Origin of the sequence: Lelliottia amnigena, assembly GCF_019047465.1 — a bacterium.
Lineage (GTDB): Bacteria > Pseudomonadota > Gammaproteobacteria > Enterobacterales > Enterobacteriaceae > Enterobacter > Enterobacter amnigenus.
Genome location: NZ_CP077236.1, coordinates 4,252,312 through 4,309,982, shown reverse-complemented (window position 1 = coordinate 4,309,982; position 57,671 = coordinate 4,252,312). Strand labels below are relative to the sequence as shown.

Sequence of the window (57,671 nt, the reverse complement as noted above, 5' to 3'; positions counted from 1 at the left end):
CAGTTCAACCGCCAGCCCGCTGCCGATCATCGGTAAAGGGATGGTGGAACGTGCGCTCAAATCGCGCCGTAACCAGCCGATGCTGCTGGTGGACATCGCCGTCCCGCGTGATGTCGAGCCGGAAGTGGGCAAGCTGGCGAACGCCTATCTGTATAGCGTTGACGATCTGCAAAGCATCATTTCGCACAACCTTGCGCAACGCAAAGCGGCCGCTGTTCAGGCCGAAACCATCGTTGAGCAGGAATCGGGCGAATTTATGGCCTGGCTGCGTGCGCAAAGCGCCAGCGAGACCATCCGTGAGTATCGCGGTCAGGCGGAGCTTGTGCGCGACGATCTGACGGCCAAAGCGATGGCGGCCCTCGAACAGGGTGGCGATCCGCAGGTAATTATGCAGGACCTGGCGTGGAAACTGACCAACCGGTTAATTCATGCTCCAACCAAATCACTTCAACAGGCTGCCCGTAACGGGGATGATGAACGCCTGACTATTCTGCGCAACAGCCTCGGGCTGGAATAGCGCCACACACCCATTTTCTATTACAAGGTGCATTTTACGCCTATGAAGCCCTCTATCGTCGCCAAACTGGAAGCTCTGCACGAGCGCCACGAAGAAGTTCAGGCCTTGCTCGGCGATGCCGCGACTATTGCAGATCAGGATCGTTTTCGCGCGCTGTCGCGTGAATATGCGCAGCTAAGCGATGTTTCGCGCTGCTTTACCGACTGGCAGCAGGTTCAGGAAGATATTGAAACCGCGCAGATGATGCTCGACGATCCTGAAATGCGCGAGATGGCGCAAGAAGAGCTGCAGGAAGCCAAAGCCCGTGCAGAAGAGATGGAGCAACAGCTTCAGGTTCTGCTGCTGCCGAAAGATCCCGATGACGAGCGCAACGCGTTTGTCGAAGTCCGCGCCGGTACAGGCGGGGATGAAGCCGCGCTGTTCGCCGGCGATCTGTTCCGCATGTACAGCCGTTACGCAGAATCGCGTCGCTGGCGTGTCGAAATCATGAGCGCCAACGAAGGCGAGCATGGCGGATATAAAGAAGTGATCGCTAAAATCAGCGGTGAAGGCGTTTATGGTCGTCTGAAGTTTGAATCCGGCGGACACCGCGTACAGCGCGTTCCGGCCACGGAATCACAGGGCCGTATCCACACCTCCGCCTGTACCGTTGCAGTGATGCCGGAAGTGCCCGAAGCTGAACTGCCGGATATTAATCCAGGCGATTTGCGTATCGACACCTTCCGTTCATCCGGCGCGGGCGGTCAGCACGTTAACACCACCGACTCTGCTATCCGTATTACCCACTTGCCGACCGGGATTGTGGTGGAATGTCAGGACGAGCGCTCCCAGCACAAAAACAAAGCCAAAGCACTGTCGGTATTGGGGTCGCGTATTCGCGCGGCAGAAATTGCCAAACGTCAGCAGGCCGAAGCCTCAACCCGTCGTAACCTGTTGGGCAGCGGCGATCGTAGCGACCGTAACCGCACCTACAACTTCCCGCAGGGGCGCGTGACCGACCACCGTATCAACCTGACCATTTACCGTCTGGACGAAACCATGGAAGGCAAACTTGATTCGCTGATTGAGCCCATCGTGCAGGAATATCAGGCCGATCAGCTGGCGGCACTGGCAGATCAAGACTAATGGATTTTCAGCACTGGTTACGCGTTGCGATCGCCGAGCTTAGCGAAAGCGAAAGCCCGCGGCGTGACGCTGAAATCTTGCTGGAACATGTTACCGGCAAAGCGCGGACCTTTATTCTGGCATTTGGTGAAACGGCGTTGACGGCGGATCAGCATGCGCAGCTTTCCGCTCTGTTGTCGCGTCGCAAAGCGGGTGAACCCGTTGCGCACCTGACGGGAGAACGCGAATTTTGGTCGCTGCCGCTGTATGTTTCTGCGGCCACGCTGATCCCGCGCCCGGATACCGAATGTCTGGTTGAACACGCGCTTGCGCGTCTTCCCGCAACGGCCTGCCGGATCCTCGATTTAGGGACTGGAACCGGTGCGATAGCGCTGGCGCTGGCGAGCGAGCGTCCGGATTGTCAGGTCACTGCCGTTGACGTGATGCCCGATGCCGTCGCGCTCGCGTTGCGTAACGCGGCGCGTCTCGGTTTCAACAACGTTAAGATCCAACAAAGCAGTTGGTTTGACGCGCTCGTCGGCCAGCAGTTTGACATGATTGTCAGCAATCCGCCGTATATTGATGAATGCGATCCCCATCTGTCGCAGGGCGATGTACGCTTTGAACCGCTCACGGCGTTAGTGGCGGCAGATGAAGGCTTAGCGGATATTGCGCATATTGTGACGGTGTCACGTCAGTACCTTACCGCTGGCGGCTGGCTGTTGATTGAACACGGCTGGACACAGGCCGAGGCGGTACGCGCGCTGTTTACTCAGGCAGGTTATGAACGGGTCGAAACCTGTCAGGACTACGGTGGCAATGACCGTTTAACGCTGGGCAAAATGGCATGAGTATGTTCAGCGTTCTGATTTATGCGCATATTGCCGCCGTTACGCTAACCATCAGCTTTTTCGTGCTGCGTTACTGGTGGCGCTACAGCAACAATTCACTCATTGACGCCCGATGGGTGCGCGTGGTGCCCCACTGTATCGACACGGTGCTGTTCCTTTCTGGCGCGGGTTTGATGTGGGTCACGGGCTATCTGCCATTTACTGATAAAGGCACATGGCTGACTGAGAAGCTGTTTGGCGTTATCATCTACATCGTTTTGGGTTTTATCGCGCTTGGGCGTCGTCGTCCGCGCAGCCAGCAGGCCGGATTTATTGCCTTTCTGCTGGGGCTGGTGGTGCTGTACATCATCATTAAACTCGCCACCACAAGAATACCGTTACTGGGGTAAGTCATGAAGTCCTTAGCCGATTTCGAATTTAATAAAGTCCCGCTTTGCGATGGGATGGTCCTGATATCGGAGATGATCCGCGACGATTTCACATCAGAGTGGGTCTACGATGAACTGGAAAGCCTGGTGAGCCTGGCGCGTGAAGAGATTACTCAGGCGCGTTCTCAGGAGTGGCAACTGGAAAAACTGATCGAGCTGTTTTACGGCGAATGGGGCTTTTGCGACACGCGTGGCGTGTACCGCCTTTCCGATGCGCTTTGGCTGGATGAGGTACTGAAACACCGTCAGGGCAGCGCAGTGGCCTTAGGGGCTGTTCTGCTGTGGGTCGCGAACCGTCTGGATATTCCGCTGGTTCCGGTTATCTTCCCGACGCAGCTGATTTTGCGCGCGGAATCGCTGGACGGTGAGATGTGGTTAATCAACCCGTTCAACGGCGACACGCTTGACGAACACACGCTGGATGTCTGGCTGAAAGGCAATATCAGCCCGGTTGCTGAGCTTTTCAATGAAGATCTCGATGAGGCTGACAACGCTGAAGTCGTTCGCAAGCTGCTTGATACGTTGAAATCTGCGCTCATGGAAGAACGGCAGATGGAACTGGCATTACGCGCCAGCGAGGTGCTGCTTCAGTTCAATCCGGAAGATCCGTATGAGATCCGCGATCGCGGGCTTATCTACGCACAGCTGGATTGCGATCACGTTGCGCTGACGGATTTGAACTACTTCGTTGAGCAGTGCCCGGAAGACCCGATAAGCGAAATGATTCGCGCGCAGATCAATTCGATCGCGCATAAACACATTACACTGCATTAATCTTAATTCCGATTCACACCTGAATAAGGCGATCCTATGAAACAAAAAGTGGTTAGCATTGGTGATATCAACGTGGCAAACGACCTGCCGTTCGTGCTGTTTGGCGGTATGAACGTTCTGGAATCCCGTGACCTCGCGATGCGCATCTGCGAACACTACGTGACCGTAACTCAGAAACTGGGTATCCCGTATGTGTTTAAAGCCTCTTTTGACAAAGCCAACCGCTCCTCTATCAACTCTTACCGTGGCCCAGGCCTGGAAGAGGGGATGAAGATTTTCCAGGAGCTGAAACAGACGTTTGGCGTGAAAGTGATCACCGATGTACATGAAGCGTCACAGGCTCAGCCTGTCGCGGAAGTGGTTGATGTGATTCAGCTTCCGGCATTCCTCGCGCGCCAGACCGATCTGGTGGAAGCGATGGCGAAAACCGGCGCGGTGATCAACGTTAAAAAACCACAGTTCGTCAGCCCAGGCCAGATGGGTAACATCGTTGATAAGTTTATCGAAGGTGGCAACGACCAAATTATCCTGTGTGATCGTGGCGCTAACTTTGGCTACGACAACCTGGTTGTGGACATGCTGGGCTTCAGCGTGATGAAGAAAGTCTCCAACAACTCACCGGTAATCTTTGACGTAACGCACGCCCTGCAATGCCGCGACCCGTTTGGCGCAGCATCCAGCGGTCGTCGTGGTCAGGTGACTGAACTGGCACGTGCGGGCATGGCAACGGGTATCGCCGGCCTGTTCATCGAAGCGCACCCGGATCCAGCCAACGCGAAATGCGACGGCCCGTCCGCGCTGCCGCTGGATAAGCTGGAACCGTTCCTGAAGCAAATCAAAGCGATTGACGATCTGGTTAAAAGCTTCGACGAGCTGGATACCAGCAACTAACGCGTCCCGCGATACAAAGCAAAACGGCAACCCCAGGGTTGCCGTTTTTCGTTTGAAGCTATCAGTCTCAGGCGAAGATTGTCATCAGATAAGCGATAAACAGCGCCATATGTGCTGCACCGTTGAGCACGTTCGTACGTCCGGTAGAGAACGAAATCTGACACAGTAACAATGACGCCACCATGACAATCATTTCTGGCGCACCCAGCGCAAACTGCAGCTCATTGCCGGTCATAAAGGCAATCATTGTCACGACAGGAACGGTCAATGAAATCGTTGCCAGCACAGAGCCAAAGAACAAATTCATTGCGCGCTGAACCTGGTTGCTCAGTACCGCTTTCAGTGCACCCAACCCTTCTGGCGAGAGAATTAACAGGGCTACCAGGAAGCCGGTAAACGCAACAGGCGCATTCAATTCGGTCAACAGCGTTTCAAGCGGATTGGCATTCATCTTGGTCACGGCAATCACCGCAATCAGATGCACGATCAGCCAAACGGTGTGCCACAGGCTGCTATGCGCGGAGGGCTTACCGTGATGCGGGTCATCGCCGTCATCTTCATGCTCGTAGACGAACAGGCTTTGGTGCGTTTTGGTCTGAATCAGCAGGAACACGCCGTACATGGCGGCAGAGATGAGCGCGACCAGCAGGGCCTGACCGGAGGTGAAATTCGCACCCGGCAGTGCCATTGGAAATACCAGAACGATAATTGCCAGCGGAAACAGGGCAATCAGATACTGTTTAATTCCAAACAAATTCACGTACTGGGTCGCAAATTTTTGTCCGCCCAGCAATAACGAAAAGCCCACCAGACCGCCGGTCACAATCATAATGATGGAGTAAAGCGTATCGCGCATCAGCGTTGGCGCGGCGTCGCCGGTCGCCATTAATGCGGAAATTAAACTGACTTCGAGGATAACGACGGAAAGGCTTAAAATCAGCGAGCCGTAAGGCTCTCCAAGACGGTGTGCCAGAACATCGGCGTGTCGTACTACGCTAAAGGCGCTAAACAAAATACCTACCAGAGCAAGAGCATTAATCCCGACGACCACTGGCAATGACTGACTGCTTCCTAAGAAGAAGAGCACAGCCAGTGCCACGACCGGGAAAATGAGTGACGTCTCCTTGTGGCGGGTTTTTACCGCCTCCTGTGTTGTTGTCATGCGATTCTCCGTCAATGCAGATGATTGTAATTATAGAGTGAAATTCAAGCCCACTAAACTAACAGAAAACGGGTAAATTCCTGCGAATTTTTACCTAATTTTACGACATGAGGATATTTTTTGCCTAAGTGCTCATAATGGTGCATTTATTGAAAATACATCCTAATTAACAGCATATTAAGATGTTGTATTTAACACGAATGTCATATTGCTGGCAGGGTTGCACACTATCGACCACACTTATTATTTTCGTGAAAAGAGAGGTTAGCGATGCCTTATAAATCGAAAAGTGATTTACCCGATAGCGTACAGCATGTGCTGCCACCGCATGCGCAGGATATTTACAAAGAAGCGTTTAACAGTGCCTGGGATCAATACAAAGACAAAGACGATCGCCGGGACGATGCCAGCCGCGAAGAGACCGCGCATCGCGTTGCCTGGGCTGCGGTTAAACATGATTATGAAAAAGGTGAGGATGATAAATGGCACAAAAAGAGATAGTGGCCACATGATGAGCCACCTCTGTTTGGACATTTCTGGCTGTTGAACTTCCGTTGTATTGCATCCGGCCCGTTATTTGCTTATCGTTTATTAACTGCTGTCAAAATGAGCAGTCAATACAATGCCGGGAAGGCGCTAACAGTTGTCGCAAGGAAGCAAGCAGTGGCGGAGGTGTAAGGTGTTAACGCGTGATTTCTTGTTGAACGCAGATTGTAAAACGGCATTTGGTGACATAGAAGAATCGCTTCTCTGGTCAGCCGAACAGCGCGCAGCGTCGCTTGCGGCGACGATGGCCTGCCGTCCTGATAATGGCCCGGTCTGGATATTTGGCTATGGCTCGCTGATGTGGAACCCCGCGCTGGAGTACCGGGAATCCGCAACGGGTACGCTACCCGGCTGGCATCGCGCGTTTTGTTTGCGCCTGACGGCTGGACGCGGCAGTGCCTGTCAGCCAGGCCGGATGCTTGCACTGAAAGAGGGCGGGCGCACCACGGGCGTGGCCTACCGTTTGCCGGACGACACGCTGGAAGACGAGCTGACCCTGTTGTGGAAGCGCGAGATGATCACCGGCTGCTATATGCCGAGCTGGTGCAAGCTGCAACTTGACGACGGACGCACCGTCAATGCGCTGGTGTTTATCATGGACCCGCGTCATGCGCTGTACGAAGCCGACACGCGCACACAGGTGATTGCGCCGTTGATTGCCGCGGCCAGTGGCCCGCTGGGCACCAACGCAGAGTATGTATTCTCGCTTGATCAAGAGCTGGCACGGTTGGGAATGAAAGATGACTGCCTGAACGAACTGGTGTCGAAAATCAAAACGTTGTTGGACGGAGAATCTCACGAAGCGTCGTTACGCCCAGGGTTCGCCTGATAAAAAAAGCCCGGTTGCGTTAAGCATCCGGGCCATATCCTTCACTATCAAGCTATCAAGCTATCAAGCTATCAAGCTATCAAGCTATCAAGCTGTCAAGCTGCAACGTAACTTACGGAATGCTCAAGAGACTGGCTGTGACTGTCGATCAACACATCCCATGTGCCGGTATAAGGCACCGTTAGCCACGCATTGTCTTTATTCTGCACGCTTAAAATATCCGCCTGCGACGACTTCTGTGCTTTTGTGCTCATCAAATGAATATGGCAGCGCTCTGAGCAACGCACCACGACTGTATCCCCGCCAAACAGTTTCAAACTTGTTTTTACCAGTGCCATTATTTACCCCGTAGTCCGAAAACAACGCTCTCCCTGCGGTTAATCCTGAGCGTGATGTTGTTCACAATTCACTCATGGCATAACACCAAAGGGGAAGGGTCGGGATGCTGATTTTGATCAAAAAATGGCATAACGATTAAACAAAAATGACAAAATGCCTGAAAGGGATTAGCTGGCGCGTATTTGAACAGGCAAATACGCGCCGTCATAACATTAAATGCGGAAATGGCCGGCCGTTTCAGCCAGGTCGCCCGCCTGGCTCTGCAATGCGCCTGCCGCCGCGGCGGATTCCACTACCAGTTCGGCGTTCTGCTGCACCATGCGATCGAGATGCGTCACGGCATGATTAATCTCGTGAATGCCTTTCATCTGTTCGCTGGTCGCCACCGAAATCTCGCGCATAATCCCCGACACGCTGCCAATGCTGGCGCGGATCTCATCCATGCTTTCACCGGCAAGATGAACATAGCGCGAACCGGTTGCCACGCTGTGAGCGGTCGAATCGATCAGCGTTTTGATCTCTTTCGCGGCCTGCGCACTGCGGCTCGCCAGACTACGGACTTCACCGGCGACAACAGCAAAACCGCGACCTTGTTCACCCGCACGAGCAGCTTCAACCGCTGCGTTCAGCGCCAGAATGTTGGTCTGGAACGCAATTCCGTCGATAACGCTGGTGATGTCGCCGATCTTTGCAGAAGCCACTTCAATTGACTGCATGGTGGTGATGGCTTGTGAAACCACTTCGCCCCCGCGCGATGCGGCAGCAGAGGCTTTGCTGGCCTGATCGTTGGCCTCGGCGGCGGACTCATTAGACTGCGTCACAGACGCGGTAATTTGCTCGACCGCACTGGCGGTTTCACGCAGGCTGGAGGCTGCTTGCTCGGTACGTCCCGAAAGATCCTGGTTTCCGGCGGCAATTTCGCGCGCCGCATTTTTCACCGAGGCGCTGGCATCACGCAGTTGTACCATCACCGTGGAGAGCTTATCGCTAAAGGCGTTAAACGCATGGGCGATTTCCGCCACTTCGTCCTGGCCATTTTCCGGCAAGCGCTGAGACAGGTCGTTCGTCCCGTTCGCGATGGCGTGCATGGCATCACGAACGTCTGACAGACGTTTCAGCAAGCGGGCGATGACGAAATGAATAATGGCTCCGCTGAGCAACACCAGAATCACCAGCGACAGGCCAGAGGCTTTCAGCAGGGAACGCATACCCGATGTTGCATCGCTGCTGTCGAGGGCGACCACCAACAGCCAGTGGGTGCCTGCGATCGGCGTGGCGATAAAGGTTTTCTCGACGCCCGCTAATGTCCCGTCGATTGCTGCACCTTTTTTCAGGTCGTTCAAATCGACATTTTTGATGGCTTCGGAAAACGGCTTCATTGTTTGAGCCGGATCGTTTGCGGCAATCACCGTTCCGTCGCTGTCGATCAGCAACCCGCTGCTGGCAGGCGTAGGATGGATACCGCGAACGTTCGCGACGACGCTGTCCATCGCCACGTCTCCGGCGACGACCGCTTTCAGCTCACCGTTCTCTTTCACCGGCACGGCAAACGTCACCACCAGTTTAGCCGTTCCGGCATCCACGTAAGGCGCCGTCACGACGGGCGCATCGGCGGTTACCACCTGCTGATACCACGGACGCACGGTCGGATCGTAATCAGCCGGTACGCCTTCAGGATCGGAGAATTTCGCCGTTTTACTGGCGTAGCCGACGTAAACGTTGGTGAATCCCCCCGCCTTGGCCAGCTGTTTAAACACCGGCACCGGGTCGTCATTGAGGGCCACGGATTGCGCAGAAGCAATTACCGTGAGCTTGCTGTTCACCCAGTCGGCAATGGCAATATTATGGCTGGCGCTGGTACTGGCGAGGATATCGCGCTGAGATTGCTGGTTATCCTGTCGCGTGACGTAGAAGTTAATGAAGGTATTAAGAACAAGGGCAACGACCAGACAGCCTGTCGTTGCGGCGATAATACGAGCGCGGATTGATCTGAACATACGTTAATACCTGCTGAGTTGACTTAAGGTTCGTATCGGCAACTCAGCGGGGAACTTGATGATGCAACCGCGTCCATAAGAAAATAATATTATCTGAGGTTTATTATTAAAAAGTTAATACTTTATCGGCGGCCAGCGTCCATTCGGCTAATTCAACCAGTGTGCCAATTTCCACGCCCTCGATCAGCGGCAAAGACGTAATCCCGCGTCCGTCAGTGCAGGTCTTGCACAGCTTCACCGGAACATCCTGCGCGGTGAGGATCTCCAGCATCTGCTGGATGTTATACCCCTCGGCAGGTTTCTGTCCTTTTAGCCCGGCAGTCACGGCATCCGACATCAAAAACAGCCGCAGGTCCAGCGCGCTCTCCCGATCGCGTAAAGCAATCGCCAGTCGCAGACTGTTAAAAAGGGATTCACTTCCGTAAGCCGCACCGTTGGCGACGATAACGATTTTCTGCATGTTCACTCCAGTTTCATAAAGGGGCACGGATATTGCTTAGCTCTGAGGATAAAAACGATCCGGGAGAGTAAGCATGACGAACATCTACGGCAGTCCACCCGGCGCAACCGAATGGCTTCAGCGCGCAAAGCGGATGCGCAAACAACAGTTCAGCAACCTGGCGCAGCTCGGCGAACTGGTGAGCTGCATCAGCACGCTCGCCCACATGCTACAGTGCGAACGCGGAGCGTCAAATATCTGGCTCTGCTCGCAGGGGAAGCTCTACGCCGCCGAGTGTAAAGCCAGCCGGGCATTAGCGGATCAAAATCTGGCCGCATTTCACGTTGCGCTGGCGCAGCAGTCGCCTTTTTCAGGCAGCGCCGTCTGCGAGCGTATCGCCAGCGCCCTCCATCAGCTTGAGCAGTTGGGTCCGCTGCGGGAGGCGGTCGTTTCGCGCAGCATCAAAGCGCATCTGGCGATGGAACAATACAGCCGTACGCTGCGCCATGTCCTCAGTATCATTCCTCAGCTCAATGACAGCATTGACGATCCGCAAATAGCGAGTCGATTTGTGGCGCTGTATAGCCTGATGCAGGGCAAAGAGCTGGCGGGGCAGGAGCGCGCGCTGGGGGCGATTGGTTTCACCGAGGGGCATTTCAGCGATGACATGCGCCAGACTCTGGTCGACCGCATCGATGCTCAGCAAGCCTGTTTTGACGTTTTCCTGTCGCGCGTCCAGCCTGACGTGCAGACCACGTTTGATCGCCACTGCTTGCCCGGTGTCGAAACTGAACAGCTGCGCCGGGTCGCCTGTACCCGCCAGCCTGCCGCCGATCAGGGCGCGACCGCGCTCAACTGGTTTGCGCTGCAAACGGCGCGTCTTGAACATCTTCGCGCCCTTGAAGAGGTCATGATTGCCGATCTGATGCACGCCGTCGAAGCGCGAATGCATTCAGATAATGAATCTTTTGAGTTTTTTGACGAGACGGATGATCCGTTCACACACTGGCCCGACAAACCGCTCCTGTCGCTGGTGCGTCAGCAGACGCGAGAAATCGAATTACTGTCCCGCCAGCTTGCCTCGCTGCGCGACACCCTTGAGGAGCGCAAAACCATCGATAAAGCGAAAAGCGTGCTTATGACGCATCAAAATATGAGCGAAGAACAGGCGTGGTATGCCCTGCGAAAAATGGCGATGGATAAGAATCAGCGCATGGTGGATATCGCACGTGCGCTGCTCACGGTCAAGACGCTGTGGCAGGTAATACCAAAGGAGTAGATGCACAATCGGTGGGCATTGTTTGCATGATTGAGGTGCGAAAAACGGGGGCAACAGCGTGAAAACCGCCTGACTAAGGCGTTAAAACCTGGCATCCGCTTTGCATTATTACATTAACAAATTTTAACGACGCGCCAACGGCGGTGCGTTCGTTTTCAGGATAAAGGCGTCCAGCAATGCTTCGGCATTGACGGGCGCTTTTTTTTGGCTTTTTTTCGGGAGTGAGCATGGTGAACTGGACGAGACGGCGATTTTTACAGGCAAGCGCAATAGCAGGCGGGGCGATGCTGCTTCCAGGCGTCATGCACTCCGCGTGGGCGGCAGGCTCGGATAAACCGGAGCTGGAGACGGTGCGTGTGGGCTTTATCCCCTTAACCGACTGCGCGCCGTTGGTGATCGCCGCGCTAAAAGGTTTTGATAAAAAATACGGCATTACGATTGTCCCGACAAAAGAAGCCAGCTGGGCCGCAGTGCGCGACAAACTGGTCGCCGGTGAACTGGATGCAGCACACATTCTGTATGGCCTGCTGTACGGACTGGAGCTGGGTATCGCCGGTAAACCGCAGCCGATGGCCAATTTGATGACGCTGAACCACAACGGTCAGGCAATCACGCTTTCAAACGATCTGCTGGATAAAGGTGTACGCGACGTTGATGGGCTGAAAAAGCTGATTCAGCAACAGGCACCCGGCACTTACAGTTTCGCCCATACCTTCCCAACCGGCACGCACGCCATGTGGCTCTATTACTGGCTGGCCAGCGCGGGCATTAATCCCTTTGACGATGTGCGCACCGTGGTCGTTCCGCCGCCACAGATGGTGATGAACATGCGCATCGGCAACATGGTCGGCTTTTGCGTCGGCGAGCCGTGGAACGCCCGCGCTATCAACGACCGAATCGGCTTTACCGCCGCGACCTCACAGTCCATCTGGCCGGAACATCCGGAGAAAATTCTCGGCACGCGCCGCGACTGGGTTGAGAAAAATCCGCACACCGCGCGAGCGTTGGTCAGCGCCGTGATGGAGGCAGCGCGCTGGATTGATGCCTCACCGGAAAATAAACGTGAAACGGCGCTCATTCTGTCGCGTCGCGCCTGGCTCAACACCAAAGAGCAGTATCTCACCGGGCGCATGCTGGGCGAATACGATAACGGCATCGGCCAGCGCTGGCAGGATGCCCATCCGATTCGTTTCTTCAACGACGGCGCGGTCAGCTATCCGTGGCACTCCGACGGCATGTGGTTCCTGACCCAGTTCCGCCGCTGGGGGCTACTGAAAACCGAACCGGATTACGCCGGAATTGCACAGCGCATCAATCAGACCGCTATCTGGCAGGACGCCGCTACCGCCGTGGGCGGGATAGGCACGCCGTCGTCACCGATGCGCAGCAGCACACTCATGGACGGCACCGTCTGGAACGGCACCGATCCCGAAGGCTACGCCAGTCGCTTCGCCATTCACCGTAAAGGGGCATGAAATGAAACAGATGCAAACTACACAGATCGTGGCTGAAAAGCCCGTTAGCGGCGAAGTCATTACGCTGCCACCGGTTCAGGTTCGTCGCCGCACACCGGCATTTGCCCGCCGGATAAACGAATTCCTCCAGCGCGTGATCCCGGCGTTTCTTGGCCTGGGATTGCTGGTGGTGGTATGGCAACTGGCCGCGATCAACAGCAAAGGTTTCCCTACGCCGCTCAGCACGCTGGATTCCGCTATCACGCTGTTTGCCGACCCGTTTTACCGTGACGGACCGAACGACATGGGGATTGGCTGGAACATTCTCGCCTCGCTCCAGCGCGTGGCGATTGGGTTCGGTCTGGCGGCGATTGTCGGCATTCCGCTCGGTTTTCTGATTGGTCGATTCACCTTTTTCTCGCGCATGTTCACCCCGCTGATCGCGCTTCTGCGTCCGGTCAGCCCGCTGGCGTGGCTGCCGATCGGTCTGCTGCTGTTTCAGAAAGCGGAGCCGGCGTCGAGCTGGACCATTTTCATCTGTTCCATCTGGCCGATGGTGATCAATACCGCCGAAGGGGTGCGCCGGATCCCGCAGGACTACCTCAACGTTGCGCGCGTATTGCAACTTTCTGAGTGGACCATCATGCGCCGCATTCTGTTTCCTGCCGTATTGCCCGCAGTGCTGACGGGCGTGCGGCTCTCAATTGGCATTGCGTGGCTGGTGATTGTTGCCGCCGAAATGCTGACCGGGGGATTAGGGATCGGCTTCTGGATCTGGAACGAGTGGAACAACCTTAACGTTGAAAACATTCTCATCGCCATTGTCATCATCGGCGTGGTCGGGTTGCTGCTGGAGCAGGGGCTGATGCTGATCGCCCGGCGTTTTAGCTGGCAGGAAAAATAAGGAACGAACATGAAACCATTAATTCAGGTACAGGGCGTGAGCCAGCGTTTTTCCACGGCCAGCGGCGAGTTTCTGGCGCTGCAAAACGTCTCTTTTGATATCCACGAAGGTGAAACCGTTAGCCTGATTGGCCACTCCGGCTGCGGCAAATCTACGCTGCTGAACCTTATCGCCGGGATTACGTTCCCCACGGAGGGCGGGCTGATTTGTGATAACCGCGAAATCGCCGGACCAGGCCCGGAACGCGCGGTGGTGTTCCAGAACCACTCGTTGCTGCCGTGGCTGACCTGTTTCGACAACGTGGCGCTGGCGGTCGATCAGGTTTTCCGCCGCACCATGAGCAAAGCGGAGCGCAAAGCGTGGATCGAGCACAATCTCGACCGCGTGCAAATGGGTCATGCGTTGCATAAACGTCCGGGGGAAATCTCCGGCGGGATGAAGCAGCGCGTGGGTATTGCGCGGGCGCTGGCGATGAAGCCAAAAGTGCTGCTGATGGATGAGCCTTTTGGCGCGCTGGATGCGTTGACCCGCGCACATCTGCAGGATTCGGTCATGAAAATCCAGCAGGAGCTGAACACCACTATCGTACTGATCACCCACGATGTGGACGAAGCAGTGCTTCTCTCCGATCGCGTGCTGATGATGACCAACGGCCCGGCGGCCACGGTGGGCGAGATTTTGCAGGTTGATTTGCCGCGTCCGCGCAATCGCGTGCAACTGGCTGAAGACAGCCGCTATCACCACATGCGCCAGCAGGTTCTGCGTTTCCTCTACGAAAAACAGCCGAAAGCGGCCTGAGGAGCTAACGATGCGACTGGTCATTATTGGTAACGGCATGGCAGCAACGCGACTGATCGAGTCGCTGACCGAACGTGCACCCGGTCGCTTCATCATTACCGTGATCGGCGAGGAGGCCGAGCCTGCGTACAACCGCATTCAGCTTTCGCCGGTGCTGGGCGGCGAAAAACAGGCGGCCGCCACGCGGTTTCATGATGACGCCTGGTATCAGGCGCGTGGCGTGACGGTGATGACCGGTGAAAGGGTGACGGCGGTGGATCTGGCCGCGCGGGAAATCCACACGGCACAGCGGTCTGTGCGCTGGGATGAACTGGTATTTGCCACCGGTTCGCAGCCGTTCATTCCGCCCGTGTCGGGCAGTGACGGGGCGAACGTGTTTACCTTTCGCACGTTAAAAGACGTGGACACCATTCTGGCCGCGACCGGTCCAGTTGTGGTGCTTGGCGGTGGCGTGCTGGGCGTCGAAGCCGCCGCCGCGCTACGTCATTCTTGTGACAACGTCACGATTGTGCATCGCGGGCCGTGGCTGATGGAACAGCAGCTTGACCAGCAGACCGGCGCGCTGCTGGAGCAGGCGTTAAAAGAGCGGGGAATTGACTGCGAACTGGCGTCGGGGATCACCAACATCACATCTCATACCGTGACGCTCTCTGACGGGCGCACGCGTGCGGCCACGCGCGTAGTGCTGGCGACCGGCGTAGTACCCAATGCCTCACTGGCGAAAGCCAGCGGGCTGTTGTGTGCCAAAGGGATCGTGGTGGACAGCCTGATGCAAACCTCACATCCCGGCGTCAGTGCCATTGGCGAATGCAGCGAAATTAACGGCCAGACGTGGGGACTGGTCGCGCCATGCCTGGCGCAGGCCGATATTTTGGCTGCCCGACTGGCAGGCAAAATCTGCGCCGCATTTACCCCCTGCGACAGCGGCATGCGCCTGAAAGTGACCGGCATTGAGCTGTTCAGCGCCGGTTGCGTGACGGCGCAGGCGGGTGATGACCTCTGGACGTCGTGGGACCCGCTGACGCGTCATTACCGGCGCTTATTGATTCGCAACGGCACGCTTGCGGGCGTGCTGATCTTTGGCGATTGCCGCAGTGCGGCGACGCTCACCGATTTACTGGCAAAGCCGGTGCCCGCTCAGGCGGACTGGCTGTTCGATCGATTCACTACGCAACCCCAGGTTGCAGGACAGAACGCTATGACAAAACCTACTCTGGTGGTGGTTGGACACGGTATGGTCGGCCACCATTTTCTCGAAGATTGCGTGAACCGCAATTTGCATCAGCATTATCAGATTGTCGTGTTTGGCGAAGAGCGCTATGCGGCCTACGACCGTGTGCATCTTTCAGCCTATTTTGACGATCGTAATCCCGATTCACTCTCACTGGTGCAAGGTGATTTCTTTGCCGGGAATGGCATTGAGCTGCGTCTTTCGCAGCAAATTGTCGATATTGACCGCGAGGCGCGGGTGGTGCGCACCGCCAGTGGCCATGAAACCCACTGGGACAAACTGGTGCTGGCGACGGGATCGTATCCGTTTGTGCCGCCCGTGTCGGGTCGCGATCTGCCGGGCTGTTTTGTCTATCGCACGCTGGACGATTTAGACAGTATCGCGGCGCATGCAGCCCATGCGCGACGCGGCGTGGTGATTGGCGGCGGTCTGCTAGGGCTGGAAGCGGCGAACGCGCTCAAGCAGCTGGGACTGGACACGGACGTTGTTGAATTCGCCCCGAACCTGATGGCGGTTCAGCTTGATAACGACGGTGCGGCGATGCTGCGCCGCAAAATTGAAGCCCTCGGCGTTGGCGTGCACACCAGTAAATCGACAACTGAAATCGCCCGCACCGATGACGGTCTGGTGCTGCGTTTTGCCGATGGCGGCGAGCTGAACACCGATATGGTGGTCTTTTCCGCCGGGATCCGCCCGCAGGACGCGCTGGCGCGTATCAGCGGATTAACCCTTGGCGAACGCGGCGGGATTTGTATCGATCACCACTGCCGCACCTCGGATGAAGACGTGTTTGCCATTGGCGAATGTGCGCTGTGGGAAGGTAAAATCTTTGGCCTGGTGGCGCCTGGCTATCAGATGGCTCGCGTGGCGGCAGCACAGCTTGCCGGGGAAGAACACGCTTTTGCGGGCGCGGACATGAGCACCAAACTGAAGCTGCTGGGTGTGGACGTCGCCTCTTTTGGCGATGCGCATGGCCGCACGCCCGGCGCGCAAAGTTATCAGTGGACGCACGGTCCGCAGCAAATCTACAAAAAAATTGTGGTCAGTGAAGACGGTAAAACTCTGCTCGGCGGTGTGCTGGTGGGGGATGCCGCCGAATACGCGACGCTGGTACAGATGATGCTCAACGGCATCAGCCTGCCGAAAGATCCTGAAACGCTGATTTTACCCGCCGTTGCGGGGAGTACGCCCAAAGTACTTGGTGTCGCCGCACTGCCGGACAGCGCGCAGATCTGCTCCTGTCATAACGTCAGTAAAAGTGATATCTGCCAGGCGGTGAGCGCCGGGGCAACGGACATCGGCGCGGTTAAACAGTGCACCAAAGCCGCCACCGGCTGTGGCGGGTGTAGCGCGCTGGTCAAACAGGTCATGGAGTTCCAGCTGGCGGCGCAGGGCGTGGAGGTGAAAAAAGATATCTGCGAACACTTCGCCTATTCGCGTCAGGAAATTTATCACCTGGTGCGCGTCAACCGCATCCATACGTTTGAACAGCTGATTGCCCGCTACGGGCACGGCCACGGCTGCGAAATTTGTAAGCCGCTGGTCGGATCGGTGCTGGCGTCGTGCTGGAATGAATATCTGCTCAAACCTGCGCATCTGCCGCTCCAGGACACCAACGACCGCTATTTTGCCAATATTCAAAAAGACGGCACGTATTCGATTGTCCCGCGCATGCCTGCCGGTGAAGTCAGTGCTGACGGGCTGATCGCCATCGGGCAAATCGCGAAGCGTTATCAGCTGTACAGCAAAATTACCGGCGGTCAGCGAATCGACCTGTTTGGCGCGACGCTGGAACAGCTACCCGAAATCTGGCAGGCGATGGTCGAAGCCGGATTTGAGACCGGGCACGCCTACGGGAAATCGCTGCGTACCGTGAAATCGTGCGTCGGGTCGACGTGGTGTCGTTACGGCGTGCAGGATTCAACGGGTCTGGCCGTGACGCTGGAGCATCGCTATAAGGGCCTGCGCGCGCCGCACAAAATCAAAATGGCGGTGTCAGGTTGCACCCGGGAATGCGCCGAAGCCCAGAGTAAAGACGTCGGCGTGATTGCAACCGACAAGGGCTGGAACCTGTATCTGTGCGGTAACGGCGGCATGAAACCGCGCCATGCAGATCTGTTTGCCAGCGATCTGGATGACGAAACCCTGCTGCGCACCGTGGATCGTTTCCTGATGTTTTACATCCGCACTGCCGATCGTCTGCAACGCACCAGCACCTGGATGGACAATCTGGAGGGCGGCATCGAGTATCTGCGCGATGTGATCATGAATGACAGTCTGGGGATTGCCTACGAACTGGAGCAGGAGATGGCGCGGATTGTCGACACGTATCAATGCGAATGGCAAACCACGCTCGCCGATCCAAACCGTCTGGCGCTGTTCCGTACCCGCGTGAATGCGCCGGTGACGGAAGCCTTCAAGCGCTGGCAGGAAATTTGTGAAGTCGACGAAATCCCGGAACATGCGGGCATTGGCGCACATCTTGGTGAACAGCAAATCGCGCTGTTCCGATTCGGCAAAGCCGTGTATGCGCTGGAAGATATCGAGCCGGGCAGCAGCGCCAGCGTGCTGTCGCGCGGGATTCTGGGGGATGCGAGCGGCGAGCCGATCGTTATCTCGCCGCTGTACAAACAGCGTATCCGCCTGCGCGACGGGCGACAGGTGGACAGCGGCGAACCGGCGGTACGCGCCTGGCCGGTGAAAATTGAAGCCGGCAAAGTGTGGGTGAGCAGCGACGAGCTGGTGATGCGTGCGGAGGCTTCATGACCCAAACCCGAACGACGTGCCCGTATTGCGGTGTCGGCTGTGGCGTGGTGGCAAGCGTAAACAATGGCGAAGTGCGCGTGCGCGGTGACGAAACGCATCCGGCGAATGACGGCAGATTGTGTGTGAAAGGTTCGGCGCTGGGGGAAACAACCGGCCTGGAAGGGCGTTTATTGCGCCCGATGATCGACGATCGTGAGGTTGACTGGTCACAGGCACTGGCGACGGCGGGCGAGCGTTTACGGGAGATTATCGCGACTGACGGCCCGCAGTCCGTGGCGTTTTATGCCTCCGGGCAGCTCCTGACGGAAGATTACTACGCGGCCAACAAGCTGATGAAGGGATTCATTGGCGCGGCGAATATCGACACCAATTCGCGGCTGTGCATGTCCTCGGCCGTGACCGGCTATAAGCGCGCGTTTGGTGAAGATATCGTGCCATGCAGCTACGACGATATCGAAAAGACCGATCTGGTGGTGCTGGTGGGGTCGAATGCCGCCTGGACGCATCCGGTGCTTTATCAACGGCTGGTGCAGGCGCGCGCCGCTAATCCAGCATTAAAGGTGGTGGTTATCGATCCCCGCAAAACCGCGACCTGTGATATCGCCGATCTGCATCTCCCGTTGCTGCCGGGCAGCGATGCAGGATTGTTTGTCGGACTGCTTAATCATATTCAGGACGAAAATAGCTGGCCAACGCCGCGCGTGGCGGCATTTTGCGGGTTAGCGGTTGCAGAGGTTGAGACATTTTATCAGTGGTTCACCACCGCGCGGCGCGCCGTCACGCTCTACACCATGGGCATCAACCAGTCGTCGAGCGGGAGCGATAAGTGCAACGCAATTATTAACGTCCATATCGCCAGCGGGAAATTTGCCCGCGAAGGCTGCGGCCCATTTTCGTTGACCGGACAGCCTAATGCGATGGGCGGGCGAGAAGTGGGTGGGCTGGCAAACCAGCTGGCCGCACACATGAGTTTTGAACCGGATGATCTCTCACGCGTGGCCCGCTTCTGGGGAACTGAAAGGCTGGCGCAGACGCCGGGGCTGATGGCGGTCGACCTGTTTGATGCCATTGCGCGTGGAGAAGTGAAAGCCGTGTGGATTATGGGCACGAATCCTGCCGTTTCGCTTCCCGATAGCCACGCCGTATGTCAGGCGCTGGCGGCATGCCCGCTGGTGATCGTCTCGGAAGTGATGCGCGATACGGACACCAGCCGCTTTGCGCATATCCGGTTTCCGGCGCTGGGCTGGGGCGAGAAAAATGGGACGGTCACAAACTCTGAACGCCGGATTTCGCGCCAGCGCGCGTTTTTGCCCGCGCCGGGAGAGGCAAAACCGGACTGGTGGATTATCGCTGAGATAGCCAAAAAACTGGGTTACGGTGCCGCGTTTAACTGGCAGCATCCGCAGGAAATTTTCTGCGAACACGCCGCGCTGTCGGCGTTTGAAAATGCGGGCGCACGGGCGTTTAACTTAAGTGACCTTGTCACGTTAACGCGCCAGCAGTGGGATGATTTAGAACCCTATCAATGGGCTACAGGTGAAATACCGGTGCGGCGAATTATCCCGGTCGAGCCGGAACATCATGGCGCGATGCCCGATGCGCTTTATCCGTTGATTCTGAACAGCGGTCGCGTGCGCGATCAGTGGCACACCATGACCCGCACGGGCTACGTTCCACGGTTGATGCAGCATATCGCCGAACCGCAGGTGGACGTTTCGGCGGCGGATGCGCGACGTTTTGCGCTGCAAGACGGACAACTGGCGCGCCTGAGTTCGCCGCGCGGGGTGATGGTCGCGCGCGTGCATGTGACTGCGGGGCAACGCGACGGCGAAGCGTTTACCCCGATGCACTGGAATAACCGCTTTGCACGTCAGGGGAAAGTGAACGCGCTGGTGGAAGGGCGTTGCGATCCGCATTCCGGTCAGCCCGAAAGCAAACAAACGGCGGTGAGGATTATGCCGTGGCAGCCAGGATGGCAGGGCGAACTTTACGCGCGCGAGCTGCCTGAACTGCCCGCTTTTGCCCACTGGTGGCGCAAAGCCACGGTGGGTGTTGAACGTCTTACGCTGGCGAGCGACAAAGCGCTGTCAGAGGTGATTCTGGCGCAGTGTAGCGCGCGGGGCTGGCAGTTACAGATTGCCCAGACCGGCGAGCGTAGCAGCATGCTGGCATGGCATAACGGCGATCTGATGCTGGGATTTTGGGAAGGGAAAACGCGGCCAGCACTGGCACATGATTTTATTGCATCGGCGTTTCAAACGCCGCCTGCTGAACGCGTTGAACGTCATGCGTTGTTGGACGGACAAAACCCTGGCGAGCGTAAAGACCCTGGACGGATAATCTGTAGCTGCTTTAGCGTGGGAGAAAACACAATCCGTGAGGCCATCGCGGGCGGGTGTGATTCGGCAGCGGCGCTGGGGGCGACATTACGCTGCGGGACGAACTGCGGGTCGTGCGTGCCGGAGCTTAAAGGGTTGATTGCCGAAGGGAGTACGGCGGCATTAATGCAGCGGTAAATATCTTCACAAAATCTGGAGCTCAACGCGGTGACCTGGTCCGGCTGTAAATTGTCGACGCGTTTTCGTCAGGCCGGGGCGACGCGCAGGGAAGCGCGGAGAGGGTGCGGCCTGCAAGGATGCAGAATCGTGCCCGACCCGAACGCCTGACGGAAAAGCGGAGAGTACCGTGAAGCGGCGATTTTCTTGCCGGGAGCCGGGAGTGTAAGGGGGCGGCGTTGGCCTCTTAAACACGTTCACGTGTGGGGTGGTTATAGACCGGCAAAAAAGTGAGGTGACCGGAACAAATAACTGAGCCATATCTTGCTCTAAATTGGCCCACTCCTTGAAGGGGCGAGGGGTTATTCAGCGCCACAGCGGGCACGCCGATTAATCATACTTCCTGCTCACGCAGCCAGGCGCTTCAGGATAATCCGGAAATTCCCCTTAAAGCTGCAAACTTTGCCAAACCACGTTATGGTGTAAACTGGTCACACATGAGATCTGGATCACATTTATAATTTGATGGTTGCTGTTTTCCGCGTTCAAAATCTTCTCTTCCTCCTCCTTGTCACGGCCGGAGCCGTTTTCGGTGCGCCAAATTCCTTTATGCAACAGGCGCAAAATCCGTTTGATAACAACGGCGATAGCCTGCCAGATCTCGGGCTCGCTAAACCGACTGGCGAAAGCGAAAAGCATCTTGCCGAAATGGCGAAAGCATTCGGTGAAGCGAGCATGACCGACAACGGCCTGACGACCAGCGAGCAGGCGCGTCAGTTTGCGTTTGGCAAAGTGCGTGATGCGGTCAGCGGCGAAGTGAATGAGCAGATTGAATCCTGGCTTTCGCCCTGGGGGAACGCCAGCGTCGATTTACTGGTCGACGAAGAGGGCAAATTTAACGGCAGCAGCGGCAGGTGGTTTATCCCCTGGCAGGATAATAATCGCTATCTGAGCTGGAGCCAGCTGGGCCTTACGCAGCAAACGGACGGTCTGGTAAGTAACGCCGGGATTGGCCAGCGCTGGGTGGCAGGAAAATGGCTGCTCGGCTACAACACGTTTTACGACAATCTGCTGGATGAGAATCTGCAAAGAGCCGGGCTTGGGGCGGAAGCCTGGGGTGAAAACCTGCGCCTGTCGGCAAATTATTATCAGCCGTTTGCCAGCTGGCGTGACAGCTCGGATCTCCAGGAGCAGCGCATGGCGCGCGGATATGACGTGACGGCCAAAGCCTGGCTGCCTTATTTTCATCATTTGAATACCAGCGTGAGTTTTGAGCAATATTTTGGCGATAACGTCGACCTGTTTCGTAGCGGAACGGGGTACCACAATCCGATGGCGGTTAATTTGGGTCTCGATTATACGCCGGTGCCTTTGCTGACGTTTTCCGCCGCGCATAAGCAGGGCGAAAGCGGGGTGAGCCAAAATAATCTGGGCATGAAGCTCAACTATCGCTTTGGCGTCCCGCTGAAAAAGCAGCTGTCGTCGGATGAGGTGGCAGCAACCCGTTCGCTGCGCGGGAGTCGTTACGATCCGGTGGAGCGCACCAGTCTGCCGGTGATGGAGTTCCGCCAGCGTAAAACGCTGTCGGTCTATCTGGCCACGCCGCCGTGGGATTTAACGCCGGGGGAAACGGTGGTCCTGAAATTGCAGGTCCGCAGTACCCACGGGGTGCGCCAGCTTCACTGGCAGGGCGATACGCACGCGCTGAGTTTGACCTCGCCTGCGAATGTGAATAGCGATGAGGGATGGAGCGTGATTATGCCCGCCTGGGATGCGAGCGAAGGGGCGACTAACCGCTGGAAACTGTCCGTCGTCGTAGAAGATAAAGATGGGCAGCGTGTCTCTTCCAATGAGATCACGCTCTCTCTGTCGCAACCGCTGGTGGCGTTGCCAGATGACGATGGCGGCTATCAGCTGCTGCCAAATGAGTGAGATTAAAAGATACGATCCTGATGTACCCACACTGCCGCTTCGACGCGTGATTTTAGCTTCATTTTCTTGAGCATATGCTTCACATGCACTTTCACCGTGCTTTCGGTGATATCCAGACGGCGGGCGATCATTTTGTTCGGCAAGCCCTGAGCGATCAGCTTCAGAATATCGCGCTCGCGCGGGGTTAACTGCGTGACGTCGCGGTCAGATGTGGCGCGGTTGGCGCGCAGGCTGGCGGCGAGGACGGGCGTTAGCGCTTCGCTCAGTACCATTTCACCCGCTGCCGCCTGTTGCAGGGCTTTGAGTAAATCTTCCGGTTCCATATCTTTGAGCAGATAGCCATCGGCCCCGCGTTTCAGCGCGGTCACCACGTCTTCTTCATGGTTGGATACGCTAAACACCACGATCCGCCCGGACAGCGATTTTTCACGCAATTTATCCAGCGTTTCCAGACCGTTCATGCCAGGCATATTGAGATCAAGCAGGATCAAATCAGGATCGAGAGATTCGGCAAGTTCAATACCCTGTTCACCGTTGCTGGCTTCACCCACAACGGTAATATCTTCCGCCATGCTGACAAGTTGTCTTACGCCGGTGCGCAGCATCGGATGATCGTCGATTAACAGAATGGTTGCCGGTTCCTGATTAGACATAATTTTCTCCTGGATAAGTGGTTAGAGGCTTTTCGGGTATAAATGTCACCACTACTTCAGTGCCGCCAGACTCACCCCGGCGAACCCGGCAATCTCCGCGCAGGCTTTGCGCTCGGTCTCGCATAATAATTAAACCATAGTGGTTGCTTCTCTCAGCGTTTTCCGGCACGCCGCAGCCGTTATCCTGGACGGTAAGTTTCACCTGATTATTGTGGTGACTTACGGTCACGGTTACTGCCGTCGCGCTGGCGTGCTTGAGCGTATTGCTCAATGCCTCACGGGCGATTTGCAGCAAATGTATGGCCTGATGAGAGGGCACAAAACGCGGGGGGAGCTGATAATCCAGCTTCACCGGGAAGCCCAGCCGGGCACTGAATTCATCGCAACTCGACTCCAGCGCAGGCCGTAGCCCGGGTTCCGTGAGCTGCAGGCGGAAGGTCGTTAACAGCTCGCGAAGCTGCACCCATGAGGTATTCAGCTCGTTGCGGATCTGGCCCAGCAGCTGCTTACTGCTCTCGGGCAGTCCGTCATCCTGCATTTGCAGACAGCTGACCTGCATTTTCATGCAGGAGAGCGATTGCGCGATCGAATCGTGAAGCTCGCGGGCGATGGTGGCGCGCTCTTCCATCACGATCAGCTGCTGTTGTTTTTCCTGGTGTCTGTCGAGCGCCAGGGTCGCGGTGAGCTGTTCGACCAGCGTGTCGACCAGCTGTTGCTGATCGTGGTTCAAATGACGACCCGTCGGGAGCGTTGCCAGCAGGATACCGTACTGAGTGTGGCTGTCAGTGAGACGCCATTTCAGCGTTGTACCGCTACTGGGGAGCGGCGGTAAACCGCGCGGACAGAGATGACAGCCTTTGTCATCGCAGGACATATCGGACTGGCAGGTGAATTCCTGGTGATTTTCTTCGTCTTCAACGTCATAGACCCGCAGTTCGATATCATGCAAAAGCGTGAGACTTTGCAGGCCGTTGAGCACTGGCGAAAGGCGTTCACAAAGCGGGATTTGCGAATGCAGACGGCGGTTTGCCTGCCACAGGAAAGAGAGAATTTCGTTCTTTTGCTCCAGACCCGCCGTTTTTTCCTGTACGCGCTTTTCCAGCACCGCGTAGCTTTCGGCCAGTTCCCCAGACATAGTGTTAAGCGCCTGACCCAGCATGGCCATTTCGTTGCGTCCGCTAATGTGTGCGCGCTGGGTAAAATCTCTTTCCGTGACGGCCCGCGCGACGGCCAGCAGTTGTTGCCATGGATACAGCAAACGCGCACGCAGCCAGACGATGGTGAAAATGAGCAGAAGAGCCATAAAAATAGCCATTGCCCGGTGGACCATCACGACGCGTTCAATGCGCATTTCGGTGGAGGAATCGAAGGAGGAAACCAGCGTGTCGATTCGGGCGACAAAACGGGCGACGTCATCGGCAACGGTTTCCGCGCTTTTTGCCTGCTTAAGGCCGGGCTCCAGTTGGCTATGCCAGTAACCCTGCAATGCCTTCAACTGGGCCTGCTGACCATCACGCCGCGCGGCGATCACCAGTTCCGGGCTGAATGCGGTGCGTTCCATGTCGTCCAGCAGGGGTTTGTCTACCGGCGTAAGCGGGACGGCCGCCAGCAGGCGATAACTCTGCATACGCAGCGATCCTGCCTCGTTGATGGCATGGGCGCTACCCTGTACGCCCTGCACCAGCCAGCCAGAGATCGCCATGCCCGTCACACCCACAGCGGTGGACAGCAATACGATGAGGGCCAACTGATTAACCAGCGTCAGCGGGGAGAAGAGTCGTTTTAACATGGGCTTGCCTTGCTCCGGATTTTGCCTGCCTCCAGGAATGGCGCTATTCTGGTGTATACCCTGGAGTATACCCATACCAACAAGGGATTACTCCTAAATTGCCATGTGGGTAATCGTCGGGGGGAGGCGGTGAACTTACGTCGTCAGCACCGTGAAAAACCACACCTTTTTTATCGAAAAACCCTACTCACTTAGGGTAATGACGATTTTTCGCGCGCTAATCTGCCCCCTTTTCCTTTGATTTATATCAACTTACCGCCTGCTTAAAACCCTACAGTTTGCAGCATCATTTTGATAATCAGAGGTGTCTATGAGTCACTCATCCGCCCCCGAAAGGGATACTGGTGCTGTTATTAGCGATTGGCGTCCGGAAGATCCGGTGTTCTGGCAACAGCGCGGGCAACGTATAGCAAGTCGTAATCTGTGGATTTCTGTTCCGTGTTTGTTGTTGGCGTTTTGCGTGTGGATGCTGTTTAGTGCCGTGGCGGTGAACTTACCTAAAGTCGGTTTTAAATTTACGACCGATCAGCTGTTTATGCTGACGGCGTTGCCTGCGTTGTCGGGTGCGCTGCTGCGTGTGCCTTACGCGTTTATGGTGCCGCTGTTTGGTGGCCGTCGCTGGACGGCATTCAGCACCGGCATCATGATTATTCCTTGCGTGTGGCTCGGTTTTGCGGTGCAGGACACCTCTACACCGTTTAGCGTTTTCGTGACCATCGCGCTGTTGTGCGGTTTTGCGGGGGCTAACTTCGCGTCCAGTATGGCGAATATCAGCTTCTTCTTCCCGAAGGCGAAGCAGGGTGGTGCACTCGGTATTAACGGCGGCATGGGTAACATGGGCGTCAGCGTTATGCAGCTGATTGCGCCATTGGCGATCTCTGTCTCGATCTTCGCGGTATTTGGCGGCGGCGGTGCGGAACAACCGGACGGTTCAATGCTGTATCTGCAGAATGCGGCCTGGATCTGGGTACCGTTCCTGGTGGTATTGACCCTGCTGGCGTGGTTCTTCATGAACGACCTGTCCGCGTCTAAAGCCTCTCTGAGCGAACAGTTGCCGGTACTGAAGCGCGCGCATCTGTGGATTATGGCGCTGCTCTATCTGGCAACGTTCGGATCGTTTATCGGCTTCTCTGCCGGTTTCGCCATGCTGTCGAAAACCCAGTTCCCGGATGTACAGATCCTGCATTACGCGTTCTTCGGCCCGTTCATTGGCGCCCTGGCACGTTCAACCGGTGGGATGATTTCCGACCGTCTGGGCGGGACGCGCGTTACGCTGGTTAACTTTGTGTTGATGGCTATTTTCTGCGGACTGCTGTTCCTGACGCTGCCAACCCACGGGCAGGGCGGTAATTTTGGCGCGTTCTTCGCCGTGTTTATGGTGCTGTTCCTGACGGCCGGTCTGGGCAGTGCCTCGACCTTCCAGATGATTTCGGTGATTTTCCGTAAGATGACAATGGAGCGTGTGAAAGCGCAGGGTGGCAATGAAGAGCAAGCGATGCGCGAATCTGCAACGGACACGGCGGCTGCGCTGGGCTTCATCTCTGCAATCGGCGCGATCGGTGGCTTCTTTATCCCGAAAGCCTTTGGTATCTCTCTCGATTTGACCGGTTCTCCTGCCGGCGCGATGAAAGTGTTCCTCGTATTCTATATCGCCTGCGTCGTCATTACGTGGCTGGTATACGGCCGTAATACTAAGAAAAATAAGTAAGTTTGATTATCCGTTTGCGCGGCCACAGTGCCGCGCTCTTTTTTGTGCGCTTTTTAGTTACAACATACTGTTCGAGGTTTTACTGCTTAGCCTCATGTAACACTGTGATCGCCATCGCTTTGCAGAAACGCCTACTCCTTAATACCTAAGATGTTAAATAAATCCGTTCTGTTTGTGCGGCAAATAATAAAAAACCTTATAAATCAAATAAATAAAATATCAAATTTTATACCGCTTTAGGGGTATAGCGGAAAACGCTGCGGGTGAGTAACCCCGTCCGCCTTGATCGTTATCAATTCCCGTCATCTTTCATGGCGTTACCTTCGCTGCAAATCAGCAATGTCGATTTAGAGAGCCACAGGCTCCACACAGGAGATACCCGATGAGCAAATTTTTGGACCGGTTTCGCTACTTCAAACAGAAGGGCGAAACGTTTGCCGATGGGCACGGCCAGGTTCTGGAGACAAACCGGGACTGGGAAGATGGATACCGTCAACGTTGGCAGCATGACAAAGTCGTTCGTTCTACACACGGTGTAAACTGCACCGGTTCCTGTAGCTGGAAGATCTTCGTCAAGAATGGCTTAGTGACCTGGGAAATGCAGCAGACCGACTATCCGCGTACGCGTCCGGATATGCCAAACCACGAACCGCGCGGTTGTCCTCGCGGCGCAAGCTATTCCTGGTATCTGTACAGCGCTAACCGCCTGAAATACCCATTGATGCGTAAACGCCTGATGAAAATGTGGCGTGAAGCAAAAATTCAGCACAGCGATCCGGTGGATGCCTGGGCCTCTATTATCGAAGACGCCGATAAAGCGAAAAGCTTCAAGCAAGCACGCGGTCGCGGCGGCTTTGTCCGTTCATCCTGGCAGGAAGTGAACGAGCTGATTGCCGCCTCTAACGTCTATACCGTCAAAACTTACGGTCCGGACCGCGTGGCAGGTTTCTCGCCAATCCCGGCGATGTCGATGGTGTCCTACGCCTCCGGCGCACGTTATCTGTCCCTTATTGGCGGGACCTGTCTGAGCTTCTACGACTGGTACTGCGACTTGCCGCCAGCGTCTCCACAGACCTGGGGCGAACAGACGGACGTTCCTGAATCGGCTGACTGGTACAACTCCAGCTACATCCTTGCCTGGGGTTCAAACGTTCCGCAAACCCGTACGCCTGACGCGCACTTCTTTACCGAAGTCCGTTACAAAGGCACCAAAACCGTCGCCATTACGCCTGACTATGCTGAGATCGCCAAGCTTTGCGATCTGTGGCTGGCACCAAAACAGGGCACCGATTCCGCCATGGCGCTGGCGATGGGCCACGTCATGCTGCGTGAGTTCCACCTCGATAACCCAAGCCAGTACTTTACCGACTACGTGCGTCGCTATACCGACATGCCAATGCTGGTGATGCTCGAAGAGCGCGACGGCTACTATGCCGCCGGTCGTATGCTGCGCGCTGCCGATCTGGTGGATGCGCTGGGCCAGCAAAACAACCCGGAATGGAAAACGGTCGCCTGTAACAACGATGGCGATTTAGTGGCCCCGAATGGTTCTATCGGTTTCCGTTGGGGTGAAAAAGGGAAGTGGAACCTGGAGCAACGCAACGCGACCACCGATGAAGAGACCGATCTGCGTCTGAGCATGCTGGGTAGCCAGGATGATATCGCTGAAGTGGGCTTCCCATACTTTGGTGGCGACGGAACCGAACATTTCAACAAAGTGGCGCTGGAAAATATCCTGCTGCACAAACTGCCGGTTAAGCGTCTGCAACTGGCCGATGGCTCGACTGCGCTGGTCACCACCGTTTACGATCTGACCCTGGCCAACTATGGCCTGGAGCGCGGTCTGAACGATGAAAACTGTGCAACCAGCTACGACGAAATCAAAGCGTACACCCCGGCATGGGCTGAGCAGATCACCGGTGTTCCACGCACGCAGATCACCCGCATCGCGCGTGAGTTTGCCGAAAACGCCGATAAGACTCACGGCCGCTCAATGATTATTGTGGGTGCCGGTCTGAACCACTGGTATCACCTCGATATGAACTATCGCGGTCTGATCAATATGCTGGTGTTCTGCGGCTGTATCGGTCAGAGCGGCGGCGGCTGGGCGCACTATGTAGGCCAGGAAAAACTGCGTCCGCAGACCGGCTGGCAGCCCCTGGCGTTTGGCCTTGACTGGCAGCGTCCGGCGCGCCACATGAACAGCACCTCGTACTTCTATAACCACTCCAGCCAGTGGCGTTACGAAACCGTCACAGCGCAGGAACTGCTGTCGCCGATGGCGGATAAATCGCGCTACACCGGTCATCTGATCGACTTTAACGTGCGTGCCGAACGCATGGGCTGGCTGCCGTCTGCGCCACAGCTGGGAACTAACCCGCTGCGCATTGCGGAAGAAGCGAAAAAAGCGGGCATGTCGCCGGTGGATTACACCGTCAAATCGCTGAAGGACGGCTCGATTCGTTTTGCGGCTGAAGAGCCAGAAAACGGTAAAAACCATCCGCGTAACCTGTTCATCTGGCGCTCGAACCTGCTGGGATCGTCCGGTAAAGGCCATGAGTACATGCTGAAGTATCTGCTCGGTACCGATCACGGTATTCAGGGCAAAGACCTCGGTAAACAGGGCGGCGTGAAGCCAGAAGAAGTCGAGTGGAAAGACAATGGTCTCGACGGCAAGCTGGATCTGGTGGTGACGCTGGACTTCCGTCTATCCAGTACCTGCCTGTACTCCGATATCGTGCTGCCAACCGCGACCTGGTATGAGAAAGACGACATGAATACCTCGGATATGCATCCGTTTATTCACCCGTTGTCTGCCGCAGTTGACCCGGCATGGGATTCGAAAAGTGACTGGGATATCTATAAAGATATCGCGAAGAAATTCTCTGAAGTGTGTGTCGGCCATCTGGGCGTGGAAACAGATGTTGTGACGCTGCCCATCCAGCACGATTCTGCCGCCGAACTGGCGCAGCCGCTCGACGTTAAGGACTGGAAAAAAGGTGAATGCGACCTGATTCCTGGCAAAACTGCACCGCACATTATTCCGGTTGAACGTGATTATCCGGCGACCTACGAACGCTTTACCTCCATCGGTCCGCTGATGGATAAGATCGGTAACGGCGGGAAAGGGATCGCCTGGAATACCCAGACTGAAATGGATCTGCTGCGTAAACTCAATTACACCAAAGCGGACGGCCCAGCCAAAGGTCAGCCGATGCTGAACACGGCGATTGATGCAGCAGAAATGATCCTGACGCTGGCACCTGAAACAAACGGCCAGGTGGCGGTGAAAGCCTGGGCTGCATTGAGTGAGTTTACCGGTCGTGACCATACCCATCTGGCGCTGAATAAAGAAGACGAGAAAATTCGCTTCCGCGATATCCAGGCGCAACCGCGCAAAATCATCTCCAGCCCGACGTGGTCAGGCCTGGAAGATGAGCATGTGTCCTATAACGCCGGTTATACCAACGTTCACGAACTGATCCCATGGCGTACCCTGACGGGCCGTCAGTCGCTGTATCAGGATCATCAGTGGATGCGCGACTTTGGTGAAAGCCTGCTGGTTTACCGTCCGCCGATTGACACCCGTTCGGTAGCTGCAGTCATGGGCGCGAAATCCAACGGTTATCCGGAAAAAGCGCTGAACTTCCTGACGCCGCACCAGAAATGGGGCATTCACTCCACGTACAGCGACAACCTGTTGATGCTGACGCTGGGGCGTGGTGGTCCGATTGTGTGGATGAGCGACGTGGACGCGAAAGAACTGGGGATTGTGGATAACGACTGGATCGAAGTGTTCAACAGCAACGGTGCGTTGACCGCGCGTGCTGTTGTCAGCCAGCGTGTGCCGGCCGGGATGACCATGATGTATCACGCCCAGGAACGTATCGTGAACCTGCCAGGTTCTGAAATTACCCAGCAGCGCGGCGGCATTCATAACTCGGTAACGCGTATCACGCCTAAACCGACCCATATGATCGGCGGCTATGCGCAGTTGGCGTACAGCTTTAACTACTACGGCACCGTCGGCTCGAATCGCGATGAGTTTGTAGTGGTGCGTAAAATGAAAAATATTGACTGGTTAGACGGTGAAGGTAATGACCAGGTACAGGAGAGCGTAAAATGAAAATTCGTTCACAAGTCGGCATGGTGCTGAACCTCGATAAATGCATCGGCTGTCATACCTGCTCAGTCACCTGTAAAAACGTCTGGACCAGCCGCGAAGGGACGGAGTACGCCTGGTTCAACAACGTTGAGACCAAACCGGGTACAGGCTACCCGACCGACTGGGAAAACCAGGAAAAATGGAAGGGCGGCTGGATCCGCAAAATCAACGGCAAACTGGTGCCGCGCATGGGTAACAAAGCGCTGCTGCTGGGTAAAATCTTCGCCAACCCGCATCTGCCGGGCATCGATGATTACTACGAACCGTTTGATTTTGACTACCAGAATCTGCATAACGCCGCAGAAGGCAAGCATCAGCCGATTGCCCGTCCGCGCTCGCTGATCACCGGCCAGCGTATGGCGAAGATCGAAAAAGGCCCAAACTGGGAAGACGATCTGGGCGGCGAGTTTGAAAAGCTGTCGAAAGATCAGAACTTCGAAAACATGCAGAAGGCGATGTACGGCCAGTTCGAAAACACCTTCATGATGTATCTGCCGCGTCTGTGCGAACACTGCCTGAACCCGGCGTGTGTGGCGACGTGCCCGAGCGGCGCTATCTATAAGCGTGAAGAAGATGGCATCGTGCTGATCGACCAGGACAAATGCCGCGGTTGGCGTATGTGCATCACCGGCTGCCCGTACAAAAAAATCTATTTCAACTGGAAGAGCGGCAAATCTGAGAAGTGCATTTTCTGCTATCCGCGTATCGAAGCGGGTATGCCGACCGTTTGCTCAGAAAGCTGCGTGGGCCGTATTCGTTACCTTGGCGTGCTGCTGTATGACGCAGACGCGATTGAGAACGCGGCAAGCACCGAGCATGAAAAAGATCTGTATCAGCGCCAACTGGACGTGTTCCTCGATCCGAACGATCCGAAAGTGATCGCTCAGGCGCTGGAAGACGGTATTCCGCAAAGTGTGATCGACGCGGCGCAGAAATCGCCGGTGTACAAAATGGCGATGGACTGGAAGCTGGCTCTGCCATTGCACCCTGAGTATCGCACGCTGCCGATGGTCTGGTATGTGCCGCCTTTGTCTCCGATTCAGTCTGCGGCTGATGCGGGTGAACTGGGGAGCAACGGGATCCTGCCGGATGTTGAAAGCCTGCGTATTCCGGTGCAATACCTCGCCAATCTGCTGACGGCAGGCGATACCCAGCCGGTACTGTTGGCGCTGAAACGCATGCTGGCGATGCGTCACTTCAAACGTGCCGAAACGGTGGATGGCGTGATTGATACCAGCGCGCTGGAAGAGGTGGGTCTGAGCGAAGCACAGGCGCAGGAAATGTACCGCTATCTGGCGATTGCTAACTACGAAGATCGTTTCGTGGTCCCGAGCAGTCACCGTGAGCTGGCGCGTGAAGCCTTCCCGGAAAAAAGCGGCTGTGGATTTACCTTCGGCGACGGTTGCCACGGTTCAGACACCAAATTCAACCTGTTCAACAGCCGTCGTATTGATGCGATGGATGTGACCAGCAAAACGGAGCCGCACCAATGATTGAACTCGTCATTGTTTCGCGTCTGCTTGAGTACCCTGATGCAGCCCTGCAGGAGCATCAGCAGGAACTCTTTGATGCACTCGCGTCATCGGAAACCCTGGATAAAGAGGATGCCCAGAACCTGGGCGTTTTCCTGCGCGATTTGCTCGCGCAGGATCTTCTCGATGCGCAGTCTGATTACAGTCAGCTGTTCGATCGTGGCCGCGCCACGTCGCTGCTGTTGTTCGAGCATGTTCACGGTGAATCCCGCGACCGTGGTCAGGCAATGGTTGATCTGATGGCCCAGTATGAGGAGCATGGTCTGCAGATCGACAGTCGCGAACTGCCGGACCATCTGCCGCTGTATCTGGAATATCTGGCGCAGTTGCCGCAGGCAGAGGCGCTGGGCGGTTTACAGGATATCGCCCCGATTCTGGCGTTGCTCAGCGCGCGCCTGCAACAGCGTGAAAGTCGCTATGCGGTGCTGTTTGATCTGCTGGTAAAACTGGCTAATACGGCTATCGACAGCGAAAAAGTGGCGGAGAAAATCGCGGATGAAGCGCGCGATGATACCCCTCAGGCCCTGGATGCAGTATGGGAAGAAGAGCAGGTGAAATTCTTTGCTGACCAGAATTGCGGTGAGTCGGAAATCTCGAATCATCAGCGCCGTTTTGCCGGAGCTGTTGCCCCGCAATATTTGAATATCTCTAACGGAGGACAGCAATAATGCAATTCCTGAATATGTTCTTCTTCGATATCTATCCGTATATCGCGGGTACGGTGTTTCTGGTCGGGAGCTGGCTGCGTTACGACTACGGTCAATATACCTGGCGCGCGGGCTCCAGTCAGATGCTGGATCGCAAAGGGATGAACCTGGCGTCCAATCTGTTCCACATTGGTATTCTCGGCGTGATCGCCGGTCATGCCTTTGGGATGCTGACGCCACACTGGATGTATGAAGCATGGCTGCCGCTGGAAGTGAAACAGAAGATGGCAATGTTCGGCGGCGGTGCTGCGGGCTTGATGTGCCTGGTTGGCGGCCTGCTGCTGCTGAAACGCCGCCTCTTTAGTCCTCGCATTCGCGCGACGACGACCGCGGCAGATATTCTGGTGATGTCGGTGCTGGTTATCCAGTGTACGTTGGGTCTGCTGACCATTCCGTTCTCTGCACAACATATGGACGGCAGTGAAATGATGAAACTGGTTGGCTGGGCGCAGTCTGTCGTGACCTTCCACGGTGGCGCATCCGCACACCTCGACGGCGTGGCGTTTATTTTCCGCATGCACCTGGTGCTGGGTATGACGCTGTTCGTGTTGTTCCCGTTCTCACGCCTGGTTCACATCTGGAGTGTGCCGGTCGAATATCTGACACGTAAATATCAGATTGTGCGCGCGCGTCGCTAATCATTCTGTAAATGTGTAGAAGAACAAACCCTGCTTCGGCGGGGTTTTTTTATGCCTGGACGTTAGCAAAACGCTTTCTCGCTGCGCTCGAATCGAACCTTAATCGAAGTTTCTCATCCTTCCCGCTTGGGCAGAATATGCAGCACAGCTGTTCGATTTGATTGAGGTGATATTTACGAAGAGGCTGGTGGGGGAAGGATGACTCAGCGCGATGCGCTTCGCCCTTCGGGTCGTTGCCTGCGGCAACGCTTTCTCGCTGCGCTCGAATCGAACCTTGGTCGAAGCTTCTCATCCTTCCCGCATGGGCAGGATATGCAGCGCAGCTGTTCGATTGATTGAGGTGATATTTGCGAAGATGGTGGTGGGGGAAGGATGACTCAGCGCGATGCGCTTCGCCCTTCGGGTCGTTGCCTGCGGCAACGCTTTCTCGCTGCGCTCGAATCGAACCTTGGTCGAAGCTTCTCATCCTTCCCGCTTGGGCAGAATATGCAGCACAGCTATTCGATTTGATTGAGGTGATATTTGCGAAGAGGGTGGTGGGGGAAGGATGACTCAGCGCGATGCGCTTCGCCCTTCGGGTCGTTGCCTGCGGCAACGCTTTCTCGCTGCGCTCGAATCGAACCTTGGTCGAAGCTTCTCATCCTTCCCGCTTGGGCAGAATATGCAGCACAGCTATTCGATTTGATTGAGGTGATATTTGCGAAGAAGGTGGTGGGGGAAGGATGACTCAGCGCGATACGCTTCGCCCTTCGGGTCGTTGCCTGCGGCAACGCTTTCTCGCTACGCTCGAATCGAACCTTGGTCGAAGCTTCTCATCCTTCCCGCATGGGCAGGATATGCAGCGCAGCTGTTCGATTGATTGAGGTGATATTTGCGAAGATGGTGGTGGGGGAAGGATTCGAACCTTCGAAGTCGATGACGGCAGATTTACAGTCTGCTCCCTTTGGCCGCTCGGGAACCCCACCAGGGGTAATTCACATTTTGAAGTAAGGCTGAGAGATGGTGGTGGGGGAAGGATTCGAACCTTCGAAGTCGATGACGGCAGATTTACAGTCTGCTCCCTTTGGCCGCTCGGGAACCCCACCACGGGGTAATGCTTTTACTGGCCTGCTTCCTGTTGGAAGCGGGGCGCATCATATCAAATGACGCGCCCCTGTAAAGCATTCCTTTCTTTAAAATGAATCAGTTGGCTGCTTTTTATTCGTAAAGGTGCAAAGCTAATCAATTCATTTCATGAAGGATTAAAGAATAATCGTTCTGTTGCCGTAAACAAAGACGCGCTGCGCCAGCACCTGATAGAGCGCACGACTCAACACGTTCTTCTCTACGTCGCGACCTGCACGCATCATATCTTCCGCCGTGTAGGTATGATCCACGTGAATGACGTCCTGCATGATGATTGGACCTTCATCCAGATTGTCATTGACGTAGTGGGCGGTGGCACCCACGATCTTCACGCCACGCTCGTACGCCTGGTGATAAGGGCGCGCACCAATAAAGGCAGGCAAGAATGAGTGATGAATGTTGATAATTTTGTTCGGAAAACGAGAGACAAACGACGGCGTCAGGACGCGCATGTATTTCGCCAGCACCACGTAATCCGGATCGTGCGCTTCAATAGCCTGAGCCATTAGATCGTCGTGTTCTTCTCGCGTGTGGCCTTCATGGCTCACCAGCTCGAAAGGAATATCAAAACGCTCAACCAGCGTGCGCAGCGTATCGTGATTGCCGATGACCGCTGCAATCTCCACGTCAAGACCACCGTAGTTGGCTTTCATTAACAGATCGCCCAGGCAATGCGCTTCTTTGGTAACGAGAATCACGACCCGACGACGCCCGGAAGGGGTCAGCTCGCGAACAGAACCTTCTGGCAATGCGCCATCAAGGTCGGCGAGCAGGGTCGTGTCGTTGAAGATCCCTTCCAGCTCGGTGCGCATAAAGAAGCGGCCGGTGCGGTGATCAACAAACTCATTGTTCTGCACGATGTTTAATTCGTGCTTATAGCAAATGTTGGTGATACGAGCGATTAAACCCTTCTGATCAGGGCAAATGGTACGCAGTACTTTGCGTTGTAGTGATTGCATCGCGAGGAAATCCTGTTGAGTGTTTGCGTGTTATTGGTGGTCAGGCATTATTGCCCGCAACACTTTTTAAATTTTTTACCTGAGCCGCAAGGGCAGGCGTCATTACGACTAAATTGCGGACGAGTACCATCAATATAGTACCATTGTCCGCCCTCAAGAATGAACCGCGAGCGTTCAATGATGGCACCCGGTTTGTCATGTTCAATGAAACGGGCGACAAAACTGACAAAACCTTCTTTCGCTGTTTGATCCATTGATGTTTCGTAAATCGTGAGACCCTGCCATTGCGTGTTGGCGAATCCCGAAACGATCTCCTGGCGAAAATCAGCGGCCTGGCAGGACGGATGCCAGGTTTTGATCAGATAGTCTGCGTCTTTGATCACAAAAGCTGTGTATCTGGAGCGCATAAGGTGTGACGGGTCCGGAGCAAGCTGGTCGCCAGAAAGATATCGCTGGCAACATAGGCTATACTCGAGGGCGCTACCACAGGGACAGAGTTGAGTCACAATGCTCTTCCTGGAACAATAAAGTAATGGCGTCTTAACGCCTGGGCGGCACTATGTTAACTGAGCGGTAGCGATGATGCTACGCCGGGAATTCAGGGGAAGTGAAGCAGGGCTAATGAGAAAAGTAAAAATAGGTCTGGCGTTGGGCTCAGGCGCAGCGCGAGGCTGGTCACATATTGGCGTGATTAACGCATTAAAACGAATCGGTATTGACGTTGATCTTGTTGCAGGCTGCTCCATTGGTTCGTTGGTCGGAGCCGCCTACGCGTGCGATAAAATGCCAGAGCTGGAATCGTGGGTACGTTCTTTCAGCTACTGGGATGTCTTGCGTCTTATGGATCTCTCGTGGCAGCGGGGCGGACTCCTGCGCGGTGAGCGCGTCTTTAATCGCTTTCGCGAAATCATGCCACTCGATAATTTCAGTCATTGCCAAATGCCGTTCGGCGCAGTGGCAACCAATCTCAGTACGGGCAGAGAGCTCTGGTTCACCGAGGGTGATCTCCACCTTGCCGTGCGCGCGTCGTGCAGTATGCCGGGTTTGATGGCGCCGGTTCCGCATAACGGTTACTGGCTGGTCGATGGGGGGGTCGTCAATCCGGTTCCCATCTCTCTGACGCGGGCGATGGGCGCAGATATCGTGATTGCCGTGGATTTACAGCATGACGCCCATCTGATGCAGCAAGATTTAATGCCCATAAATGTGCAGAGCGAAGAGCCGGATATCGATAAACTGGTCTGGCATGAGCGCCTGCGCGAGCGCTTAGGGCGAATGGCCGCACGTAAGACTGTCTCGGCGCCGACGGCTATGGAGATAATGACGACGTCAATCCAGGTGCTTGAAAATCGACTGAAGCGAAATCGCATGGCGGGCGATCCGCCGGACATTCTGATCCAGCCGTTCTGTCCGCAAATTTCCACGCTCGATTTTCATCGCGCCGACGCTGCCATCGCCGCCGGTGCGTTAGCCGTCGAAAAGAAAATAGATGAGTTGCTACCTTTGGTGCGCACAGCCGTGTGAGCACCCGTATTTTGATGACTTCAGCAAATTCTGACAGGCGATAGGCACAATAGCATGCCACTATTTACCTATTGTCAGGCAGGGGAGAGAACATGACACAGCCATTGACCGGAAAACACATTTTAATAGTTGAAGACGAGCCCGTTTTCCGTTCGCTGTTGGATTCCTGGTTATCCTCTTTAGGCGCGACCACGACACTGGCTACTGATGGCCTGGATGCCCTGGAAAAATTAGCCGATATGACCCCGGATCTGATGATTTGCGATATCGCCATGCCGCGTATGAATGGCCTGAAGCTGGTTGAGCATTTACGCAATGAAGGTGATCAAACCCCGATCCTGGTTATCTCGGCGACTGAAAACATGGCCGATATCGCGAAAGCGCTGCGCCTCGGCGTACAAGATGTGCTGCTCAAACCCGTCAAAGATCTGAACAGATTGCGCGAAACCGTGTTCGCTTGCCTTTACCCGAATATGTTTAATTCTCGCGTAGAAGAAGAGGAGCGTCTTTTCCAGGACTGGGATGCGTTGGTCAGTAATCCGCATGCCGCCGCGAAATTATTACAAGAGCTTCAGCCGCCTGTTCAGCAAAATATATCGCATTGTCGCGTTAATTACCGTCAGTTGGTTGCCGCCGATCAGCCTGGACTGGTGCTCGATATCGCACCGCTCTCTGATACCGATCTCGCCTTTTATTGCCTGGATGTGACACGGGCCGGTGATAACGGGGTATTAGCAGCATTATTATTGCGGGCACTTTTTAATGGTCTCTTGCAGGAGCAACTCTCTCATCAGGGACAACGGCTTCCTGAATTAGGGACGCTGCTTAAACAAGTTAACCATCTTTTCCGCCAGGCCAATTTACCGGGACAGTTTCCGCTGTTAGTCGGTTATTACCATAGCGAGTTGAAAAACCTTATCCTGGTCTCCGCGGGCCTTAACGCCACGCTTAATACCGGTGAGCATAATATCCAGGTCAGTAATGGCGTGCCGTTAGGCACCATGGGGACGACATATTTGAACCAAATAAGCCATCGCTGTTCATCATGGCAGTGTCAAATTTGGGGCGCAGGCGGGCGTTTGCGCTTAATGTTGTCCACGGAATAAGCAGTTAAATTTTATTCTTCAGATAGCTTTATCTTCGTTTTACTGGCAGTGCTACTATCGTTGCCAGTTTGATACGTATTTATCCTAATTAATCGGTAACGCGCCCTTTTCAGACCCGGATCACATTGCGAGGCTGATATACTGAATGCGTTATTTATTGCATAAAGTTCAAAACTTGAACAGTTCAGGAGATTTCAATGGCTGCCCTAAATTCGAAAGTTACAAAGGCCGTTATCCCAGTGGCGGGATTGGGAACCAGGATGCTACCGGCTACTAAGGCCATTCCGAAAGAAATGCTGCCGTTGGTCGATAAGCCTTTAATCCAGTATGTTGTTAATGAGTGTATTGCCGCCGGTATTACGGAAATTGTACTGGTAACACATTCGTCTAAAAACTCTATCGAAAACCATTTCGATACCAGTTTTGAACTTGAAGCCATGCTGGAAAAACGCGTCAAACGTCAACTGCTGGAAGAGGTGCAATCTATTTGTCCTCCCCACGTCACCATCATGCAGGTGCGTCAGGGGCTGGCTAAAGGCCTGGGCCATGCGGTGCTGTGCGCGCATCCGGTTGTGGGTAACGAACCTGTCGCTGTTATTCTGCCAGACGTGATTCTTGACGAGTTCGAATCTGACCTCTCTCAGGATAACCTCGCTGAGATGATTAAACGCTTTGACGAAACGGGCAGCAGCCAAATCATGGTAGAGCCCGTTGCAGATGTGACGGCTTACGGTGTTGTTGACTGCAAAGGCGTTGAGCTAAAACCAGGTGAAAGCGTGCCGATGGTTGGCGTGGTCGAGAAGCCAAAAGCAGACGTTGCGCCATCTAATCTCGCCGTGGTGGGTCGCTATGTGCTGAGCGCAGAGATTTGGCCGCTGCTGGCTAAAACCCCTCCAGGAGCAGGTGACGAAATCCAGCTCACCGATGGCATCGATATGCTCATCGAGAAAGAGACCGTTGAAGCCTACCACATGAAAGGCAAGAGCCACGATTGCGGTAATAAACTGGGTTATATGCAGGCTTTCGTTGAATATGGTCTCCGTCACAATTCTCTGGGCGAAGAATTTAAAGCTTGGTTGAAAGATACGATGGGTATTAAAAAGTGATCTGATCGCTCAGATGTATGTAGCCGGTATCAGTCAGATGATATCGGCTTTTTTTATGCCTGATAACCGCCATAAGCTGATTCTTAAGGAAGTATGAGCAACGGTGTGTAGCTATATAATTGGGTGTAAGCGGATGTATCGGTATAAATTACGGGCATAAAAAATCCCGTATTAAACGGGATTTTTCTGAAAGGCAGGCGATTAATCCTTGATCAGGAAATCGTCCAGCTGTTTGCCTTGCTCTTCCATGGCTTTCTTGATTACTGCTGGAGTACGGCCTTGGCCTGTCCAGGTTTTAGTTTCGCCGTTCTCATCAACGTAGCTATATTTAGCTGGGCGAGTTGCACGTTTTGCTTTAGTGCTGGTCTTAGCAGCTGACATGCTGTTCAGTAATTCGTTTGGATCGATACCGTCGGCAATCAGCATTTCACGGTATTGCTGAAGTTTACGAGTGCGTTCTTCGATTTCGGCAGCCGCAGCGCTCTCTTCTTCACGACGTTCAGTCACAACAACTTCTAATTTTTCCAGCATTTCTTCCAGCGTTTCGAGGGTGCATTCTCTTGCCTGCGCACGAAGAGTACGGATGTTGTTCAGAATTTTAAGTGCTTCGCTCATTTTTGTAATCTCAAACTTATAATGGGGGGTTTGTTGTCCTAATAATAGAGTGATAATTTAAGATGTGCAATAGGTGGGAATGTAAGGAATTCAAAAAATACTTAATATCACGCGCCAATATTAATTACGTTAACTTAAATTTCATTGTCAGGATGATGGGCTTGTTATCATCTCTACTGGCATAAACCGACCGGCTACATGTTTGTTTAGTGACAATCAGGCTTGTGATTATAGTTGCGGCGGATAAATATCAACCTTTTGTATTACCCCACTCGAAGGGGTCTTATTGCCAGAATAGTTAATAAATATTGAATTTGGGCGAGTAAGAATTCCATTATAAAAAGTCATGACTTACACGGCTATAAACGCTCTTCTGACAAATGGAAAATGGCATTACTGCATGTTTTAACATGTTATTTTGTTTATCAGTCTCGAATGCTGACATTGCCTATGCACCTGTTTTGTGGCTCGTCACACTGGGGATGAGGCAAATTATGGTACAATCATCCATCGGGAATATTACACATTGATTAGGGTTTAACGACCAATGGCACAACTTTATTTCTACTATTCCGCAATGAATGCAGGCAAGTCTACAGCGCTGCTGCAATCCTCTTATAACTATCAAGAAAGGGGCATGCGTTCGCTGGTATACACTGCCGAGATTGACGATCGCTTTGGGGCAGGCAAGGTGAGCTCTCGTATAGGGCTATCCTCTCCGGCAAAGCTCTTTAATAACGGAACCGACTTGCTCAGTGACATCCGCTCTGAGCATGCTGTGAAGCCGATACATTGCGTTCTGGTAGATGAAAGTCAGTTTTTGACACGTCAGCAGGTCCATGCTCTTTCAGAAGTCGTTGATGAACTCGATATTCCCGTTCTGTGCTACGGACTGCGCACCGACTTTCGCGGCGAACTGTTTATCGGTAGCCAGTATTTATTGGCCTGGTCAGACAAACTGGTCGAGTTGAAAACGATTTGTTTCTGCGGCCGCAAAGCCAGCATGGTGCTGCGTCTTGATCATGAAGGAAAACCCTTCGCTGAGGGTGAACAGGTCGTCATTGGCGGCAACGAACGCTATGTATCCGTGTGCCGTAAGCACTATAAAGAAGCGCTGGCTGTTGGGTCTCTTACAGCTCTCGGAGAAGAGAATCGTCATTAGACTTCATCCTGTTTTTGCTGATGGTTGTTCATCAGGCATAAAAAAACCCGCCAGTGGCGGGTTTTTTATTTCAGCTAATAATTAAGCGTTTTTCTTCACTTTTTTATCAGCTTTTACAGGTGCATCAATTTTTACTGCAGCTGTGTCATTTTCGCTGAATTCGCGTCCGTAGTATGTATCAAGCAGAATCTGTTTCAGCTCGGAGATCAATGGGTAACGCGGGTTAGCGCCAGTACATTGGTCATCGAATGCATCTTCAGACAGCTTGTCAACATGTGCCAGGAAGTCAGCTTCCTGAACACCCGCTTCACGGATAGATTTAGGAATGCCCAGTTCAGCTTTAATGCTATCCAGCCATGCCAGCAGTTTCTCAATCTTCGCAGCAGTGCGATCGCCTGGAGCACTCAGACCCAGATGGTCTGCGATTTCTGCGTAGCGACGACGAGCCTGCGGACGGTCGTACTGGCTAAATGCTGTCTGCTTAGTCGGGTTGTCGTTAGCGTTGTAACGAATAACGTTCGAAATCAGCAGGGCGTTCGCCAGACCGTGAGGAATGTGGAACTGTGAACCCAATTTGTGCGCCATTGAGTGACACACACCGAGGAAGGCGTTAGCAAACGCGATACCGGCGATGGTCGCAGCGTTGTGTACACGCTCACGTGCTACTGGGTTTTTAGAACCTTCATTGTAAGAGGCTGGCAGGTTTTCTTTCAGCAGTTTCAGCGCTTGCAGAGCCTGACCGTCAGAGAATTCACTCGCCAGTACAGAAACGTAAGCTTCCAGTGCGTGAGTCACTGCATCCAGACCACCGAATGCGCACAGTGATTTCGGCATATCCATCACCAGGTTGGCATCAACAATCGCCATATCTGGAGTCAGAGCGTAATCAGCCAGTGGGTATTTCTGACCCGTCGCATCATCAGTAACAACCGCAAATGGCGTCACTTCAGAACCGGTACCAGAGGTGGTGGTGACCGCAATCATTTTTGCTTTCACGCCCATTTTCGGGAACTTGTAGATACGTTTACGGATGTCCATAAAGCGCAGTGCGAGTTCTTCGAAATGCGTTTCTGGGTGTTCGTACATAACCCACATGATTTTAGCGGCGTCCATCGGGGAACCACCACCAAGCGCGATGATCACGTCTGGTTTGAAGGAGTTAGCCAGCTCTGCACCTTTGCGAACAACGGTCAGGGTTGGGTCAGCTTCAACTTCGAAGAAGACTTCAGTCTCAACGCCTGCTGCTTTCAGAACAGAAGTGATCTGGTCTGCATAGCCGTTGTTGAACAGGAAACGGTCAGTCACGATGAGCGCACGTTTGTGGCCATCAGTAATCACTTCATCCAGCGCGATTGGCAGTGAGCCACGGCGGAAGTAGATAGATTTCGGAAGTTTGTGCCACAACATGTTTTCAGCTCGCTTAGCAACGGTTTTCTTGTTGATCAGGTGCTTAGGACCAACGTTTTCAGAGATGGAGTTACCACCCCATGAACCACAACCCAGAGTCAGGGAAGGCGCGAGTTTAAAGTTATACAGGTCACCGATACCACCCTGAGAAGCAGGGGTGTTGATCAGAATACGTGCGGTTTTCATTTTGTCGCCGAAGTACTTCACGCGCTCAGGCTGGTTGTCCTGGTCGGTATACAAGCAAGAGGTATGACCAATCCCGCCCATTTCAACCAGTTTCTCCGCTTTGATCACCGCGTCTTCGAAACTCTTAGCACGGTACATGGCAAGAGTAGGGGACAGTTTTTCGTGAGCAAAGGGTTCAGATTCATCTACAACGCTGACTTCACCAATCAAAATTTTGGTATCAGCGGGAACCGTAAAGCCTGCCAGTTCTGCAATTTTAGCGGCAGGTTGGCCAACAATTGCAGCGTTCAGTGCGCCATTTTTCAGAATGATATCCTGAACGGCCTTCAGCTCTTTACCCTGCAGCATGTAACCGCCGTGGGTAGCAAAACGTTCACGCACTGCGTTATATGCAGAGTCAACAACGATAACTGACTGCTCGGAAGCACAAATTACGCCGTTATCGAAGGTTTTAGACATCAGGATAGAAGCAACAACGCGTTTGATGTCGGCGGTTTCGTCAACAACAACTGGGGTGTTACCGGCACCAACACCAATGGCAGGTTTACCGGAGCTGTATGCGGCTTTCACCATGCCTGGACCACCGGTTGCCAGAATCATATTAATATCTGGGTGGTGCATCAGCGCGTTAGACAGTTCTACAGATGGCTGGTCAATCCAACCAATCAGATCTTTTGGTGCACCCGCTGCGATGGCGGCTTGCAGAACAATATCAGCCGCTTTATTTGTCGCATCTTTAGCACGTGGGTGTGGGGAGAAGATGATTGCGTTACGGGTCTTCAGGCTGATGAGTGACTTGAAGATGGCGGTAGACGTTGGGTTAGTTGTCGGAACGATACCGCAAATGATACCGATTGGTTCAGCGATAGTGATAGTACCGAACGTATGATCTTCTGCCAGAACGCCACACGTCTTCTCATCTTTATAGGCGTTGTAGATATACTCTGAAGCGAAGTGGTTTTTGATCACTTTGTCTTCAACGATACCCATGCCAGACTCGGCAACGGCCATTTTAGCGAGAGGGATTCGAGCATCTGCAGCAGCCAGTGCGGCTGCGCGGAAGATTTTATCAACCTGTTCTTGGGTGAAATTGGCATATTCACGCTGGGCCTTTTTGACGCGCTCGACGAGTGCGTTAAGTTCCGCGATATTAGTAACAGCCATAATGCTCTCCTGATAATGTTTAAACTCTTTTAGTAAACCAGCGCTCAATAACTCACCAGTATAGCCGAGGTGTCAGCACTTGCTTAACACACAATAAAACAAAGGTTTACTGAGGTTCGCAATCAACTCTCCGGCACTAACTTACTAAAAGAGCCTGACTTTAGCATCATCCCTTTTTACTAGGCCCACTCCCTGTTGGTGTCATCAAGATTACTCACTTCTGAGTACGGAAAACATGATCTGAATCAATTTATACCGAAGCTGATACCTTTCAGCACAGGTATTTTGAGTAATCATATCAAGTGTTAAATAATTACAAAAGTAATGGAATCGAATATTCCATCATTGACACAAATACTTAACACAGGAAATTCATAGCGTTTTGGAGCAGATTTCTGGTGAAGTATGCTGATAAAAAGCGTATCTTCAGCGCGGTTTTACTTCCTTTAATTTGTTGTTCGGGCCATGCTGATTTGCGGAGCTAATTGTGACCCCATTGCTCTTTGATTTCTCTACCTATTTTAAGTTTTTTATTGGTTTGTTCGCACTCGTTAACCCGGTGGGGATCATCCCTGTCTTCATTAGTATGACGAGCTACCAGACGGCGGTTGCCCGAAATAAAACTAACCTGACAGCTAACCTGTCCGTTGCCATCATCTTGCTGACGTCACTTTTTCTTGGCGACTCGATTCTGCAAATTTTCGGCATCTCCATCGACTCCTTCCGTATCGCAGGTGGCATTCTCGTGGTGACGATTGCGATGTCGATGATCAGCGGGAAATTGGGGGAAGATAAACAGAACAAACAGGAAAAATCAGAGTCCGCGGTTCGCGAGAGCATAGGCGTTGTTCCTCTTGCACTGCCTTTGATGGCGGGGCCAGGTGCGATCAGTTCCACTATCGTCTGGGGCACGCGCTACCATAACTTGGTGCATTTGATCGGGTTTTCGATCGCGATTGCCCTCTTTGCGCTGTGTTGTTGGGGCGTGTTTCGCATTGCACCCTGGCTTGTGCGTTTACTGGGACAAACCGGTATCAACGTGATCACGCGAATTATGGGGCTGTTGCTGATGGCGTTAGGAATCGAATTCATTGTGACAGGGCTAAAAAGTATTTTCCCTGGTCTGGTGAATTAATCATTTCATATGAAAGGACGGAGCCAGTGGCTCCGTTTTTTTTCGTTATTATCAGCAAATCATATAAATAAAGTTGAAATCTTCACAAGAAATAATAATTTCCGCTAATAAATCAATTTCGTTACATTTCAGTAACTTAATGTGAATCCTCTCTTTTCCCCGTACATAAACCGCGCAAACAGTCTGTTATTTTAATCACATGATACTCTGGGGCTTGCTGTGAGATAACCGAAATGTTATTAGTAATTTCAACATTCCCCTAGATGAATGTGCTAAATAATAACCAGTTGTTAAATTTTTGTACAAATGCGAGTCGATGATAGCGCAACGAAGCGCAACGCGAGATGAATCTCGCTATCACATTGAATGTTCGGTCTTTTCAATGTGTCTGTAGTACGGCAAGGCTGCCCTCACCGAAAATCCCATCGTAGTAAAAGAGAATTGCTTAACAAATTTGCAAAATGTATTGGCGCGAAATTAAGCCATTTGGTACTTTCCGGCCTTATATTTTGCTCCAGTATTCTTGTAGATGAGAATGATTTTCAAAGTAGCGCTCATCTCAACCCAATATCACACGTCTCAAAACAGGGGAGGCGTGTTTGGAATCGACGCAAGGTGGCCACACGAGTCATCAGCAATAAGTAAAGTCGGTGATAGCAAGAAGTAAACGACCTGACAGCAGCTCAACTCCTGCGTTGTTCAGGACCCCTCAGGGGAATTAAACAGGCTGGTCATAAAACCAGTAATTATAATGAGTGGAGTATCAACACAATGTCCATCATCACAAAAAAAAATCTGATTGCCGCGGGAATCTTCACTGCGCTAATCGCGGGTAATATGGCAATGGCTGCCGAGGTTCCTGCCGGAATTACACTGGCAGAAAAGCAAACCATGATTCGTAACAACGGTGCAGAGCCTCAGTCTCTTGACCCGAACAAAATCGAAGGCGTTCCGGAAGCAAATATCAGCCGCGACCTGTTTGAAGGTCTGCTGATTACTTCAACAAAAGACGGTCACCCAATCCCAGGTGTGGCTGAAAGCTGGGATAATAAAGACTTTAAAGTCTGGACATTCCACCTGCGTAAAGACGCAAAATGGTCCAACGGTGAACCTGTCACCGCACAAGATTTCGTGTATAGCTGGCAGCGTCTGGTGGATCCTAATACCGCATCCCCCTACGCGAGCTATCCGCAATATGGTCACATCCTGAACGTTGATGAAATCATCGACGGCAAAAAGAAACCGTCTGAGCTTGGTGTGAAAGCGGTTGACGACCACACCCTGGAAGTCACGCTGAGTGAACCCGTTCCGTATTTCTACAAATTGCTGGTTAACCCGGCAATGTCCCCGGTAAATAAAGCTGCCATCGAAAAATTTGGCGAAAAATGGACGCAGCCTGCGAACATCGTGACCAACGGTGCGTATAAGCTGAAAGACTGGGTTGTTAACGAACGTATCGTGATGGAACGTAATACCAACTACTGGGATAACGGTAAAACCATCGTTGATCAGATTACCTATCTGCCTATTTCTTCTGAAGTGACCGACGTAAACCGCTACCGCAGCGGTGAAATCGACATGACCTATAACAACCTGCCGATTGAACTCTTCCAGAAGCTGAAAAAAGAGATCCCGACAGAAGTTCACGTCGATCCGTATCTGTGTACTTATTACTATGAAATTAACAACCAGAAAGCACCGTTTAACGATGTCCGCGTTCGTACCGCGCTGAAGCTGGGCCTGGATCGCGATATTATCGTTAACAAAGTGAAAGCGCAGGGCGATCTGCCTGCTTTCGGTTATACCCCGCCTTATGCTGACGGCGCGAAACTGACCAAACCAGAGTGGTTCACCTGGACTCAGGAAAAGCGTAACGAAGAAGCTAAAAAACTGCTGGCTGAAGCGGGCTACACCGCTGACAAGCCACTGAAATTTGACCTGTTGTATAACACCTCAGATCTGCACAAAAAACTGGCAATCGCGGCGTCATCCATCTGGAAGAAAAACCTGGGTGTTGACGTGAAGCTGGTTAACCAGGAGTGGAAAACCTTCCTGGATACCCGTCATCAGGGCAACTATGACGTGGCGCGTGCAGGCTGGTGTGCGGACTACAACGAACCCACATCCTTCCTGAACACGATGCTTTCTGACAGCTCTATGAACACCGCGCACTATAAGAGCCCGGCGTTTGACGCGATCATGAAAGAGTCTTTGAAAGCAACCGACGAAGCACAGCGTTCCGCTCAGTACGACAAAGCGGAGCAGCAGTTGGGTAAAGACTCTGCGATTGTACCGGTTTACTACTACGTGAACGCGCGTCTGGTGAAACCTTGGGTTGGCGGTTATACCGGCAAAGACCCGATGGATAACATCTACACCAAAGATTTGTACATCATTAAGCATTAATGGCAATCAGTGGGGCAAAGCAATTTGCCCCACTGTGTCTTAACTCATCGCACAAACTACACGTCATCATTCATTTCGATTTGAGTGAGCAGGTGTAAAAGGCACACGCCAGAAGGTACGGGCAATGTTGAAATTTATCTTACGTCGCTGTCTTGAAGCGATACCGACGCTCTTTATTCTCATTACTATTTCGTTCTTCATGATGCGACTCGCCCCGGGTAGTCCGTTTACCAGTGAGCGCGCGCTGCCGCCAGAAGTCATGGCGAACATCGAAGCCAAATACCATTTAAACGATCCGATCTCTACCCAGTACTTCAATTATTTGAAGCAGCTGGCGCAGGGTGATTTTGGACCGTCATTCAAATACAAAGACTATTCCGTAAACGATCTGGTGGCGTCGAGCTTCCCCGTTTCGGCTAAATTAGGCGCCGCGGCCTTTATTCTTGCCGTTGTTCTTGGCGTCAGCGCAGGGGTTATCGCCGCGCTTAAACAAAATACCAAATGGGATTATTCAGTGATGGGGATAGCAATGACCGGGGTCGTCATACCCAGTTTCGTTGTTGCGCCGTTGCTGGTGATGGTGTTTGCCATAACGCTGAAATGGCTGCCCGGAGGCGGCTGGAACGGCGGGGCACCGAAGTACATGATTTTGCCAATGGTGGCATTATCGCTGGCTTACATTGCCAGCATCGCGCGTATCACCCGTGGTTCGATGATTGAAGTGTTGCACTCAAACTTCATTCGTACTGCGCGCGCTAAAGGCTTGCCGATGCATCGCATTGTGCTTCGCCACGCGTTAAAACCTGCGCTGCTGCCTGTGCTCTCATATATGGGGCCTGCGTTTGTCGGGATTATCACCGGCTCTATGGTTATCGAAACTATCTATGGCCTGCCGGGTATCGGCCAGCTGTTCGTGAATGGCGCGTTGAACCGTGACTATTCGTTAGTACTGAGCCTGACGATTCTCGTTGGCGCACTGACGATCCTCTTTAACGCCGTTGTCGATGTGCTGTATGCCGTTATCGACCCGAAAATTCGCTACTAGCACTGGAGTACGCCATGATGTTGAGTAATAAAAACAGCGAGGCGCTGGAAAACTTCAGTGAGAAACTCGAAGTCGAAGGGCGCAGCCTATGGCAGGATGCCCGCCGTCGCTTTATGCATAACCGTGCAGCGGTCGCAAGCCTTGTGGTCCTGATCTTTATCGCATTATTCGTGACGCTCGCCCCCGTGTTGTCGCAGTTCACCTACTTCGATACCGACTGGGGCATGATGTCCAGTGCGCCTGATATGACGTCTGGACACTATTTCGGTACCGACTCATCCGGACGCGATCTGCTGGTGCGTGTGGCGATCGGTGGACGTATCTCCCTGATGGTGGGCATTGCCGCCGCGCTGGTGGCTGTTGTTGTCGGCACGCTTTACGGCTCTCTTTCCGGCTATTTGGGCGGCAAAGTCGATTCCGTGATGATGCGTCTGCTGGAGATCCTGAACTCCTTCCCGTTCATGTTCTTTGTTATTTTGCTGGTGACTTTCTTTGGACAAAACATCCTGCTGATTTTCGTGGCTATCGGGATGGTGTCCTGGCTGGACATGGCGCGTATTGTGCGTGGCCAGACGTTGAGCCTGAAGCGCAAAGAATTTATTGAAGCGGCGCAGGTTGGCGGTGTTTCCGTCGGTGGGATCGTGGTACGCCACATCGTTCCGAACGTGCTGGGCGTCGTCGTGGTCTACGCCTCGCTGCTGGTGCCAAGCATGATTCTGTTTGAATCTTTCCTGAGCTTCCTCGGTTTGGGTACACAAGAGCCGCTGAGCAGCTGGGGTGCGCTGCTGAGTGATGGCGCGAACTCAATGGAAGTTTCTCCGTGGCTGCTGCTGTTCCCGGCTGGTTTCCTGGTGGTTACCCTGTTTTGTTTCAACTTTATCGGCGATGGCTTGCGTGATGCCCTCGACCCGAAAGACCGTTAAGGAGTGCCGCCATGACTATTATTGAAACGGCAACCGCGCCACGTCAGCAAAATGTCCTGCTGGACGTCAAAGATTTACGCGTCACCTTTCAAACGCCCGATGGCGATGTGACGGCTGTAAACGATCTGAACTTTGATCTGCGTGCTGGCGAGACGCTGGGTATCGTGGGTGAATCTGGCTCCGGTAAATCGCAAACTGCCTTCGCGCTGATGGGCCTGCTGGCGCAAAACGGCCGAATCAGCGGAACCGCGACCTTTAACGGTAAAAACATTCTGAACCTGCCGGAGCACGAGCTGAACACGCTACGTGCCGAGCAGATTTCGATGATTTTCCAGGACCCGATGACCTCGCTGAACCCGTACATGCGCGTGGGTGAGCAGCTGATGGAAGTCCTCATGCTGCATAAAGGCATGAATAAAGCCGAAGCGTTTGAAGAGTCGGTAAAAATGTTGGATGCGGTAAAAATGCCGGAAGCGCGTAAGCGTATGCGCATGTATCCGCATGAATTTTCGGGCGGTATGCGCCAGCGCGTGATGATCGCGATGGCGTTGCTCTGTCGTCCTAAATTGCTGATTGCCGATGAGCCGACCACCGCGCTGGACGTCACCGTGCAGGCGCAGATCATGACGTTGCTGAATGAACTCAAAAGCGAGTTCAACACGGCGATTATCATGATCACCCACGACCTGGGTGTGGTAGCGGGTATCTGTGACAAGGTGCTGGTGATGTATGCAGGCCGTACCATGGAATACGGCAAGGCGCGCGATGTGTTTTACAATCCCGCGCACCCTTATTCCATTGGTCTGTTGAATGCGGTCCCGCGTCTGGATGCGGAAGGTGAATCTCTGCTGACGATTCCAGGCAACCCACCGAACCTGCTGCGTCTGCCTAAAGGCTGTCCGTTCCAGCCACGCTGTCCGCATGCGATGGAAATCTGTAACAGCGCTCCGCCGCTGGAAGAGTTTGCGCCAGGCCGTCTGCGCGCCTGCTTTAAGCCGTACGAGGAGCTGGTATGAACGCCATAGATGAAAAAAGAAATGTGCTGCTCGAAATTGCCGATCTGAAAGTGCATTTTGACATTAAGGACGGCAAACAGTGGTTCTGGCAGCCAGCCAAAACCCTCAAAGCAGTTGATGGCGTCACGCTGCGCCTTTACGAAGGTGAAACCCTGGGTGTCGTTGGGGAATCGGGCTGCGGTAAGTCGACTTTTGCCCGCGCCATCATCGGCCTTGTTAAAGCTACAGAAGGTAAAGTGGCGTGGCTGGGCAAAGATCTGCTGGGTATGAAGCCGGACGAGTGGCGCGAAGTGCGCAGCGACATCCAGATGATTTTCCAGGATCCGCTGGCATCCCTGAACCCACGTATGACGATTGGGGAGATTATCGCGGAACCTCTGCGCACTTATCATCCCAAAATGTCCCGCCAGGAAGCGCGCGACCGCGTGAAAGCGATGATGATGAAAGTAGGGCTGTTGCCCAACCTCATCAACCGCTACCCGCATGAGTTTTCGGGTGGGCAGTGTCAGCGTATTGGTATTGCGCGTGCGTTGATTCTGGAACCTAAGCTGATTATTTGCGACGAACCGGTTTCCGCGCTGGATGTTTCCATCCAGGCGCAGGTGGTTAACCTGCTGCAAAAATTACAGCGTGAAATGGGGCTGTCGTTGATCTTCATCGCGCACGACCTGGCGGTGGTTAAACACATTTCAGATCGTGTACTGGTGATGTATTTGGGCCACGCGGTAGAGCTGGGGACCTACGATGAGGTTTACCACAATCCGCTGCACCCTTACACCAAAGCGCTGATGTCGGCGGTGCCGGTTCCCGATCCGGATCTGGAAAAAAATAAAAAAATTCAGCTTCTGGAAGGCGAGTTGCCGTCACCGATAAACCCGCCATCTGGCTGCGTATTCCGTACGCGCTGCCCGCTGGCCGGTCCGGAATGTGCACAAACCCGGCCAGTACTTGAAGGAAGTTTCCGTCACGCGGTTTCCTGCCTGAAAGTAGACCCGTTATAATCGCAAGGGCTGACATGATGTCAGCCCTTAATTTTTGCGAGGTTATCGTGTCGCTATCCGTTTCTTCGGTTCGTCGTCGGATGTTCCGTCTGCTATTCGATCAAAATACCCGCTCAGGTCGTCATTTCGAAGGATTGTGCGGACTGTTTGCGCTACTCAGCGTACTCATCATCTTTATTGAGTCAGGTCTTGGGACGCAATATCACCTGACGATGGACGAGTGGCATCTCTTCGTCTGGCTGGAGCTTTTCGTCACGCTGGTTTTTACACTGGAATATTTGCTGCGGGTTTTCAGCTGGCCCAATCCGGCGAAATATGTCTTTAGCTTTTGGGGCATTATCGATCTGGCGACCATTTTGCCGCTCTATGTGATGTGGCTGTGGCCTGAAATTAGCGTCAATTATGTTTTTGCCTGGCGGGCAATGCGCGCCATACGCGTGCTGCGCGTCCTGAAGTTGTTGCGTTTAATGCCGTCGTTGCATGTGTTCTGGAAGGCGATATTTAGTGCCCGGCATCAGTTAATTCTGTTCTATTCGTTTATTGCCATTGTAATGATTGTCTTTGGTGCGCTGATGTACCTGATAGAAGGGCCTAAATATGGATTCACCACCCTGAATGCATCCGTCTATTGGGCTATTGTCACGGTCACGACGGTGGGATATGGCGATATTACACCGCATACGCCGCTTGGCAGAATTGTGGCGTCGATGCTCATTTTGATTGGTTATTCCGTGATAGCGATTCCTACCGGTCTTATCACGACGCACATGAGTGCAGCATTTCAGAATCGACAGCAGCAGCGCAAATGCCCTCATTGTCAGCAGGCGAACCATGAGCACAGCGCGCGATTTTGTAACCGCTGCGGGACTGAATTAGCGGATTAAATATAAAAGGCTGCATTCGCAGCCTTTTGTTATTCACGCCAGAGGATATGGCACAGCTTGTGGTCTTTTTCCCGGCACAGCAGGACGCGGGCAAAAATATCATTGATTTCGCCACCGTCGGTCTCCGCAAGACCAATCACCACCTCGGCAAAAAAGTCCGGGTTGAGGTCGAAATCGACATGCTCAGCCCAGTCTTCAGACGGGTCAAACAGCTCCGCGCCGCCGCGCTCTTCAAACTGCAAATTAAAGAGGATAACGTCTGCGGGATCGAGATTATCCATCGCCAGTTCGAGAAAAATGTCGTAGGCCTGCTCGAGCGTTTCGTCTTCCGTCAGACGATTATTCAGATCCATTTCCATGATGACTACCTGTTAAAACATCGTTGGGCACGTTTTACAGCAACGGGCTAAAGAAGTAAAACAGTCGTTCGGTGATTCGCTGCCACAAAGGCCGCTTGACCCACAAACTGGCGTCCAGCAAGCGCGAGCGGGAGATGTAATCGTCCTGAACGGCAGCCAAATCGCCACCAAAACCCGCATCGTCAATCACCAGCGTAATTTCAAAATTCAGCCACAAACTCCGCATATCCAGATTCACGGTCCCGACCAGACTGAGTTCCCCATCCACCAGTACGCTTTTGGTATGCAGCAATCCACCCTCAAACTGATAGATTTTCACCCCTGCTGCCAGAAGCTCTGTAAAGAACGCGCGGCTAGCCCATCCCACCAGTACCGAGTCGTTTTTGCGCGGCATAATAATGCTGACATCCACACCGCGCTGTGCGGCGGTACAAATCGCATGCAACAGGTCGTCGCTCGGCACAAAGTAGGGCGTAGTCATGATCAGATATTCACGCGCAGAATAAGCCGCAGTGAGCAACGCCTGATGAATCAAGTCTTCCGGGAAACCCGGGCCGGAGGCAATGGTGTGAATGGTATGGCCGCTTTCCTGCTCGAACGGCATGATATTGGCGTCGGGCGGTGGCGGCAAAATACGCTTGCCGGTTTCAATTTCCCAGTCGCAGGAATACACAATACCCATTGCGGTAGCGACGGGACCTTCCATACGCGCCATTAAATCGATCCACTGACCCACGCCGGAATCTTGTTTGAAGAAGCGCGGATCGACCATATTCATGCTGCCGGTGTAGGCAATATAGTTGTCGATCATGATCATTTTACGGTGCTGGCGTAAATCCATGCGACGCAGAAACACGCGCAGTAAATTCACCTTTAACGCTTCGACAACTTCAATACCCGCGTTGCGCATCATCCCAGCCCAAGGGCTGCGGAAAAAAGCCACACTCCCAGCAGAATCCAGCATCAACCGGCAATGGATACCGCGACGAGATGCCGCCATCAGCGACTCAGCAACTTGATCCGCCATCCCACCCGGCTGCCAGATGTAGAAAACCATTTCGATATTATGGCGAGCGAGTTGGATATCGCGAATCAACGCCTGCATCACGTCATCAGAGGTCGTCAACAATTGCAGCTGGTTACCTTTAACCCCGGCAATGCCCTGACGCCGCTCGCAGAGTTTAAACAGTGAAGATGCCACGCTGCTATTTTCTTCGGCAAAGATGTGTTTGCAGGATTTCAGGTCGTTTAACCATTTTGCGGTCGACGGCCACATGGCGCGGGCACGCTCGGCGCGACGCTTGCCCAGATGCAATTCACCAAACGAAAGATAGGCAATAATTCCCACCAGCGGCAGGATGTAGATAATCAGTAGCCAGGCCATGGCAGAGGGGACAGCTCGGCGTTTCATCAGGATGCGAAGCGTCACACCTGCGATCAGCAGCCAGTATCCCAGAATGACCAGCCAACTCACCACGGTGTAGAAGGTTGTCATAATTAAAAATCCTTTTGAAAGCGTATTGTTATGAGTGTACGCATCAGAATTGATCTGGCAAATAAAAAGGACGGCTAAAAGCGCTGGTTTGCCGCGACCAAGGGTTTATAATGGCGTTTCTGTTAAGGAAAGAGTTTTAACCATGAAGCGCAGTAGAACTGAAGTAGGGCGCTGGCGCATGTTGCGACAAACGAGCCGCCGCAAGGCTCGCTGGCTGGAAGCTCAATCCCGCCGCAATATGCGTATTCACGCTATCAGAAAATGTGGGCTAAGCCGTCACCGTAATGCACTGGTGTTCGCCGTTCGCGATCTCTGAGTTCCCTGAAGGCACCGTTTTCGGTGCCTGATGTTTTTTTAAGCCATCAACCCCTGTACGCGTACTATTTTGCTTCCCGCGTGTTAAATCCTTCCACTGCTACGGTATGATGTGCGGCGATGTACGCGATGAATAAGAAAAATGAATCCTTTCCTTTGGGTCTTAATTGCAATTTTTGCCGTAGATGCATTAAGGGAATATTTAGGACTCTCGTCGCTCACGCAGCTAGGGCAATTTATTTACGCGCTTGGCATGCACTGGGCAATGCTTTAAGGATAAACGGTACTGACGCCCGCAAGGGTTTGCGAACGTCAGAATGACATGATGCATAGCGCGTTCACGGTTTCGGTTCTCTTAACCACGCTGTGACGCGCTGTTTTAAAAAGGAGCTGGTGGTGTTTGCGGAGTTTGGTGTACTGAATTTTTGGACCTACGTTGTTGGCGCGTTTTTTATTGTTCTCGTGCCTGGCCCCAATACTTTATTTGTTCTCAAAACAGGCATAGGTCACGGCGTCAAAAAAGGTTATCTCGCCGCGACGGGCGTATTTATCGGCGATGCCGTATTGATGTTTCTGGCCTGGGCCGGCGTGGCGGCACTGATTCAAACTACACCCGTGCTATTCAATATTGTGCGTTATCTTGGCGCGCTATATTTACTGTGGCTCGGTGGCAAAATGCTCTGGTCGGTCATTATGCGCAAAAACAGCGCGCAGGCAGGAGGGGCAGAGCCGGCAAGTATGATCCTGAAGCGCTCGCTGGTATTGAGTTTGACCAATCCCAAGGCAATTCTGTTTTACGTCTCGTTTTTCGTGCAATTCATTGATGTCAGTGCGCCAAACACAGGCACCTCTTTCCTGATCCTCGCGACAACCTTAGAACTGATCAGCTTCATGTACATGAGTTTCTTGATTTTCTCCGGGGCATTTGTGACACGCTACTTAAAGACGAAAAAGAAACTGGCGAAGCTGGGAAATGGGTTGATCGGGCTGTTGTTTGTGGGATTTGCCGCACGACTGGCATCGCTACACTGAAGGAACGCATACCGTTGCGGAGAGCGGAGATGCGATGAGTGTAATAGTGCTCAAGATTGCGCCTGGATTAGCCGATATCTCTGAGTACCCATTTACCCACTCTGGAATCAAGCTGAGCCGTTAAGAGCCTGCGTGTTAATAAGGAAAAATAATGACCGATACCGCTTTCAAATGGACGTGCATTAAATGTGATAAGACCATTCCACAGCACCAGGAATACTGCCCTGAATGTGAGGAAAAACGGTATCGCAAAATTGGCGGTTTGCTGTTCGTACCATTTCTGAATATGTTCCTCATTGCGTATGGTTATTTCACTTCACTGGCCGTCACATTAAAGGCCAGCATTGATACGCTAGGTTATCTTCCGCTTGCGCAATCAACCTATCTGTTTATTTCTGCGGGGGTGAATTTTGTTTTCTTGCTTTACATTATCTATGTTGCCTCACTTTTTTTGCGCAAGAAGAAAGAACTTCCGCTGGCATACAGTGTGTTGCTCGTCGCTGGTATCGTCGTCATGTTTATTGACCGGTGCATCACACCTTACCTGTTCCCACAGATTGCCCTGGGCTTTAATCAGGTGATGCCAATTGTTACCCACACAATTTACGCCTGCATCTGGATCCCTTACTTCCGCTATTCCGTGCGCGCTAAGAAGACCTTCATTCGTTAACCCAATCGAGTCTTAAACAGTCTATGGCTGCCATATTCTCGCAGCCATTTTTATTGATGGTGAAACATCTCAGCGTAATATCCCCGTGAGATGACAATCACTCTTACGCTTTCTTTTGAAGAAGTGTAGGCCTATCGTGTCATGAGTCTGAGCTCATTCACAGGATAAGAAAGATGCGTGACATTCCTCCTACCGCCATGCTTCGTGCGTTTGAAGTTGCTACCCGCCACCCCACGTTTACCTCATCCGCATCAGAGCTATTCATCACGCAGAGCGCCGTCAGCCACCAGTTAAAAAATCTTGAAGAATTATGGGGCCTACAGCTTTTTCAGCGCGGTAAGACACTCACACTGACGCCCGCTGGCGCCGCGCTCGCACCTATCGTGCGCGAGTTTTTCACAAAGCTGGAAACCTCGTTAGCCGATCTTCGCGAACAAAAAAGCCGTGTACGATTACGTTTAAGTACTACCTATTCTTTCGCCTTGAAGTGGCTGCTGCCACGTCTTCCAGAATTAACCCGACTGCATCCTGAGATTCTGGTCACGATTGAAAGCACCGACAGAGCCATTAACTTCACCAATTCCGATTCCGACGTGGCGATCCGCTTTGGTCACGGCAATTATCCGGCGCTGCACACGGAATTTATGTTCCGCGAACAGCTTTTTCCGGTGGCCAGCCCGGCATTATTACAACGTTTTGGAACACCCCATGAACCGGCTGAGCTGTTGCGCTATCCGCTTCTGACGCGCGACGGTGCGGATCTGGTTCCGAAATGGGATTCCTGGTTTGAGCAGGCCGGTATACAGACGGATGCGTTGCATGAGAGCGTACGTTTTGCAGACACCAATATGACCATCGAAGCCGCGCTGCTGGGACAGGGCATTGCGTTAGCGCGCAGTGGACACGTCGAAAAAGAGCTCAAGGAAGGCAGTCTGGTAAGGCTGTTTAATATCCCTTTTTCTTCGCCCGCGGCCTATTACTTTGTCTGTCCAGGCGGCATCGAAACGCAGCCGCACATTATGACGTTCTGCTCCTGGCTCATGGCTGAATCCCATCAGGCTCAGCTCAGCTATACATAAGGTATGAGCTTTCACTCATGATCGGATGA

48 protein-coding genes, 2 tRNA genes and 4 other RNA genes (1 of these 54 running past the window's edge) are annotated in these 57,671 nt (G+C 53.5%); 36 read left to right on the top strand and 18 right to left on the bottom strand.

All coding sequences use genetic code 11. From position 1 onward, the window contains the following. The 6 genes in view from hemA to kdsA are tightly spaced (at most 42 nt apart) and all read left to right on the top strand, a layout consistent with a single transcriptional unit that may run on beyond the window. Positions 1-517 carry the end of a glutamyl-tRNA reductase gene (hemA, locus tag I6L74_RS20375; protein ID WP_059179779.1) on the top strand. The gene continues 740 nt to the left of window position 1, outside the view, so the window shows 517 of its 1,257 coding nt (coding positions 741-1,257); its start codon lies off the left edge, out of view; its stop codon occupies positions 515-517. 42 nt (positions 518-559) lie between these two features. Then, positions 560-1,642, top strand: coding sequence for a peptide chain release factor 1 (gene prfA, locus I6L74_RS20370; protein WP_059179780.1), 1,083 nt, complete (start codon positions 560-562; stop codon positions 1,640-1,642). Further along, positions 1,642-2,472 (top strand): peptide chain release factor N(5)-glutamine methyltransferase, encoded by an 831-nt coding sequence (gene prmC, locus I6L74_RS20365; protein WP_059179781.1) that lies wholly within the window; start codon positions 1,642-1,644, stop codon positions 2,470-2,472. Before prfA ends, prmC begins: the two co-directional genes overlap by 1 nt. Then, positions 2,469-2,861 carry an invasion regulator SirB2 gene (gene sirB2 / locus I6L74_RS20360; protein ID WP_059179782.1) on the top strand — a complete coding sequence of 131 codons (393 nt, stop codon included), beginning with the start codon at positions 2,469-2,471 and terminating at the stop codon, positions 2,859-2,861. Before prmC ends, sirB2 begins: the two co-directional genes overlap by 4 nt. A gap of 3 nt (positions 2,862-2,864) precedes the next feature. Further along, positions 2,865-3,674, top strand: coding sequence for an invasion regulator SirB1 (sirB1, locus tag I6L74_RS20355; protein ID WP_059179783.1), 810 nt, complete (start codon positions 2,865-2,867; stop codon positions 3,672-3,674). Between the two features lie 36 nt (positions 3,675-3,710). After that, complete coding sequence (gene kdsA, locus I6L74_RS20350; protein ID WP_012017716.1) at positions 3,711-4,565, top strand: 3-deoxy-8-phosphooctulonate synthase; 855 nt, start codon at positions 3,711-3,713, stop codon at positions 4,563-4,565. A gap of 67 nt (positions 4,566-4,632) precedes the next feature. Here kdsA and chaA read toward each other — a convergent pair whose 3' ends face one another. After that, positions 4,633-5,727 (bottom strand): sodium-potassium/proton antiporter ChaA, encoded by a 1,095-nt coding sequence (gene chaA / locus I6L74_RS20345; RefSeq protein WP_059179784.1) that lies wholly within the window; start codon positions 5,725-5,727, stop codon positions 4,633-4,635. A 270-nt stretch (positions 5,728-5,997) separates the two neighbouring features. Here chaA and chaB point away from each other — a divergent pair, with 270 nt between their 5' ends. After that, positions 5,998-6,228, top strand: a complete 231-nt coding sequence (gene chaB, locus I6L74_RS20340; protein WP_059179785.1) for a putative cation transport regulator ChaB — start codon at positions 5,998-6,000, stop codon at positions 6,226-6,228. 178 nt (positions 6,229-6,406) lie between these two features. Next, positions 6,407-7,102: a gamma-glutamylcyclotransferase gene (locus tag I6L74_RS20335; RefSeq protein ID WP_059179786.1), complete on the top strand. Its 696-nt coding sequence runs from the start codon at positions 6,407-6,409 to the stop codon at positions 7,100-7,102. 95 nt (positions 7,103-7,197) lie between these two features. Here I6L74_RS20335 and I6L74_RS20330 read toward each other — a convergent pair whose 3' ends face one another. The 3 genes from I6L74_RS20330 to I6L74_RS20320 all read right to left on the bottom strand — a co-directional run bounded on the left by I6L74_RS20330 (position 7,198) and on the right by I6L74_RS20320 (position 9,898). Next, positions 7,198-7,440, bottom strand: coding sequence for a DUF1883 domain-containing protein (locus I6L74_RS20330; protein ID WP_012017712.1), 243 nt, complete (start codon positions 7,438-7,440; stop codon positions 7,198-7,200). 213 nt (positions 7,441-7,653) lie between these two features. Further along, positions 7,654-9,438 (bottom strand): methyl-accepting chemotaxis protein, encoded by a 1,785-nt coding sequence (locus I6L74_RS20325; RefSeq protein ID WP_059179787.1) that lies wholly within the window; start codon positions 9,436-9,438, stop codon positions 7,654-7,656. Between the two features lie 106 nt (positions 9,439-9,544). Next, positions 9,545-9,898, bottom strand: a complete 354-nt coding sequence (locus I6L74_RS20320) for a DsrE/DsrF/TusD sulfur relay family protein (RefSeq protein ID WP_059179788.1) — start codon at positions 9,896-9,898, stop codon at positions 9,545-9,547. 73 nt (positions 9,899-9,971) lie between these two features. Between I6L74_RS20320 and nasR the strand changes: the two genes are divergently transcribed. From nasR to I6L74_RS20285, 7 genes are all read left to right on the top strand, one after another. Beyond that, the gene (gene nasR, locus I6L74_RS20315; RefSeq protein ID WP_059179789.1) at positions 9,972-11,156 is read left to right on the top strand and encodes a nitrate regulatory protein NasR; all 1,185 of its coding nucleotides are present in this window, start codon (positions 9,972-9,974) and stop codon (positions 11,154-11,156) included. 227 nt (positions 11,157-11,383) lie between these two features. Next, positions 11,384-12,631: a CmpA/NrtA family ABC transporter substrate-binding protein gene (locus tag I6L74_RS20310; RefSeq protein ID WP_059179790.1), complete on the top strand. Its 1,248-nt coding sequence runs from the start codon at positions 11,384-11,386 to the stop codon at positions 12,629-12,631. A 1-nt stretch (position 12,632) separates the two neighbouring features. Beyond that, positions 12,633-13,514 (top strand): nitrate ABC transporter permease, encoded by an 882-nt coding sequence (gene ntrB, locus I6L74_RS20305; RefSeq protein WP_059179791.1) that lies wholly within the window; start codon positions 12,633-12,635, stop codon positions 13,512-13,514. 9 nt (positions 13,515-13,523) lie between these two features. Then, positions 13,524-14,312: an ABC transporter ATP-binding protein gene (locus I6L74_RS20300; protein WP_059179792.1), complete on the top strand. Its 789-nt coding sequence runs from the start codon at positions 13,524-13,526 to the stop codon at positions 14,310-14,312. 10 nt (positions 14,313-14,322) lie between these two features. Then, on the top strand, positions 14,323-18,309 hold the full coding sequence (gene nirB, locus I6L74_RS20295; RefSeq protein ID WP_072241908.1) for a nitrite reductase large subunit NirB: 3,987 nt from the start codon (positions 14,323-14,325) through the stop codon (positions 18,307-18,309). Then, the gene (locus I6L74_RS20290; RefSeq protein WP_059179793.1) at positions 18,306-20,825 is read left to right on the top strand and encodes a nitrate reductase; all 2,520 of its coding nucleotides are present in this window, start codon (positions 18,306-18,308) and stop codon (positions 20,823-20,825) included. The genes nirB and I6L74_RS20290 overlap by 4 nt, the downstream gene beginning before the upstream one ends. A 504-nt stretch (positions 20,826-21,329) precedes the next feature. Next, positions 21,330-22,736 carry a YchO/YchP family invasin gene (locus I6L74_RS20285; protein ID WP_059179794.1) on the top strand — a complete coding sequence of 469 codons (1,407 nt, stop codon included), beginning with the start codon at positions 21,330-21,332 and terminating at the stop codon, positions 22,734-22,736. Positions 22,737-22,738: 2 nt separating this feature from the next. On the opposite strand, the gene narL is transcribed toward I6L74_RS20285, so the two are convergent. After that, the gene (gene narL / locus I6L74_RS20280) at positions 22,739-23,389 is read right to left on the bottom strand and encodes a two-component system response regulator NarL (RefSeq protein ID WP_012017701.1); all 651 of its coding nucleotides are present in this window, start codon (positions 23,387-23,389) and stop codon (positions 22,739-22,741) included. Further along, positions 23,382-25,178, bottom strand: a complete 1,797-nt coding sequence (gene narX, locus I6L74_RS20275; RefSeq protein WP_059179795.1) for a nitrate/nitrite two-component system sensor histidine kinase NarX — start codon at positions 25,176-25,178, stop codon at positions 23,382-23,384. The genes narL and narX overlap by 8 nt, the downstream gene beginning before the upstream one ends. A 310-nt stretch (positions 25,179-25,488) precedes the next feature. On the opposite strand from narX, the gene I6L74_RS20270 reads away from it, so the two are divergent. The 5 genes from I6L74_RS20270 (at position 25,489) to narI (ending at position 33,928) form a co-directional block, all read left to right on the top strand. Continuing rightward, positions 25,489-26,886, top strand: a complete 1,398-nt coding sequence (locus tag I6L74_RS20270; RefSeq protein WP_059179796.1) for a NarK family nitrate/nitrite MFS transporter — start codon at positions 25,489-25,491, stop codon at positions 26,884-26,886. Positions 26,887-27,268: 382 nt separating this feature from the next. Beyond that, complete coding sequence (locus tag I6L74_RS20265) at positions 27,269-31,012, top strand: nitrate reductase subunit alpha (RefSeq protein WP_059179797.1); 3,744 nt, start codon at positions 27,269-27,271, stop codon at positions 31,010-31,012. Then, on the top strand, positions 31,009-32,544 hold the full coding sequence (narH, locus tag I6L74_RS20260) for a nitrate reductase subunit beta (RefSeq protein WP_059179798.1): 1,536 nt from the start codon (positions 31,009-31,011) through the stop codon (positions 32,542-32,544). The genes I6L74_RS20265 and narH overlap by 4 nt, the downstream gene beginning before the upstream one ends. Further along, positions 32,541-33,251, top strand: a complete 711-nt coding sequence (narJ, locus tag I6L74_RS20255; RefSeq protein ID WP_059179799.1) for a nitrate reductase molybdenum cofactor assembly chaperone — start codon at positions 32,541-32,543, stop codon at positions 33,249-33,251. Before narH ends, narJ begins: the two co-directional genes overlap by 4 nt. After that, positions 33,251-33,928 (top strand): respiratory nitrate reductase subunit gamma, encoded by a 678-nt coding sequence (gene narI / locus I6L74_RS20250; RefSeq protein WP_059179800.1) that lies wholly within the window; start codon positions 33,251-33,253, stop codon positions 33,926-33,928. The genes narJ and narI overlap by 1 nt, the downstream gene beginning before the upstream one ends. Before the next feature lie 182 nt (positions 33,929-34,110). On the opposite strand, the gene I6L74_RS20245 is transcribed toward narI, so the two are convergent. The 8 genes from I6L74_RS20245 to I6L74_RS20210 all read right to left on the bottom strand — a co-directional run bounded on the left by I6L74_RS20245 (position 34,111) and on the right by I6L74_RS20210 (position 36,518). Further along, positions 34,111-34,241, bottom strand: a non-coding RNA gene (locus I6L74_RS20245) — RtT sRNA. Between the two features lie 43 nt (positions 34,242-34,284). Beyond that, positions 34,285-34,415, bottom strand: a non-coding RNA gene (locus I6L74_RS20240) — RtT sRNA. A gap of 44 nt (positions 34,416-34,459) precedes the next feature. Next, positions 34,460-34,590: non-coding RNA, RtT sRNA (locus I6L74_RS20235), on the bottom strand. 44 nt (positions 34,591-34,634) lie between these two features. Beyond that, a non-coding RNA gene (locus I6L74_RS20230) (RtT sRNA) lies at positions 34,635-34,765 on the bottom strand. A gap of 43 nt (positions 34,766-34,808) precedes the next feature. Beyond that, positions 34,809-34,893 (bottom strand) — tRNA-Tyr (locus I6L74_RS20225). A gap of 35 nt (positions 34,894-34,928) precedes the next feature. Then, positions 34,929-35,013: transfer RNA gene (locus I6L74_RS20220), tRNA-Tyr, on the bottom strand. Between the two features lie 156 nt (positions 35,014-35,169). Further along, positions 35,170-36,012: a formyltetrahydrofolate deformylase gene (purU, locus tag I6L74_RS20215; RefSeq protein ID WP_012017694.1), complete on the bottom strand. Its 843-nt coding sequence runs from the start codon at positions 36,010-36,012 to the stop codon at positions 35,170-35,172. A 47-nt stretch (positions 36,013-36,059) separates the two neighbouring features. Next, positions 36,060-36,518: a YchJ family protein gene (locus I6L74_RS20210; RefSeq protein ID WP_059179181.1), complete on the bottom strand. Its 459-nt coding sequence runs from the start codon at positions 36,516-36,518 to the stop codon at positions 36,060-36,062. 115 nt (positions 36,519-36,633) lie between these two features. Between I6L74_RS20210 and rssA the strand changes: the two genes are divergently transcribed. The 3 genes from rssA (at position 36,634) to galU (ending at position 39,748) form a co-directional block, all read left to right on the top strand. Beyond that, the gene (rssA, locus tag I6L74_RS20205; protein WP_059179180.1) at positions 36,634-37,536 is read left to right on the top strand and encodes a patatin-like phospholipase RssA; all 903 of its coding nucleotides are present in this window, start codon (positions 36,634-36,636) and stop codon (positions 37,534-37,536) included. Between the two features lie 92 nt (positions 37,537-37,628). After that, entirely contained in the window at positions 37,629-38,642 is a 1,014-nt protein-coding gene (gene rssB / locus I6L74_RS20200) for a two-component system response regulator RssB (RefSeq protein ID WP_059179179.1), read from the top strand. Between the two features lie 197 nt (positions 38,643-38,839). Next, positions 38,840-39,748: a UTP--glucose-1-phosphate uridylyltransferase GalU gene (galU, locus tag I6L74_RS20195; protein ID WP_059179178.1), complete on the top strand. Its 909-nt coding sequence runs from the start codon at positions 38,840-38,842 to the stop codon at positions 39,746-39,748. Positions 39,749-39,949: 201 nt separating this feature from the next. On the opposite strand, the gene hns is transcribed toward galU, so the two are convergent. Further along, positions 39,950-40,363 carry a histone-like nucleoid-structuring protein H-NS gene (gene hns, locus I6L74_RS20190; RefSeq protein WP_012017689.1) on the bottom strand — a complete coding sequence of 138 codons (414 nt, stop codon included), beginning with the start codon at positions 40,361-40,363 and terminating at the stop codon, positions 39,950-39,952. Positions 40,364-40,910: 547 nt separating this feature from the next. Between hns and tdk the strand changes: the two genes are divergently transcribed. Beyond that, entirely contained in the window at positions 40,911-41,525 is a 615-nt protein-coding gene (gene tdk / locus I6L74_RS20185) for a thymidine kinase (RefSeq protein ID WP_059179177.1), read from the top strand. Positions 41,526-41,606: 81 nt separating this feature from the next. Here the strand turns inward: tdk and adhE are convergent, their stop codons facing one another. Further along, the gene (adhE, locus tag I6L74_RS20180; protein WP_059179176.1) at positions 41,607-44,282 is read right to left on the bottom strand and encodes a bifunctional acetaldehyde-CoA/alcohol dehydrogenase; all 2,676 of its coding nucleotides are present in this window, start codon (positions 44,280-44,282) and stop codon (positions 41,607-41,609) included. 487 nt (positions 44,283-44,769) lie between these two features. Here adhE and I6L74_RS20175 point away from each other — a divergent pair, with 487 nt between their 5' ends. From I6L74_RS20175 to I6L74_RS20145, 7 genes are all read left to right on the top strand, one after another. Beyond that, entirely contained in the window at positions 44,770-45,417 is a 648-nt protein-coding gene (locus I6L74_RS20175; RefSeq protein WP_012017686.1) for a YchE family NAAT transporter, read from the top strand. A 771-nt stretch (positions 45,418-46,188) separates the two neighbouring features. After that, complete coding sequence (gene oppA, locus I6L74_RS20170; protein WP_059179175.1) at positions 46,189-47,823, top strand: oligopeptide ABC transporter substrate-binding protein OppA; 1,635 nt, start codon at positions 46,189-46,191, stop codon at positions 47,821-47,823. Positions 47,824-47,947: 124 nt separating this feature from the next. Continuing rightward, a complete protein-coding gene (oppB, locus tag I6L74_RS20165; protein ID WP_059179174.1) occupies positions 47,948-48,868 on the top strand; it encodes an oligopeptide ABC transporter permease OppB in 921 nt (306 codons plus the stop codon). 14 nt (positions 48,869-48,882) lie between these two features. Then, positions 48,883-49,791, top strand: a complete 909-nt coding sequence (gene oppC, locus I6L74_RS20160) for an oligopeptide ABC transporter permease OppC (protein ID WP_059179173.1) — start codon at positions 48,883-48,885, stop codon at positions 49,789-49,791. A gap of 11 nt (positions 49,792-49,802) precedes the next feature. After that, positions 49,803-50,807, top strand: a complete 1,005-nt coding sequence (locus I6L74_RS20155) for an ABC transporter ATP-binding protein (protein WP_059179172.1) — start codon at positions 49,803-49,805, stop codon at positions 50,805-50,807. Further along, a complete protein-coding gene (oppF, locus tag I6L74_RS20150) occupies positions 50,804-51,808 on the top strand; it encodes a murein tripeptide/oligopeptide ABC transporter ATP-binding protein OppF (protein ID WP_059179171.1) in 1,005 nt (334 codons plus the stop codon). Before I6L74_RS20155 ends, oppF begins: the two co-directional genes overlap by 4 nt. Before the next feature lie 47 nt (positions 51,809-51,855). Beyond that, entirely contained in the window at positions 51,856-52,692 is an 837-nt protein-coding gene (locus tag I6L74_RS20145) for an ion transporter (RefSeq protein ID WP_059179183.1), read from the top strand. A gap of 29 nt (positions 52,693-52,721) precedes the next feature. On the opposite strand, the gene I6L74_RS20140 is transcribed toward I6L74_RS20145, so the two are convergent. Continuing rightward, positions 52,722-53,051, bottom strand: a complete 330-nt coding sequence (locus I6L74_RS20140; protein WP_059179170.1) for an HI1450 family dsDNA-mimic protein — start codon at positions 53,049-53,051, stop codon at positions 52,722-52,724. A 34-nt stretch (positions 53,052-53,085) separates the two neighbouring features. Next, a complete protein-coding gene (cls, locus tag I6L74_RS20135) occupies positions 53,086-54,546 on the bottom strand; it encodes a cardiolipin synthase (protein WP_059179169.1) in 1,461 nt (486 codons plus the stop codon). A 142-nt stretch (positions 54,547-54,688) separates the two neighbouring features. Here cls and I6L74_RS20130 point away from each other — a divergent pair, with 142 nt between their 5' ends. From I6L74_RS20130 to gcvA, 5 genes are all read left to right on the top strand, one after another. Further along, complete coding sequence (locus tag I6L74_RS20130) at positions 54,689-54,862, top strand: YciY family protein (protein WP_012017677.1); 174 nt, start codon at positions 54,689-54,691, stop codon at positions 54,860-54,862. Positions 54,863-55,003: 141 nt separating this feature from the next. Next, positions 55,004-55,135, top strand: coding sequence for a KPN_01571 family protein (locus tag I6L74_RS21660; protein WP_216979984.1), 132 nt, complete (start codon positions 55,004-55,006; stop codon positions 55,133-55,135). 122 nt (positions 55,136-55,257) lie between these two features. After that, positions 55,258-55,893: a leucine efflux protein LeuE gene (gene leuE, locus I6L74_RS20120; protein WP_059179168.1), complete on the top strand. Its 636-nt coding sequence runs from the start codon at positions 55,258-55,260 to the stop codon at positions 55,891-55,893. Between the two features lie 151 nt (positions 55,894-56,044). Next, positions 56,045-56,563, top strand: a complete 519-nt coding sequence (locus I6L74_RS20115; protein WP_059179167.1) for a DUF2569 family protein — start codon at positions 56,045-56,047, stop codon at positions 56,561-56,563. Between the two features lie 173 nt (positions 56,564-56,736). After that, positions 56,737-57,642, top strand: coding sequence for a transcriptional regulator GcvA (gene gcvA / locus I6L74_RS20110; RefSeq protein WP_059179166.1), 906 nt, complete (start codon positions 56,737-56,739; stop codon positions 57,640-57,642). Positions 57,643-57,671: the final 29 nt, after the last annotated feature.

Bases quoted from the DNA above. Each gene is read 5' to 3' on its own strand.
- prfA (WP_059179780.1), top strand. From the start codon at position 560: ATGAAGCCCTCTATCGTCGCCAAACTGGAAGCTCTGCACGAGCGCCAC.
- prmC (WP_059179781.1), top strand. From the start codon at position 1,642: ATGGATTTTCAGCACTGGTTACGCGTTGCGATCGCCGAGCTTAGCGAA.
- sirB2 (WP_059179782.1), top strand. From the start codon at position 2,469: ATGAGTATGTTCAGCGTTCTGATTTATGCGCATATTGCCGCCGTTACG.
- sirB1 (WP_059179783.1), top strand. From the start codon at position 2,865: ATGAAGTCCTTAGCCGATTTCGAATTTAATAAAGTCCCGCTTTGCGAT.
- kdsA (WP_012017716.1), top strand. From the start codon at position 3,711: ATGAAACAAAAAGTGGTTAGCATTGGTGATATCAACGTGGCAAACGAC.
- chaA (WP_059179784.1), bottom strand. From the start codon at position 5,727: ATGACAACAACACAGGAGGCGGTAAAAACCCGCCACAAGGAGACGTCA.
- chaB (WP_059179785.1), top strand. From the start codon at position 5,998: ATGCCTTATAAATCGAAAAGTGATTTACCCGATAGCGTACAGCATGTG.
- I6L74_RS20330 (WP_012017712.1), bottom strand. From the start codon at position 7,440: ATGGCACTGGTAAAAACAAGTTTGAAACTGTTTGGCGGGGATACAGTC.
- I6L74_RS20325 (WP_059179787.1), bottom strand. From the start codon at position 9,438: ATGTTCAGATCAATCCGCGCTCGTATTATCGCCGCAACGACAGGCTGT.
- I6L74_RS20320 (WP_059179788.1), bottom strand. From the start codon at position 9,898: ATGCAGAAAATCGTTATCGTCGCCAACGGTGCGGCTTACGGAAGTGAA.
- nasR (WP_059179789.1), top strand. From the start codon at position 9,972: ATGACGAACATCTACGGCAGTCCACCCGGCGCAACCGAATGGCTTCAG.
- I6L74_RS20310 (WP_059179790.1), top strand. From the start codon at position 11,384: ATGGTGAACTGGACGAGACGGCGATTTTTACAGGCAAGCGCAATAGCA.
- ntrB (WP_059179791.1), top strand. From the start codon at position 12,633: ATGAAACAGATGCAAACTACACAGATCGTGGCTGAAAAGCCCGTTAGC.
- I6L74_RS20300 (WP_059179792.1), top strand. From the start codon at position 13,524: ATGAAACCATTAATTCAGGTACAGGGCGTGAGCCAGCGTTTTTCCACG.
- nirB (WP_072241908.1), top strand. From the start codon at position 14,323: ATGCGACTGGTCATTATTGGTAACGGCATGGCAGCAACGCGACTGATC.
- I6L74_RS20290 (WP_059179793.1), top strand. From the start codon at position 18,306: ATGACCCAAACCCGAACGACGTGCCCGTATTGCGGTGTCGGCTGTGGC.
- I6L74_RS20285 (WP_059179794.1), top strand. From the start codon at position 21,330: ATGGTTGCTGTTTTCCGCGTTCAAAATCTTCTCTTCCTCCTCCTTGTC.
- narL (WP_012017701.1), bottom strand. From the start codon at position 23,389: ATGTCTAATCAGGAACCGGCAACCATTCTGTTAATCGACGATCATCCG.
- narX (WP_059179795.1), bottom strand. From the start codon at position 25,178: ATGTTAAAACGACTCTTCTCCCCGCTGACGCTGGTTAATCAGTTGGCC.
- I6L74_RS20270 (WP_059179796.1), top strand. From the start codon at position 25,489: ATGAGTCACTCATCCGCCCCCGAAAGGGATACTGGTGCTGTTATTAGC.
- I6L74_RS20265 (WP_059179797.1), top strand. From the start codon at position 27,269: ATGAGCAAATTTTTGGACCGGTTTCGCTACTTCAAACAGAAGGGCGAA.
- narH (WP_059179798.1), top strand. From the start codon at position 31,009: ATGAAAATTCGTTCACAAGTCGGCATGGTGCTGAACCTCGATAAATGC.
- narJ (WP_059179799.1), top strand. From the start codon at position 32,541: ATGATTGAACTCGTCATTGTTTCGCGTCTGCTTGAGTACCCTGATGCA.
- narI (WP_059179800.1), top strand. From the start codon at position 33,251: ATGCAATTCCTGAATATGTTCTTCTTCGATATCTATCCGTATATCGCG.
- purU (WP_012017694.1), bottom strand. From the start codon at position 36,012: ATGCAATCACTACAACGCAAAGTACTGCGTACCATTTGCCCTGATCAG.
- rssA (WP_059179180.1), top strand. From the start codon at position 36,634: ATGAGAAAAGTAAAAATAGGTCTGGCGTTGGGCTCAGGCGCAGCGCGA.
- rssB (WP_059179179.1), top strand. From the start codon at position 37,629: ATGACACAGCCATTGACCGGAAAACACATTTTAATAGTTGAAGACGAG.
- galU (WP_059179178.1), top strand. From the start codon at position 38,840: ATGGCTGCCCTAAATTCGAAAGTTACAAAGGCCGTTATCCCAGTGGCG.
- hns (WP_012017689.1), bottom strand. From the start codon at position 40,363: ATGAGCGAAGCACTTAAAATTCTGAACAACATCCGTACTCTTCGTGCG.
- tdk (WP_059179177.1), top strand. From the start codon at position 40,911: ATGGCACAACTTTATTTCTACTATTCCGCAATGAATGCAGGCAAGTCT.
- adhE (WP_059179176.1), bottom strand. From the start codon at position 44,282: ATGGCTGTTACTAATATCGCGGAACTTAACGCACTCGTCGAGCGCGTC.
- oppA (WP_059179175.1), top strand. From the start codon at position 46,189: ATGTCCATCATCACAAAAAAAAATCTGATTGCCGCGGGAATCTTCACT.
- oppB (WP_059179174.1), top strand. From the start codon at position 47,948: ATGTTGAAATTTATCTTACGTCGCTGTCTTGAAGCGATACCGACGCTC.
- oppC (WP_059179173.1), top strand. From the start codon at position 48,883: ATGATGTTGAGTAATAAAAACAGCGAGGCGCTGGAAAACTTCAGTGAG.
- I6L74_RS20155 (WP_059179172.1), top strand. From the start codon at position 49,803: ATGACTATTATTGAAACGGCAACCGCGCCACGTCAGCAAAATGTCCTG.
- oppF (WP_059179171.1), top strand. From the start codon at position 50,804: ATGAACGCCATAGATGAAAAAAGAAATGTGCTGCTCGAAATTGCCGAT.
- I6L74_RS20140 (WP_059179170.1), bottom strand. From the start codon at position 53,051: ATGGAAATGGATCTGAATAATCGTCTGACGGAAGACGAAACGCTCGAG.
- cls (WP_059179169.1), bottom strand. From the start codon at position 54,546: ATGACAACCTTCTACACCGTGGTGAGTTGGCTGGTCATTCTGGGATAC.
- I6L74_RS20130 (WP_012017677.1), top strand. From the start codon at position 54,689: ATGAAGCGCAGTAGAACTGAAGTAGGGCGCTGGCGCATGTTGCGACAA.
- I6L74_RS21660 (WP_216979984.1), top strand. From the start codon at position 55,004: ATGAATCCTTTCCTTTGGGTCTTAATTGCAATTTTTGCCGTAGATGCA.
- I6L74_RS20115 (WP_059179167.1), top strand. From the start codon at position 56,045: ATGACCGATACCGCTTTCAAATGGACGTGCATTAAATGTGATAAGACC.
- gcvA (WP_059179166.1), top strand. From the start codon at position 56,737: ATGCGTGACATTCCTCCTACCGCCATGCTTCGTGCGTTTGAAGTTGCT.